The sequence below is a fragment of the Lentzea flaviverrucosa genome (assembly GCF_003350445.1).
In the GTDB taxonomy this organism is placed as follows: domain Bacteria; phylum Actinomycetota; class Actinomycetes; order Mycobacteriales; family Pseudonocardiaceae; genus Lentzea; species Lentzea californiensis.
The window spans coordinates 395,345-451,721 of sequence record NZ_QQAU01000006.1 but is presented as its reverse complement, the minus strand read 5'-3'; the positions used below and the strand labels follow the sequence as shown (position 1 = coordinate 451,721).

60 protein-coding genes (2 of these 60 cut by a window edge) are annotated in these 56,377 nt (G+C 69.2%); 40 read left to right on the top strand and 20 right to left on the bottom strand.

Features of this window, described 5'->3' with window-relative positions:
* The 15 genes from infB to DFR72_RS21825 form a co-directional block, all read left to right on the top strand.
* On the top strand, window positions 1-2,101 hold the 3' portion of the coding sequence (gene infB, locus DFR72_RS21895; protein ID WP_114773725.1) for a translation initiation factor IF-2. 1,124 nt of this gene lie to the left of the window's left edge; only the last 2,101 of its 3,225 coding nucleotides appear in the window; the start codon falls outside the window, past its left edge; its stop codon occupies window positions 2,099-2,101.
* Between the two features lie 70 nt (window positions 2,102-2,171).
* A complete protein-coding gene (locus DFR72_RS21890) occupies window positions 2,172-2,468 on the top strand; it encodes a DUF503 domain-containing protein (RefSeq protein ID WP_090073823.1) in 297 nt (98 codons plus the stop codon).
* A gap of 13 nt (window positions 2,469-2,481) precedes the next feature.
* Complete coding sequence (gene rbfA / locus DFR72_RS21885; RefSeq protein ID WP_090073825.1) at window positions 2,482-2,931, top strand: 30S ribosome-binding factor RbfA; 450 nt, start codon at window positions 2,482-2,484, stop codon at window positions 2,929-2,931.
* Window positions 2,932-3,098: 167 nt separating this feature from the next.
* Window positions 3,099-4,085, top strand: a complete 987-nt coding sequence (locus DFR72_RS21880; protein WP_090073827.1) for a DHH family phosphoesterase — start codon at window positions 3,099-3,101, stop codon at window positions 4,083-4,085.
* A complete protein-coding gene (locus tag DFR72_RS21875; RefSeq protein ID WP_090073829.1) occupies window positions 4,082-5,215 on the top strand; it encodes an ROK family transcriptional regulator in 1,134 nt (377 codons plus the stop codon). The genes DFR72_RS21880 and DFR72_RS21875 overlap by 4 nt, the downstream gene beginning before the upstream one ends.
* Before the next feature lie 47 nt (window positions 5,216-5,262).
* On the top strand, window positions 5,263-6,567 hold the full coding sequence (locus tag DFR72_RS21870; protein ID WP_090073832.1) for an MATE family efflux transporter: 1,305 nt from the start codon (window positions 5,263-5,265) through the stop codon (window positions 6,565-6,567).
* Window positions 6,568-6,666: 99 nt separating this feature from the next.
* Entirely contained in the window at window positions 6,667-7,992 is a 1,326-nt protein-coding gene (locus tag DFR72_RS21865) for an MFS transporter (RefSeq protein WP_090073834.1), read from the top strand.
* Between the two features lie 11 nt (window positions 7,993-8,003).
* On the top strand, window positions 8,004-8,891 hold the full coding sequence (gene truB / locus DFR72_RS21860; protein ID WP_090073836.1) for a tRNA pseudouridine(55) synthase TruB: 888 nt from the start codon (window positions 8,004-8,006) through the stop codon (window positions 8,889-8,891).
* Window positions 8,892-8,964: 73 nt separating this feature from the next.
* The gene (locus tag DFR72_RS21855; RefSeq protein ID WP_090073838.1) at window positions 8,965-9,897 is read left to right on the top strand and encodes a bifunctional riboflavin kinase/FAD synthetase; all 933 of its coding nucleotides are present in this window, start codon (window positions 8,965-8,967) and stop codon (window positions 9,895-9,897) included.
* Window positions 9,898-9,982: 85 nt separating this feature from the next.
* Window positions 9,983-10,462 (top strand): helix-turn-helix domain-containing protein, encoded by a 480-nt coding sequence (locus DFR72_RS21850; protein WP_090073977.1) that lies wholly within the window; start codon window positions 9,983-9,985, stop codon window positions 10,460-10,462.
* A 287-nt stretch (window positions 10,463-10,749) separates the two neighbouring features.
* Entirely contained in the window at window positions 10,750-11,019 is a 270-nt protein-coding gene (rpsO, locus tag DFR72_RS21845; protein ID WP_045318466.1) for a 30S ribosomal protein S15, read from the top strand.
* Window positions 11,020-11,254: 235 nt separating this feature from the next.
* Complete coding sequence (locus DFR72_RS21840) at window positions 11,255-13,501, top strand: polyribonucleotide nucleotidyltransferase (protein ID WP_090073839.1); 2,247 nt, start codon at window positions 11,255-11,257, stop codon at window positions 13,499-13,501.
* Between the two features lie 107 nt (window positions 13,502-13,608).
* On the top strand, window positions 13,609-14,901 hold the full coding sequence (locus DFR72_RS21835; RefSeq protein WP_090073979.1) for a M16 family metallopeptidase: 1,293 nt from the start codon (window positions 13,609-13,611) through the stop codon (window positions 14,899-14,901).
* Complete coding sequence (gene dapB / locus DFR72_RS21830) at window positions 14,898-15,635, top strand: 4-hydroxy-tetrahydrodipicolinate reductase (protein ID WP_090073841.1); 738 nt, start codon at window positions 14,898-14,900, stop codon at window positions 15,633-15,635. The genes DFR72_RS21835 and dapB overlap by 4 nt, the downstream gene beginning before the upstream one ends.
* Complete coding sequence (locus tag DFR72_RS21825) at window positions 15,632-16,069, top strand: tetratricopeptide repeat protein (protein ID WP_090073842.1); 438 nt, start codon at window positions 15,632-15,634, stop codon at window positions 16,067-16,069. The genes dapB and DFR72_RS21825 overlap by 4 nt, the downstream gene beginning before the upstream one ends.
* A gap of 33 nt (window positions 16,070-16,102) precedes the next feature.
* Here DFR72_RS21825 and DFR72_RS21820 read toward each other — a convergent pair whose 3' ends face one another.
* On the bottom strand, window positions 16,103-17,308 hold the full coding sequence (locus DFR72_RS21820) for a winged helix-turn-helix domain-containing protein (protein ID WP_090073981.1): 1,206 nt from the start codon (window positions 17,306-17,308) through the stop codon (window positions 16,103-16,105).
* Window positions 17,309-17,378: 70 nt separating this feature from the next.
* Between DFR72_RS21820 and DFR72_RS21815 the strand changes: the two genes are divergently transcribed.
* Both DFR72_RS21815 and DFR72_RS21810 read left to right on the top strand, forming a co-directional pair.
* On the top strand, window positions 17,379-17,921 hold the full coding sequence (locus DFR72_RS21815) for a GNAT family N-acetyltransferase (protein WP_090073843.1): 543 nt from the start codon (window positions 17,379-17,381) through the stop codon (window positions 17,919-17,921).
* Between the two features lie 21 nt (window positions 17,922-17,942).
* Window positions 17,943-18,449, top strand: coding sequence for a YqaA family protein (locus DFR72_RS21810; protein WP_090073846.1), 507 nt, complete (start codon window positions 17,943-17,945; stop codon window positions 18,447-18,449).
* A 171-nt stretch (window positions 18,450-18,620) separates the two neighbouring features.
* Here DFR72_RS21810 and DFR72_RS21805 read toward each other — a convergent pair whose 3' ends face one another.
* Together DFR72_RS21805 and DFR72_RS21800 are read right to left on the bottom strand one after the other, a co-directional pair.
* Complete coding sequence (locus tag DFR72_RS21805) at window positions 18,621-19,487, bottom strand: SRPBCC family protein (protein WP_090073848.1); 867 nt, start codon at window positions 19,485-19,487, stop codon at window positions 18,621-18,623.
* Complete coding sequence (locus DFR72_RS21800; protein WP_090073850.1) at window positions 19,484-20,026, bottom strand: winged helix-turn-helix domain-containing protein; 543 nt, start codon at window positions 20,024-20,026, stop codon at window positions 19,484-19,486. Before DFR72_RS21800 ends, DFR72_RS21805 begins: the two co-directional genes overlap by 4 nt.
* Before the next feature lie 126 nt (window positions 20,027-20,152).
* Here DFR72_RS21800 and DFR72_RS21795 point away from each other — a divergent pair, with 126 nt between their 5' ends.
* From DFR72_RS21795 to DFR72_RS21785, 3 genes are read left to right on the top strand one after another with little or no spacing between them, the layout of a single operon-like run.
* The gene (locus tag DFR72_RS21795) at window positions 20,153-21,136 is read left to right on the top strand and encodes an aldo/keto reductase (protein WP_090073852.1); all 984 of its coding nucleotides are present in this window, start codon (window positions 20,153-20,155) and stop codon (window positions 21,134-21,136) included.
* Window positions 21,137-21,142: 6 nt separating this feature from the next.
* Window positions 21,143-21,751 (top strand): TetR/AcrR family transcriptional regulator, encoded by a 609-nt coding sequence (locus DFR72_RS21790; RefSeq protein WP_090073854.1) that lies wholly within the window; start codon window positions 21,143-21,145, stop codon window positions 21,749-21,751.
* A gap of 18 nt (window positions 21,752-21,769) precedes the next feature.
* A complete protein-coding gene (locus DFR72_RS21785; RefSeq protein WP_090073857.1) occupies window positions 21,770-22,264 on the top strand; it encodes a hypothetical protein in 495 nt (164 codons plus the stop codon).
* A gap of 30 nt (window positions 22,265-22,294) precedes the next feature.
* Here DFR72_RS21785 and DFR72_RS21780 read toward each other — a convergent pair whose 3' ends face one another.
* Window positions 22,295-23,200, bottom strand: a complete 906-nt coding sequence (locus DFR72_RS21780) for a DUF4097 family beta strand repeat-containing protein (RefSeq protein WP_090073861.1) — start codon at window positions 23,198-23,200, stop codon at window positions 22,295-22,297.
* Window positions 23,201-23,205: 5 nt separating this feature from the next.
* Window positions 23,206-23,718, bottom strand: a complete 513-nt coding sequence (locus DFR72_RS21775; RefSeq protein ID WP_090073864.1) for a toxin-antitoxin system HicB family antitoxin — start codon at window positions 23,716-23,718, stop codon at window positions 23,206-23,208.
* A 67-nt stretch (window positions 23,719-23,785) separates the two neighbouring features.
* Here DFR72_RS21775 and thyX point away from each other — a divergent pair, with 67 nt between their 5' ends.
* From thyX to atpB, 8 genes are all read left to right on the top strand, one after another.
* Window positions 23,786-24,490 carry an FAD-dependent thymidylate synthase gene (gene thyX, locus DFR72_RS21770; protein WP_090073867.1) on the top strand — a complete coding sequence of 235 codons (705 nt, stop codon included), beginning with the start codon at window positions 23,786-23,788 and terminating at the stop codon, window positions 24,488-24,490.
* 4 nt (window positions 24,491-24,494) lie between these two features.
* The gene (locus DFR72_RS21765) at window positions 24,495-24,896 is read left to right on the top strand and encodes an ACT domain-containing protein (RefSeq protein ID WP_090073869.1); all 402 of its coding nucleotides are present in this window, start codon (window positions 24,495-24,497) and stop codon (window positions 24,894-24,896) included.
* Between the two features lie 72 nt (window positions 24,897-24,968).
* A complete protein-coding gene (locus tag DFR72_RS21760) occupies window positions 24,969-26,414 on the top strand; it encodes a serine/threonine-protein kinase (protein WP_245983281.1) in 1,446 nt (481 codons plus the stop codon).
* Window positions 26,415-26,416: 2 nt separating this feature from the next.
* Window positions 26,417-26,830 carry a hypothetical protein gene (locus tag DFR72_RS21755; protein ID WP_090073871.1) on the top strand — a complete coding sequence of 138 codons (414 nt, stop codon included), beginning with the start codon at window positions 26,417-26,419 and terminating at the stop codon, window positions 26,828-26,830.
* Window positions 26,831-26,855: 25 nt separating this feature from the next.
* Window positions 26,856-27,467, top strand: a complete 612-nt coding sequence (locus DFR72_RS21750; protein WP_090073873.1) for a TIGR03085 family metal-binding protein — start codon at window positions 26,856-26,858, stop codon at window positions 27,465-27,467.
* Between the two features lie 19 nt (window positions 27,468-27,486).
* Window positions 27,487-28,383 (top strand): 4-hydroxy-tetrahydrodipicolinate synthase, encoded by an 897-nt coding sequence (dapA, locus tag DFR72_RS21745; protein ID WP_090073875.1) that lies wholly within the window; start codon window positions 27,487-27,489, stop codon window positions 28,381-28,383.
* A complete protein-coding gene (locus DFR72_RS21740) occupies window positions 28,380-30,059 on the top strand; it encodes a ribonuclease J (protein WP_090073877.1) in 1,680 nt (559 codons plus the stop codon). Before dapA ends, DFR72_RS21740 begins: the two co-directional genes overlap by 4 nt.
* A gap of 102 nt (window positions 30,060-30,161) precedes the next feature.
* Window positions 30,162-30,965: a F0F1 ATP synthase subunit A gene (atpB, locus tag DFR72_RS21735; protein WP_090073880.1), complete on the top strand. Its 804-nt coding sequence runs from the start codon at window positions 30,162-30,164 to the stop codon at window positions 30,963-30,965.
* Between the two features lie 10 nt (window positions 30,966-30,975).
* On the opposite strand, the gene DFR72_RS21730 is transcribed toward atpB, so the two are convergent.
* A complete protein-coding gene (locus DFR72_RS21730; protein ID WP_177224662.1) occupies window positions 30,976-31,590 on the bottom strand; it encodes a class I SAM-dependent methyltransferase in 615 nt (204 codons plus the stop codon).
* 105 nt (window positions 31,591-31,695) lie between these two features.
* Between DFR72_RS21730 and DFR72_RS21725 the strand changes: the two genes are divergently transcribed.
* Together DFR72_RS21725 and DFR72_RS21715 are read left to right on the top strand one after the other, a co-directional pair.
* A complete protein-coding gene (locus DFR72_RS21725) occupies window positions 31,696-34,500 on the top strand; it encodes an AfsR/SARP family transcriptional regulator (protein ID WP_090073884.1) in 2,805 nt (934 codons plus the stop codon).
* 366 nt (window positions 34,501-34,866) lie between these two features.
* Window positions 34,867-35,547, top strand: a complete 681-nt coding sequence (locus tag DFR72_RS21715) for a hypothetical protein (RefSeq protein ID WP_177224663.1) — start codon at window positions 34,867-34,869, stop codon at window positions 35,545-35,547.
* On the opposite strand, the gene DFR72_RS21710 is transcribed toward DFR72_RS21715, so the two are convergent.
* Complete coding sequence (locus DFR72_RS21710) at window positions 35,444-36,217, bottom strand: lysophospholipid acyltransferase family protein (protein ID WP_425459907.1); 774 nt, start codon at window positions 36,215-36,217, stop codon at window positions 35,444-35,446. The two genes, DFR72_RS21715 and DFR72_RS21710, sit on opposite strands and share 104 nt — an antisense overlap.
* A gap of 118 nt (window positions 36,218-36,335) precedes the next feature.
* Here DFR72_RS21710 and DFR72_RS21705 point away from each other — a divergent pair, with 118 nt between their 5' ends.
* On the top strand, window positions 36,336-38,714 hold the full coding sequence (locus DFR72_RS21705; protein WP_090073888.1) for a DNA translocase FtsK: 2,379 nt from the start codon (window positions 36,336-36,338) through the stop codon (window positions 38,712-38,714).
* 25 nt (window positions 38,715-38,739) lie between these two features.
* On the opposite strand, the gene DFR72_RS21700 is transcribed toward DFR72_RS21705, so the two are convergent.
* From DFR72_RS21700 to DFR72_RS21665, 9 genes are all read right to left on the bottom strand, one after another.
* On the bottom strand, window positions 38,740-39,324 hold the full coding sequence (locus tag DFR72_RS21700; RefSeq protein WP_143087011.1) for a hypothetical protein: 585 nt from the start codon (window positions 39,322-39,324) through the stop codon (window positions 38,740-38,742).
* Window positions 39,325-39,416: 92 nt separating this feature from the next.
* On the bottom strand, window positions 39,417-39,887 hold the full coding sequence (locus DFR72_RS21695; protein WP_090073893.1) for a phospholipase: 471 nt from the start codon (window positions 39,885-39,887) through the stop codon (window positions 39,417-39,419).
* An 83-nt stretch (window positions 39,888-39,970) separates the two neighbouring features.
* Window positions 39,971-40,624, bottom strand: a complete 654-nt coding sequence (locus DFR72_RS21690) for a nitroreductase family protein (protein ID WP_090073896.1) — start codon at window positions 40,622-40,624, stop codon at window positions 39,971-39,973.
* Between the two features lie 5 nt (window positions 40,625-40,629).
* A complete protein-coding gene (locus tag DFR72_RS21685) occupies window positions 40,630-41,784 on the bottom strand; it encodes a YcaO-like family protein (protein ID WP_170176345.1) in 1,155 nt (384 codons plus the stop codon).
* Window positions 41,781-42,191 (bottom strand): hypothetical protein, encoded by a 411-nt coding sequence (locus DFR72_RS45640; protein ID WP_170176344.1) that lies wholly within the window; start codon window positions 42,189-42,191, stop codon window positions 41,781-41,783. Before DFR72_RS45640 ends, DFR72_RS21685 begins: the two co-directional genes overlap by 4 nt.
* A 94-nt stretch (window positions 42,192-42,285) precedes the next feature.
* Window positions 42,286-43,077, bottom strand: coding sequence for a hypothetical protein (locus DFR72_RS21680; RefSeq protein WP_090073901.1), 792 nt, complete (start codon window positions 43,075-43,077; stop codon window positions 42,286-42,288).
* A complete protein-coding gene (locus DFR72_RS21675) occupies window positions 43,061-43,912 on the bottom strand; it encodes a MerR family transcriptional regulator (RefSeq protein ID WP_090073903.1) in 852 nt (283 codons plus the stop codon). Before DFR72_RS21675 ends, DFR72_RS21680 begins: the two co-directional genes overlap by 17 nt.
* A gap of 61 nt (window positions 43,913-43,973) precedes the next feature.
* Window positions 43,974-44,474, bottom strand: a complete 501-nt coding sequence (locus DFR72_RS21670) for an amino-acid N-acetyltransferase (RefSeq protein ID WP_090073905.1) — start codon at window positions 44,472-44,474, stop codon at window positions 43,974-43,976.
* A gap of 5 nt (window positions 44,475-44,479) precedes the next feature.
* On the bottom strand, window positions 44,480-44,815 hold the full coding sequence (locus DFR72_RS21665) for a hypothetical protein (RefSeq protein WP_090073908.1): 336 nt from the start codon (window positions 44,813-44,815) through the stop codon (window positions 44,480-44,482).
* A gap of 123 nt (window positions 44,816-44,938) precedes the next feature.
* Between DFR72_RS21665 and rimO the strand changes: the two genes are divergently transcribed.
* The 7 genes from rimO (at window position 44,939) to DFR72_RS21630 (ending at window position 51,408) form a co-directional block, all read left to right on the top strand.
* Window positions 44,939-46,342 (top strand): 30S ribosomal protein S12 methylthiotransferase RimO, encoded by a 1,404-nt coding sequence (gene rimO, locus DFR72_RS21660; RefSeq protein WP_170176343.1) that lies wholly within the window; start codon window positions 44,939-44,941, stop codon window positions 46,340-46,342.
* Window positions 46,339-46,917, top strand: coding sequence for a CDP-diacylglycerol--glycerol-3-phosphate 3-phosphatidyltransferase (pgsA, locus tag DFR72_RS21655; RefSeq protein ID WP_090073911.1), 579 nt, complete (start codon window positions 46,339-46,341; stop codon window positions 46,915-46,917). Before rimO ends, pgsA begins: the two co-directional genes overlap by 4 nt.
* A complete protein-coding gene (locus tag DFR72_RS21650) occupies window positions 46,914-47,387 on the top strand; it encodes a CinA family protein (RefSeq protein ID WP_090073913.1) in 474 nt (157 codons plus the stop codon). Before pgsA ends, DFR72_RS21650 begins: the two co-directional genes overlap by 4 nt.
* 108 nt (window positions 47,388-47,495) lie before the next feature.
* The gene (locus DFR72_RS21645; protein WP_090073917.1) at window positions 47,496-47,918 is read left to right on the top strand and encodes a helix-turn-helix domain-containing protein; all 423 of its coding nucleotides are present in this window, start codon (window positions 47,496-47,498) and stop codon (window positions 47,916-47,918) included.
* 359 nt (window positions 47,919-48,277) lie between these two features.
* Window positions 48,278-49,129, top strand: coding sequence for a PspA/IM30 family protein (locus DFR72_RS21640; protein WP_030479505.1), 852 nt, complete (start codon window positions 48,278-48,280; stop codon window positions 49,127-49,129).
* A 37-nt stretch (window positions 49,130-49,166) separates the two neighbouring features.
* Window positions 49,167-49,988, top strand: a complete 822-nt coding sequence (gene pspM, locus DFR72_RS21635) for a phage shock envelope stress response protein PspM (RefSeq protein ID WP_090073989.1) — start codon at window positions 49,167-49,169, stop codon at window positions 49,986-49,988.
* A gap of 148 nt (window positions 49,989-50,136) precedes the next feature.
* Complete coding sequence (locus tag DFR72_RS21630) at window positions 50,137-51,408, top strand: solute carrier family 23 protein (RefSeq protein ID WP_090073920.1); 1,272 nt, start codon at window positions 50,137-50,139, stop codon at window positions 51,406-51,408.
* 3 nt (window positions 51,409-51,411) lie between these two features.
* On the opposite strand, the gene DFR72_RS21625 is transcribed toward DFR72_RS21630, so the two are convergent.
* The 4 genes from DFR72_RS21625 to DFR72_RS21610 all read right to left on the bottom strand — a co-directional run bounded on the left by DFR72_RS21625 (window position 51,412) and on the right by DFR72_RS21610 (window position 55,321).
* On the bottom strand, window positions 51,412-52,389 hold the full coding sequence (locus DFR72_RS21625; protein WP_090073922.1) for a quinone-dependent dihydroorotate dehydrogenase: 978 nt from the start codon (window positions 52,387-52,389) through the stop codon (window positions 51,412-51,414).
* 61 nt (window positions 52,390-52,450) lie between these two features.
* Window positions 52,451-53,689 (bottom strand): cytochrome P450 family protein, encoded by a 1,239-nt coding sequence (locus DFR72_RS21620; protein ID WP_170176342.1) that lies wholly within the window; start codon window positions 53,687-53,689, stop codon window positions 52,451-52,453.
* Between the two features lie 32 nt (window positions 53,690-53,721).
* Window positions 53,722-54,483, bottom strand: a complete 762-nt coding sequence (locus tag DFR72_RS21615; protein ID WP_090073926.1) for a DNA-formamidopyrimidine glycosylase family protein — start codon at window positions 54,481-54,483, stop codon at window positions 53,722-53,724.
* Window positions 54,476-55,321: a ParA family protein gene (locus DFR72_RS21610; protein ID WP_090073930.1), complete on the bottom strand. Its 846-nt coding sequence runs from the start codon at window positions 55,319-55,321 to the stop codon at window positions 54,476-54,478. The genes DFR72_RS21615 and DFR72_RS21610 overlap by 8 nt, the downstream gene beginning before the upstream one ends.
* 33 nt (window positions 55,322-55,354) lie before the next feature.
* Between DFR72_RS21610 and DFR72_RS21605 the strand changes: the two genes are divergently transcribed.
* On the top strand, window positions 55,355-56,074 hold the full coding sequence (locus DFR72_RS21605) for a class I SAM-dependent methyltransferase (protein ID WP_090073932.1): 720 nt from the start codon (window positions 55,355-55,357) through the stop codon (window positions 56,072-56,074).
* Between the two features lie 100 nt (window positions 56,075-56,174).
* A protein-coding gene (locus DFR72_RS21600) for a sigma-70 family RNA polymerase sigma factor (RefSeq protein ID WP_090073934.1) crosses the window boundary here: on the top strand, window positions 56,175-56,377 show its start. It continues 367 nt past the right edge of the window; 203 of the gene's 570 nt are visible here — the first part of the coding sequence; its start codon is at window positions 56,175-56,177; its stop codon lies off the right edge, out of view.

Here is a 56,377-nt window from a genome sequence, read left to right as displayed (position 1 = left end):
CTTCCGTCCCGGTGGCGGCGGTGGCGGTGGCGGTGGCTTCCGTCCCGGTGGTGGCGGCGGTGGCGGCGGTGGCGGCTTCCGTCCCGGCGGTGGCGGCGGCGCAGGCGGCGGTGCCCCTGCCGGTGGTGGCGGCGGTTTCCGCGGTCGTCCCGGCGGCGGTGGTGCTGGTCGCGGCGGTACCGCTGGTGCCTTCGGTCGTCCGGGTGGTCCGGCGCGTCGTGGACGCAAGTCCAAGCGGCAGAAGCGCCAGGAGTACATGGACAACATGCAGGCGCCTTCGGTCGGTGGCGTCCGCCTGCCCAAGGGCAGTGGCGAGACGATCCGCCTTCCGCGCGGTGCCTCGCTGACCGACTTCGCCGACAAGATCAACGCCAACCCGGCGTCGCTCGTGCAGGTGCTCTTCCACCTGGGCGAGATGGTCACGGCGACCCAGTCGGTGTCCGACGAGATCTTGGAGCTGCTCGGCACCGAGATGAACTACGTCGTGCAGGTCGTGTCCCCCGAGGAGGAGGACCGCGAGCTGCTCGAGACGTTCGACATCACCTACGGCGAGGACGCCGGCGGTGAGGACGACCTGCAGATCCGTCCGCCGGTCGTGACCGTCATGGGTCACGTCGACCACGGTAAGACCCGCCTGCTCGACACCATCCGCAAGGCGAAGGTGGCCGAGGGCGAGGCCGGTGGCATCACGCAGCACATCGGTGCGTACCAGGTGCAGACCGAGCTCGAGGGCAACCCGCGGCTCATCACCTTCATCGACACCCCGGGTCACGAGGCGTTCACCGCCATGCGTGCTCGTGGTGCGAACGCGACCGACATCGCGGTCATCGTCGTCGCCGCTGACGACGGCGTGATGCCGCAGACGGTCGAGGCGATCAACCACGCGCAGGCCGCTCAGGCGCCGATCGTGGTCGCGGTCAACAAGATCGACAAGGAGGGTGCGAACCCCTCCAAGATCCGCCAGCAGCTCACCGAGTACGGACTGGTCGCCGAGGAGTATGGCGGCGACACGATGTTCGTCGACATCTCCGCGAAGCAGGGCATCAACATCGACAGCCTCCTCGAGGCCATCCTGTTGACCGCCGACGCCTCGCTGGACCTCCGGGCCAACCCGGACATGGAGGCCCAGGGTGTCGCGATCGAGGCGCACCTCGACCGCGGTCGCGGTCCGGTCGCCACGGTGCTCGTCCAGCGCGGTTCGCTGCGCGTGGGTTCCTCGATCGTCGCGGGTGACGCTTACGGTCGCGTCCGCCGCATGGTCGACGAGCACGGCGATGACGTCATCGTCGCGACCCCGTCGCGTCCGGTGCAGGTCATCGGTCTGACCTCGGTGCCGCGCGCCGGTGACTCGTTCCTCGTCGTCGACGAGGACCGCGTCGCCCGCCAGATCGCCGAGCGTCGTCAGGCCCGCACCCGCAACGCCGCCAACGCGGCGAAGCGCAAGCGCGTCAGCCTGGAAGACCTGGACGCAGCGCTCAAGGAAACCAGCGCTCTCACCTTGATCATCAAGGGTGACAACTCGGGTACCGTCGAGGCCCTCGAGGACGCGCTCATGAAGATCGAGGTCGGCGACGACGTCGAGCTGCGCGTGATCCACCGCGGTGTCGGTGGCATCACCGAAGGCGACATCAACCTCGCCGTGGCCGGTTCCGCCATCGTCATGGGCTTCAACGTCCGGGCCGAGGGCAAGGCGACCGAGCTCGCGAACCGCGAGGGTGTGGACGTCCGTTACTACACGGTCATCTACTCGGCGATCGACGAGATCGAGGCGGCCCTCAAGGGTCTCCTCAAGCCGGAGTACGAAGAGGTCCAGCTCGGCCGCGCCGAGGTCCGCGACGTCTTCAAGTCCTCCAAGGTCGGCACGATCGCGGGTTGCATGGTCCTGTCGGGCGAGATCCGTCGCAACGCCAGGGCTCGCCTGCTCCGTGACGGCAAGGTGATCGCGGAGAACCTCCCGATCAGCTCGCTCAAGCGGTTCAAGGACGACGCCACCGAGGTTCGCGAAGGTTTCGAGTGTGGTCTCACGCTCGGCAACTACAGCGACCTCAAGCTGGAAGACATCATCGAGACCTTCGAGATGCGCGAGAAGCCGCGCGCCTAGTCGGTAGGTGAAGGGTGCGGAGCCGTTTAACCGGTGGCTCCGCACCCTTTTCTTCTGGAGGATCTCGCCCATGTACGTGGGTGCTCTGGAATTGGACGTGCTTCTGGGCGACGTCCACTCGTTGAAGGAGAAGCGCTCGGTCGTCCGGCCCCTCGTGGCCGAACTGCGCAAGCGTTTCGAGGTCGCTGTCTCCGAGGCCGGTCACCTGGACCTGCATCGGCGCAGCTTGATCGGTGTGGCGGCGGTCGCCGCCGACTTGGAGCACGTCAGGGACGTCCTCGCCGGCTGTGAAAGGCTGGTCGCGGGACGACCTGAACTTGAATTGCTCTCCGCCCGGACGCGTTTCGTCGGGCCGGAGGACGACTAGGAAGGGGAGGCTCGTGGCCGACACGGCACGTGCCCGCAAGCTCGCCAAGCGGATCTCGCAGATCGTCGCTTCGGCTTTGGAGCACGAGGTCAAGGATCCGCGGCTGGCTCGGGTCACGATCACCGACACCAAGGTGACCGGGGATCTGCACGACGCGACCATCTACTACACGGTGCTCGGTGAGCGTCTGAACGTGGAGCCCGACTACGTCGGCGCCGCACTGGCCCTGGAGAGCGCCAAGGGTGTGCTCCGGTCCATGGTCGGAGCACAGACCGGGGTCCGCTTCACGCCCACGCTGACGTTCATGACCGACACCGTGCCGGACGAGGCACGGAAGATGGAAGAGCTGCTCGCCAAGGCTCAGGCTGCCGATGCCGAAGTGGCTCGGCGGTCGGCGGGGGCGACTCCCGCCGGGGAGGCCGACCCGTACAAGGCGCCTCGTGAGGACGACGACGAGGACTGAGTTTCTCGTCAGGCTTTTTGTGATCAGGGGCGGACACGGTGATCGTGTCCGCCCTTTGGTTTTCGCCGGCGGCCCACGGCGTCCACAGGCGCCGGAATTGGATGGAAACTGTCTTGTCTGAGGGTGCCGCACAGCACATCGAGACGGTTAACGGCTAACGTCTCCCTGTGGCAGACGACCTGAGCACGACCATTGCCGAGGCCGCGCGGTTACTGGCCGGCGCCCGCGATGTGACCTTGCTGAGTCACATCAATCCCGACGCTGACACGCTCGGGAGTGCTTTGGCGGTGGGACTCGCGCTGCACCGGCGAGGTGTGGCGGTGCGGGTGGCGTTCGGCGACCCGGAGGCCGTGCCCGAGAGCCTGAAGGCGCTGGACACCGCCGGGCTGCTCGTCCACCGCGACGAGGTGCCCGAAGCGCCGGAACTGCTGGTCGTCATGGACACGGGCAGCCTGGAACGGCTCGGGCCGCTGAAGAACCGCGTCGCGAACTGCCGTGGGCCCGTCATCGTCGTCGACCACCACGTGTCGAACACGCGGTACGGGACTTTGCACTGCATCGACGAGCACGCCGAGGCCACGGCGCTCATCGCACTCAAGCTGCTCGACGAGATGGACGCCGAGGTCGACGAGCCGATCGCGCGGTGCATCTACGCCGGGCTCGTGACGGACACCGGTGGCTTCCGGAAGGCAGGACCCGAGGCGCACCACACGGCCGCGCGGCTGCTGGAGACCGGAGTGGACGCGTATGCCGTTACGCGGCCGTTGATGGACGCACATCCGTTCGCGTACCTCGGCATGTTGTCGCGCGTGCTGGCCAAGGCGGAGCTTGACCAGAAGGCGGCGCACGGCTTGGGGCTCGCGCACGCGGTCGTGAGCATCGAGGACGCTCACGGAGTGCGTAGCGAAGAGGTGGAGAGCGTGATCGACGTGGTGCGCTCCGCCTCCGAGGCCGAGGTCGCGGCCGTGTTGAAGGAGCTCAAGCCCGGGTTCTGGTCCGTGTCGCTGCGGGCCGTGAGCAGGGTCGACGTTCGTGAGGTGGCGCAGGTCCTCGGGGGCGGCGGGCACCGGCTGGCGGCCGGGTTCACGTTCGAGGGGGCCGCGGAGCAGGTCGTCGCCGCGCTCAAGGGCGCGTTGGAGCGGGTGGGGTCATGACACGGACAGGAAGCCCGCGGCTGCTGCGGGAGATCAACGACCGGGCCGCGATCGAGACCCTGCTGCGCAGCGGGGCGATGACGCGGGCCGAGCTGGAAGAAGTGATCGGGCTGTCCAAGCCCGCCACCGCCCAGTTGCTGGCACGGCTCGAAGAGGACGGCATGGTCGTCCGCACCGGGTTGCGTGGCGGTGGGCGCGGCCCTCGGGCGCAGATGTGGGCCGTCAACGGTGGCGTCGGCTACGTGGCGGCGGTGGCGTTGTCGCCCGAGCTGATCGACGTGGCGATCGCGGACATCACCGGGTCGCTGCTGGCGGAGCACAGCGCGCCGATGCCCAAGGAGAACACCCTCCGGATCTTCCGGGAGACGGTGCAGAAGACGGCGGCGCTGGCCGGGCTGACGCTCGACGCGTTGTCGCACGTCGTCGTCGGCACGCCGGGCGCGGTCGACCCGGCCACCGGCCACCTCGGGTTCGCGCCGCACCTGCCCGGCCTTTCCGCCGTCGACCTGCCGTCGACGTTGCGCGAGCTGCTCGGCACGTCGGTGTCGATCGAGAACGACATCAACCTCGCCGCGCTGGAGGAGATGAGCTCCGGCCGGGCGGCCGGGGTGCGCAACTTCGTGCTGTTCTGGCCCGCGGACGAGATCGGCTCGGCGGTCGTGGTCAACGGCACGCTGCTGCGTGGCGTCACGGGCGGCGCGGGTGAGATCGACTCGATGCAGGTGCCCGGCGGGCGCTACGGAGACCAGGTCGACAGCGAGGCGATCGTGGCGCTCGCGGCCGAGCACGGCATCACCGAGTCGTCCGGGCTGGAAGCCGTGGCGCACGCGTTGAACGCCGGGACCGAGGGGCGTGCGTTCCTCACGGCGCTGGCGCACCGGATCGCGCTCGGGCTGGCGAACGTCGTGTGCGTGCTCGACCCCGAACTGGTGCTGCTGTCCGGTGCGGTGGCGCACGCGGGCGGCGAGACGTTGTGCGAGCTGGTGGCGGCCGAGTTGCTGAAGCTGGTCGTGCCGCGGACGCCGGTGCACCTCGCGCAGATCACCGCGAACCCGGTGCGGGCGGGTGCGCTGCACTCGGCCCTGGCCGTGGCGCGCGAGCAGGTGTTCGGGTTGCCCCAACGATCGTGAGTGGCCGCCGTCACCGCACGGCGGTGCCTGTCAGCACTTAGGTTCGTCTGGTGGAGGATCGGGTTCCCGCTCGGCGGGTGATCGGGCTGGCGGTACCCGCTCTCGGGGTGCTGGCGGCCGAGCCGTTGTACGTGCTCGTCGACACGGCGGTCGTGGGGCATCTTGGGGCGCTGCCGCTCGCTGGGCTGGCCCTCGGCGGTGTGTTGCTCACGCAGGTGTCGACGCAGCTGACGTTCCTCTCGTACGGCACGACGGCGCGCACGGCTCGGTTGCACGGGGCTGGGCGGCGCCAGGAGGCCGTCGAGGAGGGCGTGCAGGCGACGTGGCTGGCGCTGGCCGCCGGTGTGCTCGTGGTGCTTCTGGGGCAGCTGTTCGCGCGGCCGCTGGCGGAGCTGCTCGCCGGGCCCGGAGCCGTGGCGGACGCGGCGGTGGAGTGGGTGCGCATCGCGTTGTTCGGTGCGCCGTTCATCCTCGTCACGATGGCCGGCAACGGGTGGATGCGCGGTGTCCAGGAGACCAAGCGGCCGCTCAAGTACATCCTGATCGGCAACGGCATCAGCGCGGTGCTGTGTCCCGCGCTCGTCTACGGCGCGGGCTGGGGGCTTGAGGGATCCGCGATCGCGAACGTCGTGGCGCAGGTGCTCTCGGCCGGGCTGTTCTTCAAGGCGCTGTTCGCGGAACACGTGTCGTTGAAGCCGCAGTGGACGGCCATGCGCGCGCAGCTCGGCATGGGGCGCGATCTGGTGTTGCGGAGCCTCGCGTTCCAGGCGTGCTTCATCAGCGCGGCCTCCGTGGCGGCACGGACGTCCGTCGGCGCGTTGGGTGCGCATCAGGTCGTGTTGCAGCTGTGGACGTTCCTCGCGCTCGTGCTCGACTCGCTGGCGATCGCGGCGCAGTCGCTCGTCGGCGCGGCACTGGGAGCGTCGAGGCGCCGTGAGGCGGAGAAGCTCGCCTGGCAGATCACGCGGTACGGACTGGTGTTCGGCATCGGGCTCGGGATGGTGTTCGCGGCGCTGTACACCGTGCTGCCGCGGGCGTTCACGACGGACGCCGGCGTGCTCGGCGAGATCCCGAACGCGTGGTGGTTCTTCGTCGCGCTGCAACCGATCGCGGGTGTGGTGTTCGCGTTGGACGGGGTGCTGCTGGGTGCCGGCGACGTGAAGTTCATGAGGACGGCGACGCTCGGTTCGGCGGTGATCGGGTTCCTGCCACTGGTGTGGGCCTCGTACGCGTTCGAGTGGGGGCTCGCCGGCATCTGGACGGGACTGTCGGCGTTCATGGTGCTGCGGCTCGTGGCGGTGGTGTGGCGCACGCGGTCGGGGAACTGGGCGGTCGAGGGCGCGGTCCGTTAGGTCCCTGTGGCCGAACTCACGGCATGAAATCGTTACCAAGAAGGTTGTTTAGGCGATGTAACTAATATCCGCCTACCTCCAGCTTGGGAGAGTGCCGCCTTGCCGCCGGTCGATCGCGCCACCCGGAAGTCGTGGCTGATCTGGACCACCGCCGTCTTCGTCTACTTCGCCGCCCTGTTCCACCGCACCACGCTCGGCGTGGCCGGGTTGGAGGCGAGCGAACGCTTCGGGCTCGGACCCGCTCAGCTCGGTGTGTTCACCGTGCTGCAGATCGGTGTCTACGCCCTCATGCAGATCCCCACCGGCCTGCTCGTCGACCGCTACGGGCCGCGCCGGGTGCTCACCGTCGCCGCCCTGCTCATGGGCACCGGCCAGGTGCTCTTCGCCGTCGCCGACTCCTACGCGCTCGGACTCACCGCACGGGCCGTGCTGGGCATGGGTGACGCGATGACGTTCATCAGCGTGATCCGCCTCGTCGCGACGCACTTCCCGCCGCGCCAGTACTCGCTCGTCGTCGCGGTCACGGCCGCGATCGGCGGCGTCGGCAACCTCGTCGCCACGGTGCCGTTGACGCTCATGCTCGGCTCGATCGGGTGGACGTGGGCGTTCCTCATCGCGGGCGGCGTGACCGCGCTCTACTCGGTCGTGGCGTTCCTGCGGGTGCGTGACGTTCCTGCGGGGTTCACCGCGCCGAAGCCGGAAGTCGTGCCGTTCAAGAAGATCTGGCCGAAGGTGCGGCAGGCGTGGAGCGTGCCCGGCACCCGGCTCGGGTTCTGGGCGCACTTCAGCACCATGTCGACGCCCGCCGTCATCGGTCTGCTGTGGGGATACCCGTACCTCGTGCAGGCGCAGGGGATGTCGCCGCGCGCCGCGTCCTCCACGCTCGGGCTGCTCGTCATCGGCGCGATCGTGGCGAGCCCGGTCATCGGCGGGTTGTTCTCGCGCAACCCCGAGTGGCGCATGCCGATCTCGGTCGGTTTCCTGGCGTTCGCGTTCACCGGGTGGGGCGTGCTGCTGCTGTGGCCTGGCGGGCACGTGCCGACGCCGGTCATCGCCGTGGTGTTCCTCGTGCTCACCGTCGGCGGGCCGATCTCGGGCGTGGCGTTCGCTCTCGCCCGCGACTACAACCCGTCGCACCGGCAGTCCACCGCGAGCGGGCTGGTCAACGTCGGCGGCTTCCTCGCGGTGACCGTGACCGCGCTGGGCGTCGGTGTCCTGCTGGACCTCGTAGAAGGCGTGCTGGCGCCTGTTCTGGCGTTCCGCGTGGCGTTCAGCTTCTGCGTGCTGGTGCTCGTGCTGGGCAGCTGGCGGATGCTCGTCTGGTGGCGCCGGGCGCGTGCCGCGGTGTTCGAGGCGGAGGAGCGCGGGGAGGCGGTGCCGGTGCAGATCCGGCGTCGCCGTTGGGACGCTCTGAACGTCGCTTAAGCTCTGTCGCCGTGAAACCCTCTGTTGCACCGGGCCTGGTCGTCGTCGACAAGCCGGACGGCATGACCTCGCACGACGTGGTGGCGCGTGTGCGCAGGATCCTCGGCACCCGCAAGGTCGGCCACGCCGGCACGCTCGACCCGATGGCGACCGGCGTGCTCGTGCTCGGCATCGAGCGCGCGACGAAGCTCCTGGGCCACCTCGCCCTCGACAGCAAGGCCTACCTCGCGACGATCGTGCTCGGCTCGTCCACCACCACGGACGACGCCGAGGGCGAGGTGCTGTCCACTGAGGACGCCTCCGGTGTCGCGGACGACGCCGTCGCCGCCGAGATCGCGAAGCTGACCGGCCCGATCCAGCAGGTGCCGTCGTCCGTCTCCGCGGTGAAGATCGACGGCAAGCGCGCCTACGCCCGCGTGCGTGCCGGTGAAGAAGTCGAGATCCCCGCACGGCCGGTGACCGTGCATCGGTTCGACGTGCTGTTCACGCGCCGTGAGGACAAGACGGTGCTGCTCGACGTGATGGTCGAGTGCTCGTCCGGCACCTACGTGCGCGCGCTGGCCCGCGACCTGGGCGCCGCGCTCGGCGTCGGCGGGCACCTCGGGGCGTTGCGGCGCACGAGGGTCGGGCCGTTCGACCTCCGCGTGGCCAAGACGCTGGCGCAGCTGGAGGAGACGCCCGGCCTGTCGCTCGACCTGGACTCCGCGGTCGCCACGGCGTTCCCGCGCCGCGAGATCGACCCGAACGAGGCTTCGGCGCTGTCGCACGGGCAGCGGCTGCGCGCCGGCGGGATCGACGGCACCTACGGGGTGTTCGGGCCGGACGGGCACGTGATCGCGCTCGTCAAGGACGAGGGCGCCGCGTGCAAGCCCGTGGTGGTCCTGAGCCCGGCCGAGTGACGCCGTGCCCGAGTCCGGACCGCTTGTGAGGCGCGCGGGCACCCGGCGGGGCCGGAGCCGTAGGCTGATCACCGTGCAACGCTGGCGCGGACTAGACCACCTTCCCGGCGGCTGGGGCCGCTGCGTCGTCACCATCGGTGTGTTCGACGGTGTCCACAAAGGCCACCAGGCCCTCATCGGCCGAGCCGTCGAGCTCGCGCGCGAGCGCGGCCTGCCGAGCGTGCTGATGACCTTCGACCCCCACCCGTCCGAGGTGGTGCGGCCCGGCAGCCACCCCGCGCAGCTCACCACGCTGCGGCGGCGGGCGGAGCTGGTCGAGCAGCTGGGGGTGGACCACTTCGTGGTGGTGCCGTTCAGCCTCGAGACCAGCCGGATGCCCGCGGACCAGTTCGTCCACGAGGTGCTGGTCGAGAAGCTGCACGCCGCGGCTGTCGTGGTGGGGGAGAACTTCAGCTTCGGGCACAAGGCGGCCGGTAACGTCGCGATGCTGCGCCAGCTCGGGCAGCGGTTCGGATTCGTGACCGAGGGGGCTGATCTGGTGTCCGCAGACGACGTGACGTACTCGTCGACCTACATCCGGGCGTGCATCGACGCCGGCGACGTGAAGGCGGCGGCCGAGGCGCTGGGCCGGCCGCACCGGCTCGAGGGCATCGTCGTCAAGGGCGACGGGCGCGGCAAGGACCTCGGGTTCCCGACCGCCAACCTGTCCACGCCCAAGTTCGCGGCGGTGCCGGCGGACGGCATCTACGCGTGCTGGTTCACCGACGCCAAGGAAAAGACGCTCAAGGCCGCCGTGTCGGTGGGGACCAACCCGACGTTCTCCGGCCGTGAGCGCCGCGTGGAGGCGTTCGTGCTGGACGTGGACGAGGACTACTACGGCCAGCGCGTGGCCGTCGACTTCGTCGACAGGCTGCGTGAGATGGAGAAGTACGACTCCGTCGAAGCCCTGCTCGAACAAATGCATCGAGATGTAGACCGAACGAGGGAACTGCTGACCGAGTCGTGACCGTCAGATTGGGCGAAGCGGGCGTCTGCACGTCCGCGGCCTGGCAGGATGCGGGTCGGACTTGATGGCTACCGGAGAGGCCAAGGTGGAGGACCACAAGATCGTTCAGCGCAACCTCGCCCTGCAACGGGAGTGGTACGGGGAGCCGCTGGGTGACCGCGTGCGCCGGTTGGTCGTGGCTTTCAACGTGTCCCAGGCTCAGCTCGCGGACGTGCTCGGGATCAGCGCGCCGATGCTGAGCCAGGTCATGAGCGGTCGTCGCGCCAAGATCGGCAACCCGTCCGTGCTCGCTCGGATGATCATGCTGGAGCGCAAGGTCCTCACGCCGGACGTGGCGACCGGGGCGCCGGAGGCGTTGCAGCGCGCGCTCGACGACGTGCGCGAGTCCAAGCCGACGGTGTCGCGCGACTCGTTTCCGGTCAACGGGGACGAGAGCGTCGCGTACCCGGTGCTGCGCCGCGTCGCGGACCGCGTCGAACTCCAGCAGGCAGCGGACCTGCTGCACGAGGACTTCCCGGCGATCGCGGAGCTGCTCCGCCGCGCCATCCGGGCCGCCAGCAGGTGAATTTCCGCAGGCGGGAATTCACCTCCATTTAATTGGGTTGGCACTGACAGCGGGTGCGCAGCACAATGGGCACGCACCTCACGCTGGCTCGTGAGCAGCGCCGATGGCCCCATCCACCCGTTTGATCGGGTGGGGTTGCGCACGTCAGCGCGCCGCTGAGCACAGTGCCTGATAGCCTTCGCAGTTGGGTCTGGCTGCGGTCCGTGGCGGCCAGTACCGGCTACCCCCGGCCAGCAATTCGGCGGGCGTGGGGCCGCACGGACCTGAACAAGTAGGAGAAGTACCTAGTGGCACTGTCCACGGATCAGAAGAAGTCCATCCTCGGTGAGTACGGTCTGCATGACTCGGACACCGGCTCGACCGAGGCGCAGGTGGCCCTGCTGAGCAAGCGCATCGCTGACCTCACGGAGCACCTGAAGCAGCACAAGCACGACCACCACTCTCGCCGTGGTCTTCTGCTGATGGTCGGCCGTCGCCGCCGTCTGCTGAACTACTTGACCAAGGTGGACATCAACCGCTACCGCGCGCTGATCCAGCGCCTCGGTCTGCGCAGGTGATACTTGCCGAGGGGGAGTGACCGGCCGGTCACTCCCCCTCGGCGTACAACCGGGTGTATACAGATCCCTGGTTGCAAAGAGGAACGAAACATCAGGACCCGCAACGCGCGAAGCAAGTTTCCGCGCCGGTCCTCGGTAGTGGCCTCCTGGTGGAAACGCCCCAGGGGACTTCGATCGAAGACCGGCCTCGTCAAATCGCGTGTGCGGTGTCCAAAAGACGAGGAGTAACAAGTAAATGACGGACATCGAGGTCCACGAGGCGACTGCCGTTATCGACAACGGCAAGTTCGGCTCGCGCTCCATCCGCTTCGAGACCGGGCGCCTCGCGCGTCAGGCCGCCGGCAGCGTGGTGGCGTACCTGGACGACGAGACCATGCTTCTGAGCGCCACGACGGCGTCGAAGCACCCCAAGGAGCACTTCGACTTCTTCCCCCTCACGGTGGACGTCGAGGAGCGCATGTACGCCGCGGGCCGCATCCCCGGCTCGTTCTTCCGGCGTGAGGGCCGTCCCAGCACGGACGCCATCCTCACCTGCCGCCTGATCGACCGTCCGCTGCGCCCGTCCTTCGTGGACGGCCTGCGCAACGAGATCCAGGTCGTCATCACGGTGATGAGCCTGAACCCGAAGGACCTGTACGACGTCGTGGCGATCAACGCCGCGTCCGCGTCGACGCAGCTCGCGGGTCTGCCGTTCTCCGGCCCGATCGGTGGCGTCCGCGTCGCTCTGATCGAGGGCCAGTGGGTCGCGTTCCCGACCTACGAGCAGCTCGAGAAGGCCGTGTTCGACATGGTCGTCGCGGGCCGCGTGGTCGAGTCCGGTGACGTCGCGATCATGATGGTCGAGGCCGAGGCCACCGACAACGTGATCGACATGATCGCCGAGGGCGCCACCGCCCCGACCGAAGAGGTCGTGGCCGCGGGCCTCGAGGCCGCGAAGCCGTTCATCAAGGTCCTCTGCGAGGCCCAGGCGCAGCTCGCCCAGGTCGCCGCGAAGGCCACCGGCGACTACCCGACGTACCCGGCCTACCAGGCCGACGCGTTCGAGGCCGTCGAGGGCTCCGCTTCCGGCGAGCTCGCCCAGGCGCTGACCATCGCGGGCAAGGCCGAGCGCGAGTCCAAGCTGGACGAGATCAAGGCCGCCACGCTGGAGAAGCTGGCCGAGCAGTTCGAGGGTCGCGAGAAGGAGGTCGGCGCCGCGTTCCGCTCGCTGACCAAGAAGCTCGTGCGCCAGCGCATCCTGCGCGACAAGGTCCGCATCGACGGCCGTGGCCTCACGGACATCCGCGACCTCGGTGCCGAGGTGGCCGTGATCCCGCGGACGCACGGTTCGGCGCTGTTCGAGCGCGGCGAGACCCAGATCCTGGGTGTCACCACGCTGAACATGCTGCGCATGGAGCAGCAGATCGACTCGCTCGCCCCGGAGACGCACAAGCGCTACCTGCACCACTACAACTTCCCGCCCTACTCGACCGGTGAGACCGGCCGCGTGGGTTCGCCGAAGCGCCGCGAGATCGGCCACGGCGCGCTGGCCGAGCGGGCGATCATGCCCGTGCTGCCCAAGCGCGAGGAGTTCCCCTACGCGATCCGCCAGGTGTCCGAGGCGCTGAGCTCCAACGGCTCGACGTCCATGGGCTCCGTCTGCGCCTCGACGCTGTCGCTGCTCAACGCGGGTGTCCCGCTGAAGGCGCCGGTCTCCGGCATCGCGATGGGTCTCGTGTCCGACGAGGTCGACGGTGAGACCCGCTACGTGGCGCTGACCGACATCCTCGGTGCCGAGGACGCGTTCGGCGACATGGACTTCAAGGTCGCGGGCACCAAGGAGTTCGTGACGGCTCTGCAGCTCGACACGAAGCTCGACGGCATCCCGTCCGAGGTGCTGGCGGCGGCGCTGGGCCAGGCCCGCGACGCGCGCTACACCATCCTGGAGGTCATGGCCGAGGCCATCTCCGACCCGGACGAGATGAGCGCCTTCGCTCCGCGCGTGACGTCGGTCAAGATCCCGACCGACAAGATCGGCGAGGTCATCGGCCCGAAGGGCAAGATGATCAACTCGATCACCGAGCAGACCGGTGCCGACATCTCCATCGAGGACGACGGCACGATCTACGTCGGTGCGGCGGACGGCCCCTCGGCCGAGGCCGCGATCGGCATGATCAACGCGATCGCGAACCCGCAGCTGCCGAAGGTCGGCGAGCGCTTCCTGGGCACCGTGGTGAAGACGGCCGCGTTCGGCGCGTTCGTCTCGCTGCTGCCCGGCAAGGACGGCCTCGTCCACATCTCGAAGCTGGGCAACGGCAAGCGCATCGCGAAGGTCGAGGACGTCGTCAAGGTCGGCGACAAGCTCCGCGTCGAGATCGCCGACATCGACCAGCGCGGCAAGATCAGCCTCGTCGTCGTGAACGAGGACGACGCCGCGAAGCCGGCTGACGCCCCGGAGGCCGTCGAGGCCACCGAGGCCACTGAGGCGGCTCCCGCGCAGTGAGCACGACTGACAACAACGTGACGGCCGCGGGTGCATCCACCCGCGGCCGTCCGCGTACCGGAACTCCCGGGCACCTCCAGCGCCCGGGCAGCACGCGGGTGCTCGAGATGTCCGCCGGGTCCGAGGTGCGGCGCAGCATGCTGCCCTCGGGCCTGCGGGTCATCACCGAGCGCATCCCCGGCGTGCGGTCCGCCTCGGTCGGACTGTGGGTGCAGGTCGGGTCCCGTGACGAACGGCCCGAGGTCGCGGGTGCCGCGCACTACCTGGAACACCTGCTGTTCAAGGGAACCGCGCGGCGGACGGCGGCGGCCATCGCGGAGGAGATCGACGCGGTCGGCGGCGAGCTGAACGCGTTCACCGCGAAGGAGCACACCTGCTACTACGCGCACGTCCTCGACGAGGACCTGCCGTTGGCGGTGGACCTGGTGGCGGACGTGGTGTTCGAGGCGATCTGCGGTCCGCGCGACTTCGAGACCGAACGCGGTGTCGTGCTCGAGGAGATCGCGATGCGCGACGACGACCCCGAGGACCTGCTGCACGACGCGTTCATCGAGGCGATCTTCGGCGGGCATGCGTTGGGGCGCCCGGTTCTCGGCACCGAGAAGTCCATTCAGGACATGGAACGGGATGCGCTCTACTCGTTCTACAAGAAGCGCTACACGTTGCCGCGCATGGTGTTCTCCGTCGCCGGCAACATCGAGCACACGCACGTGATGCGGCTGGTGCGCAAGGCCGTCGGCGACCGGCTGTCGCGGGAGGGCAGCGCGGTGGCGCCACGAGCGGGTCGCGCGCGCATCGCCGACGCCCGCAAGCTGGTGCTGCACACCGACGACACCGAGCAGGCGCACATGATGCTCGGCATGCGCGGTCTCGACCGCCACGACGAGCGCCGCTTCGCGTTGAACGTGCTGAACGCGGCCATCGGCGGCGGCATGAGCTCCCGGCTGTTTCAGGAGGTGCGCGAGCGGCGCGGCCTGGCGTACCAGGTGTACTCGTCGGTCGGCCTCTACGCGGACACCGGCACGTTCTCCGTCTACGCGGGCTGCCAGCCGGACAGGCTGGGAGAGACCGCCGGCGTCATCCGCGAGGTGCTCGTGGACGTCGCCCGCGGCAGCCTGTCGGACGCGGAAGTGGCGCGCGGCAAGGGGCAGCTGCGCGGTGCGCTCGTCCTGGGCCTGGAGGACACCAGTTCCCGGATGTCGCGCATCGGCAAGTCCGAACTGAACTACGGCGACCACCTCAGCGTCGAGGCGACCCTCGCGCGCATCGACGCGGTCACGTCCGACGAAGTGGCGTTGCTCGCACGTGAGCTGCTGCGCAGGCCCGTCGCCGCGGCGGTGGTGGGCCCTTACGATCACGCCGACGATCTGCCGGACCAGGTACACGAGGTGATTGCATGATTCGCGTCGGAGTTCTCGGCGCGCGGGGCCGCATGGGTTCCGAGGTGGTCCGCGCGGTCGAGGCCGCGAAGGACATGGAGGTCGTGGCGGCGATCGACGCCGACGACCCGCTGTCCGCGCTCGTCGACGCCGGTGTGCAGGTCGTCGTCGACTTCACGCACCCCGACGTGGTGATGGGGAACCTGGAGTTCTGCGTCGCCAACGGAATCCATTGCGTGGTCGGCACTTCCGGTTTCGACCAGGCCAAGCTGGACGCGGTCGCGGCGCTGCTCGCGGACCGTCCGGACGTTGGCGTGCTGGTGGCGCCGAACTTCGGCATCGGTGCCGTCCTGCTGATGCGCTTCTCGGAGATCGCCGCCCGCTACTACGAGTCGGCCGAGATCATCGAGCTGCACCACCCGCGCAAGGCCGACGCCCCCTCGGGCACGGCCGCCCACACCGCGCGCCTGATCGCCGCCGCGCGGGAGGGCATGGCCCCGATGCCCGACGCGACGACGCAGGAAGAGCCTGGTGCCCGTGGCGCCGCCGTCGACGGTGTGCGGGTCCACTCGCTGCGGATCTCCGGGATGATCGCGCACCAGGAGGTCGTGTTCGGTGGCGAGAGCGAGACCCTGACCATCCGCCAGGACTCGTTGCACCGCACCTCTTTCATGCCCGGCGTGGTGCTGGGCGTGCGGGAGATCGTCGGTCGCCCCGGACTCGCCGTCGGCCTCGACAAGTACCTCGACCTGTGAAGGTCCGCATCACCGTCGGGGTGCTGATCGCGGCTCTCGCGGTCTACTTCGTCCTGCTCACCGGCCGGGCTGTGGCTTTGCTGCAGACCGGTGAGGTGGTCGGGGTCCTGCTCGGCGTCGGTGTGCTGATCCTGCCGTTGCTCGGGGTCTGGCTCGTGTACTCCAACCTGCGTTTCGGCTGGGAGACCGAGAAGATGGCCCGTGAGCTCGATGCCGACGGCCTGCTGCCGGACGTCTCGCACCTGCCGCGCCGGCCGTCCGGCCGGGTGGACCGGGCTGCCGCGGACTCGTGGTTCGAGGAGCGGCGGGCCGAGGTCGAGGCCTCGCCGGAGGACTGGCGGGCCTGGTTCCGGCTCGCCTACGCGTACGACGTCGCGGGGGACCGCGGGCGGGCGCGCGAGACCATGCGCAAGGCCATCGAGCTGCACGCGTGAACACAACCCCAGGCCGCTGGCCTGGGGTTTTCGCTATGCGGTGAGCACGGCCGCGATCAGCTCCGCCGCCAGGTCGCCCTTCTGCACCACCAGCACGTCCTCCAGCCCGAGCCAGTCGGCCATGTGCCGCAGCTCCGCGGCGAGCTCCACCGCCACCCGCGGCCGGTCCACGCCCTCCTCGGCCCACGCCGACTGCACCCGCAGCACCCCGGCGGCACGGTCGGCCTTGATGTCCACGCGCGCCACGAGCGCACCGTCCAGCAGGAACGGGAACACGTAGTACCCGTGCACCCGGCGAGGCTCCGGCACGTAGATCTCGATGCGGTACCGGAAGCCGAAGATGCGCTCGGTCCGCGCCCGCTCCCAGATCAGCGGGTCGAACGGGCACAGCAGGGCACGCCCGGCCACCCGGCGCGGGGCCTTCGCCTCGACGTGGCGGTAACCGACGGCCTTCCAGCCCTCGACCGCCACCGGCTCCAGGACTCCGTCCTCCACCAGCGACGCCACCGCGGCCTGCGAACGGCGCGGGTCGAGCCGGTAGTAGTCGCGCAGGTCGGGTTCGGTCGCCACGCCGAGAGCGACCGCGGAACGCAGCACCAGCTCGCGCGCACCCGAGTCGGCCGTCCACTTCTGCGCCAGGACGTCGGCCGGGATGACGCGCTCGGTCAGGTCGTAGAGGCGCTCGAACGAACGGCGGGTGCCGGTCGTCAGGACGCCCACGCCGAAGAGGACCTCGCAGATGCGCTTGACCTCGGACCAGTCCCACCACGGGCCCTTCGCGCGGCCCCGGTCGCCCATGAGGGCCTTCTCCAGGGCACCGGCACCGATCGGGCCCAGCTCCTTCACGGCGGCGAGCACGTCGTCGACCAGCTGCGGTGAGCGTTCCAGGATCGTCTGGTAGTTCTGCCACCAGCCGCGCTTCTTGGCGCCGGAGTGGAACAGCGGCCAGTCGGCCACCGGCACCAGGGAGGCCTCGTGCGCCCACGTCTCCACGAGCAGGCGGGGCTTGCGCACGGAGTGCGTCCACGCCGCCTCGTCCAGCAGGGTGGGCTCGTAGGAGCCGAGGCGGGAGAACAACGGCATGTAGTGCGCGCGCACGGCCACGTTCACCGAGTCGATCTGCAGCAGCTGCACGCGGGACAGGACGCGCTGCAGGTGCCTGCGGGTGGCCGCGGACGGCCGCAGGTCGGTGAAACCCTGGGCGCTCAGGGCGATTCGACGGGCCACGTCCGCACTCATGCTCTGCACGTCGCCGATGGTGCCACGCACCCCTGACAATTCCGCGACACGGCGTCGATAGGCTGCGTTTATGGCCGACGCCGGCGTGCACACCGCCACCGCTGCTGATCTTTCGGAGATCGTCCGCATCCATCGGGAGACGTGGCGGCTCGCCTACGCCGAACTGCTGCCGCCCGAAGTCCTCGAGGCGCTCGACACCGACGAGGCCTGGGCGCTGGCCGTCCAGAGCGGTGCGGTGCTCAAGGCGACCGAGGGGGAGTGGGTCGTCGGGTTCGTCGTGGCCAGCAAGGCCCCGGACGAGGAAGTCGCCAAGGCGGACGGTTCGCTGCCGGAGGACGCCGCCACCACCGCGCTGCTCAGCGTCCTCGTGGAACCGCGCTGGGGCCGTCGCGGGCACGGCACGCGGCTCGTCGCGGAGGCGGTGCGGAGGCTCGGCGAAACGGGCGCGACGCGGGGCATCGCCTGGGTGCCCGAGGCCGACAAGGCGTCGCGGAACTTCTACGAGCGACTGGGCTGGACGGGTGATGGCACGGTGCGCACGTTGGACGCAGGCGGGCGTCCGTTGCGCGAGGTCCGGGTGTCCGGTCCGCTCGAGGTCCGACTCGCGGACTGAGATCTGTGTAACCTCGGCCAGGTGCTCGCCCTCGTCGGCCTCACCTTTGGGGTCGCGTTCGGCTCGGCCGTCGTTCCCCTGATCAGCATCGAGATGTTCGTCCTGGGACTCTGCGTGCGCTGGCCGGACGTCTCGTTCTGGATCGTCGGCCTCGCCGTGGCCGTCGGCCAGGTGCTGGGCAAGCTCCTGTACTTCTACGCGGCGCGCGGCGACATCCACCTGCCGAAGTTCCTGCACCGCAAACCGAGCGACAAGCCGTCGAAGCTCAGCCGCTGGTTCGGTCCCGGCACGCGCCTGCACCGCTGGGGCGACTGGATCCACGTGAAGTGCAAGGCGCACCCGAACTGGATGGCCGGCACGCACGGGGTGAGCGCACTGGTCGGGGTGCCGCCGTTCATGGCGACGAGCGTGCTGGCCGGGCTCGCGGGCATGTCCACGACGATGTTCGTCGCCACCGGCCTGGTGGGCCGCTTCGCGAGGTTCAGCTTCCTCGCGGCCTCACCGGCCGTCGTGATGGCGTGGTTCTAGTAGGTGAACAAGATCGACGCCGTCACGGAGAAGGCGATCAGGACTGCGGCCACGACGATTCGCGCTGACTCGAGCACGACGCCGAAGTTATCGAGCCGTCGCCGACGAAAGCCAGGCGCAAACGGGTGAGAGCCGAATGATCTAACTCTCACCCGCCCGTTTCACGCCTGTTTATTCGAGAACGAGTACTCCGTCGGGTACGCCGGGGATGTCGTACGAGTGCCACATCGGGCGCCAGCCGGGCAGCTCCAGCATGCGGCGCAGGTCCGCGAACCCGCTGAGCCAGCCCATCCACGGCCCGTAGGGCGGGTTCGCCGTGTCGAAGCCGCTCTGCACGAACGTCAGCCGCGTCTTGCCCTCTGAGCCCTCCAGCTCCCAGGACGACACCATCCCGCCGGGGAACTCCAGCGCGAAGTTCGACTCGTCGAGTGCGATGACCTTCGCGGGGTTCTCCTCCTCCGCAAGGCTTCCCATCGCCCACCGGCCGCCGACGTGCGGCTCGATCTCCATGCGGGCCCCGAACCACCGCGCGAACACCGCGGGATCGGTCAGCGCGTCGACGATGGCCGCCGGCGACGCCGCGATGTCGAACTCGAACCGCTGCTCGGGCGACGTGAAGTCGCAGAACCCCAGCACCGGCCGGCCTTCGACGTGCTCGACCAGGTTGCCCAGCACCAACGGCCAGAACGTCAGCAGGATCTCCGACTCCTCCTTGCCGTCGCCCCACTCCGGGTAAGGGGACTGCGTCGCCGCGATGACCGTCTCGCCGTCGCGTTCCTCGACGCCGAGCTCGACCGCGTACTCGGTGCCGTACAGGAACCACGAGTAGCGCACCGACCTGTCGTCGAAGCCCAGCAGCTTCTGCCGGCCGCGTTCGCCCTCCGGCGTGTGGCGTCCCCAGAACTCGTACTCGCCGCGCTCCAGGTCCACGTGCGCGTGCTCGGCCAGCCACACCCGCAGGTCGTCGGCCGTCGTCAACGCCCGGTAGATCCTCTCGGCGGGCGCGGACGTGCGGACGCGGACGGTTCCGGTGCTCATCGGTCTTCTCCTTTGGGGTAGCAGGCGAGCGCGATGCGGAACGCATCCCCTTCCGCGCCGCCGTATCGGGTGAAGAGGTCCTGCAACGTCGTCTGCAGCTCGGTCAGGAACTGCTGCCGTTCCTCCGGCAGCACCCGGATCTCGCCGGACACGCCGATGGACGGCAGCTCGCTCGACCGGTCCAGTGCCGCCACGTCGACCTGGATCTGCTCGGCGAGGTCGACGAGGTGGCCCAGCGCCAGCTCGTCGCGCGACCCGATCCGGCCGACCAGTCGCGGCGACAGCCAGTACGACCGCGCCACGGCCTGGTAGAGGCCTTCCTGGACGCCGCGCACCTTCCGTTCCGACACCTGGGTCGCCAGACCGGCCTTGACCAGCTGTTTGACGTGGTAGTGCACGCGTTGCGGCGTCTGGTCGAGCACCTCGGCGACCTCGGTGCACGAGCTCGGTGCGGCGAGCTGCCGCAGCACCTCCACGCGCTGCGGTTTGAGCAGGGTCTCGGCCTGCTCCATCCGGTCCAGATAGATCACGTCTCTCATCGCAAAAAAGACTTTGAACGTTCAAAACTCTTTTGTCAATCGTGCGGACAACTATGGACTGACAGATATTGAAATCTGTCAGCTGATCGGGCAGGCTGGAACCACCGAAGACGAAAGGGTTCGAAAATGCAGAAGCGTCAGCTCGGAGCCACCGGCCCGGTCGTGTCCGCCATCGGCCTGGGCTGCATGGGCATGTCCAACGCCTACGGCCCGGCCGACCGGGACGAGAGCATCGCGACCATCCACACCGCCCTCGACGCGGGCGTCACGCTGCTCGACACCGGTGACTTCTACGGCCAGGGCCACAACGAGATGCTCATCGCCGAGGCCCTCAAGAGCCGTCGCGACGAGGTGCAGCTCAGCGTCAAGTTCGGCGGTATGAGGGATGCCGACGGCGCGTTCCTCGGGTTCGACACGAGGCCCGTCGCGGTCGCCAACTCCCTCGCGTACTCACTGCAGCGGCTCGGCACCGACCACGTCGACGTCTACCGGCCGGCCCGGCTCGACCCGAACGTGCCGATCGAGGACACCATCGGCGCCATCGCCGAGCAGATCGACAAGGGCCGCGTTCGGCACATCGGCCTGAGCGAGGTCGGCGCCGACACCATCCGCCGCGCCCACGCCGTGCACCCCATCGCCGACCTGCAGATCGAGTACGGCCTGCTGGAACGCGGTGTCGAGCGGGAGATCCTGCAGGTCACCCGTGAGCTCGGGATCAGCATCACCGCGTACGGCGTGCTGTCGCGCGGCCTGATCTCGTCCACCCCGCTCACCCTCGACGCCGGTGACTGGCGTGGCCACGCACCCCGGTTCCAGGGCGACAACCTGGCCCGCAACGCAGCCCTCGTCGAGAAGCTCGGCGAGATCGCCGCGAGCAAGGGCGTCACGGTCGCGCAGCTCGCGATCGCCTGGGTGGCGGCACGCGGTGAGGACGTGGTGCCTCTCGTCGGCACGACGAAGCGTGCGAGGCTGAACGAGGCGATCGGTGCCGTCGGCGTGACGTTCACCGAGCAGGAACTGCAGGAGATCGAGGCCGTCGCTCCTCTGGGAGCCGCCGCGGGCACGCGTTATGCGGCCGCGCAGATGGCGATGCTGGACAGCGAGAGGTGAGATGACGTGGCGGAGGCGTTGACCGGCGAGGCGATCCTCGCGGCGACCGAAGAGGTGCTGCGCAGGTACGGCCCGGCCAAGGCGACCGTCGTCGACGTCGCCAAGGCACTCGGGGTCAGCCACGGCAGCGTCTACCGCCACTTCCCGACAAAAGCCGCTTTGCGCGAGGCCGTGACGCGGCGCTGGCTCGACGCGATCCACTTGGAGATGGAGTCGGTCCTCGACGCCGGAGCGAGCGCGGCGGACAACCTGAGGGCCTGGCTGCAGCACCTGTTCGACCGGAAGCGGCTCTCCCACGTCGACGAACCCGAGCTGTTCGCGACGTTCAAGGTGCTGGTGAGCGAGAGCCGCATCATCCCCGAGTACCACCTCGGTCACCTCGTGGGGCAGATCGCGCGCATCATCTCGGCCGGAGTGGAAACCCGCGAGTTCGTGACCGACGACGTCCAGAGGACGGCGCAGGCGGTGTGGGACGCGACGCAGATGTTCCACCACCCGGCTCACGCCCAGGAGTGGGGGAATCCTCACATCCAGGAGGAGTTCGACGCCGTCGTCTCACTGGTCGTGGCCGGACTGCGGTACAACCGAACCCCTAGTGCCACAGGCGATGCTTGAGGGTCACGGAGGTGAACAGTGCCGCCTGACGAGTGGATCGATCTGCTGGGAGCGCCCGAACGGCGTCCTGACCCGGTTGACTGGGACGCGGTCAAAGGCCGGGTGGGCACCGCGCTGCCCAGCGATTTCGTGCACCTGGCCGAGGCCTACCCACCGCTCATCGTCGGGGGTTACGTCCGCATCCTGCACCCGACGGCACGTGCCGGTTTCATGAACTGGATGTCGACGGCGCCCAAGATGCTGCGGGCACTGCGGCGCCAGCCGGGTCTGCGCGTGCACCCGGACTCTCCCGGCCTGCTGCCCTGGGGCATGACGGTGAACGGCGACCACTGCCTCTGGTTCACCCAGGGCGAGCCGGACGAGTGGACCGTGATGATCACGGACATGCGGCAGAAGTGGTCCTATGCCGGCAACTTCTCGAGTTTCATCAGGAAGTTCCTGACCGGTGAGCTGCGGTGCCCGCTCTTCCCGGACGACGTCCCCGGCGGATCCAAACCGTTCCAGGAGCCGTGAGGACGCCGTCCGGGCCTACCCGACCCCCGGTCAGTTCGAAGCGGCGGTCACCAGTGCGTTGCCGCTGCCCGTGCGGCCCGTGACCGTCAGAGCGGCGTCACCCAGCGGCTGCGACGAGACGTCGAAGTCGCTGCGCGCGGTGCCGGACGTGGACACCAGGTCGATCCGCGCGAGCGTGCCCTGCCGGATGCCGACGCGGATGTGGCCCGAGCCCGTGCCGAGCTGGATCTCGCCGGTGGCCGCGTCGGCCACGGTCAGATCGCCGCTGCCGGTGCGGACCTGGACGTTGCCCTGCACGGCGCCCAGCCACACGTCACCGGTCCCGGTGATCAGCGTGGTCGTGCCGCCGACCGACGACACCTCGACGTCCCCGCTGCCCGTCTTGGCCTTCAGTGTCGAGAGCATCGTGCCCAGGCGCACGGTGCCGGCGCCCGAGTTCACCTTGGCCTCGCCGGTCGCGCGGTCCGCGGACACGCTGCCCGTGCCGGTGTTCAGGTCGAGACGACCCGCGCCGCCCGTCACGATGACATCAGCCGCACCGGTCCGTGAAGACACGTGCGACCCCACGGGAGCCGTCACCACCACGGACAGCGGCACCGCGCGCAACGGCAGCGCCTTCGACGACTCGATGCGCAAACGGTTGCCCAGCAGCTCGACGCGTGCGTCGCGCACGGCCTCCTCGGGGCCTGCCGCGGGAGTGGTCTTGTCCGGGCCGAACTGGCCGCTGACCCAGCTCAGCACGCTGGACAGGCCCTCGGTCCACGAGTTGCCCGCGTTCGGGTCGTGCCGCACCTCGACGTGCACGCCGGTGCCGTCGACCAGCTGCACCTGCACGCGGCCGCTGAGCAGTGAGATGTCGATCTCGGCGACGCCCGCGAACTCGAAGCTCTGCTGGCGCACGACGCCGGACGGTTCGCTGTCTGTCGGCTCTGTCATCCCGCTCACCCCTGCACCCATCCGCGGACGCGCGAGCCCGAGCCGGCGTTTCCGCTCCACCCCTTGTGCTGCTGCTTGTGCTTGCCGTGCACCGCGCCACCCACGGCCTGCTGGATGAACGAGTTCAGCGACATGCCCTGGGCCGACGCGGCGGCCTCGGCCTTCGACTTGAGCTCGTTGATCATGCGCAGCGTGATGCGGCTGATGTCACCCGTGGCGTCACCTGTGCCGAAGTTCGGCATCTCGTGACGCGGAGCGGGCTCCGGCTCCGGTTCCGCCGATCCCGTGACGACCACCTGGACGTCACGACCGGACAGGCGAACGTCCACGACCTGGCCGTCCAGGGAGGCGGTGACCTCCGCGGCCAGGTCGGACAGTGCGTTCATGATCGCCAGTCGCGCGGCTGGCTCGAGCGCTGCGGACAGTGCGGCGGCCGTTCGACGGGTGTTCTCGTCCCCCGCGGATGCGGCCGTCGCCAGGTCCTCGCGCAGTGACGCGATGTACGGCGACAGATCCATGACACCACTATGACGTCACTTCCGACATCGTGCAACCACCGCGTGGCGTCAGGGCTAATGTCGGCCCATGCCGAGAGTGCGTTTGGTGGCCAAGACCGAGTTCATCGCGCCGGACGACGTGCCGTGGACGACCGACGCGGACGGTGGCGCGGCGCTCGTCGAGTTCGCCGGCCGGGCCTGCTACCAGTCGTGGGACCGCTCGAACCCCATGACGAACACCAACGCGACGTTCCTGCACCACCTGCTCGACGTCGGACACCTCGCCGCGTTCGAGCACGGCAGCGCCTCGCTCTACCTGACCGAGCTGCCGCGCTCGCTCACCCACGAGCTGATCCGCCACCGGCACTTCTCGTACTCGCAGCTCTCCCAGCGCACCGACCCGACCGACGTCGTGGAGCCGGACCTGATCGCGCAGGACCCCGAGCTGCACGCCCGGTTCGTGGCCGCGACCGACGCGAGCCTCAAGGCGTACGAGGACCTGGTGCAGAGCCTGGAGAAGACCGTGAACGGCCGGCGCGCGCGGCAGATCGCCCGGTCCGTGCTGCCCAACGCCACCGGCACCGAGATCGTCGTGACGGGCAACTACCGCTCGTGGCGCCACTTCATCGCGATGCGCGCGACCGAGCACATCAACGTCGAACTGCGCGAGCTCGCCATCGCGTGCCTGCGCGAACTGACGAAGGCGGCGCCCAACGCGTTCGCGGACTTCGTCATCTCGACACTCCCGGACGGCACGGAAGTTGCCTCCAGCCCACTCGTGGTTGAAGGCTGACGCCATGAAGCGGCTCATCGTGGACGTCCGGCCCGGCGAATACGCGGTCACGCGCCTGGCGCCCGACGCCCCTGTCCCCAGCGGGCTGCTCGACCTCACCGACGTCCTGGTCTCCGTGACCAGGACCCCGGCCGAGCTGTCGATCATCGCGCCCGCGTCGTTCGCAATGGACGGTGACACGGCGGAGAAGGGCTGGCGGTTGCTGACCGTGCGCGGGCCCCTGGAGTTCACGCTCACCGGCATCATGGCTGCTCTGGCGGGTGAACTGGCGGCGGCGGGCGTCTCGCTGTTCGCGTTGTCCACTTACGACACGGACCACCTGTTGGTGAAGCACAAGGACCTGGGACGTGCGGTGCTCGCTTTGCGTGCCGCAGGTCACGAACTGGTTGTAGCACCGGAAGCCTAGGAACCGATCCTCCGGTTGGCGGGTCTCAAGTACCGTCAACGCCCCCGGTTCCGAGGTTCGTAGGAGCGCACGTTGCACGGACAGGCTGTCGAACCACGCATCATCGCGGGCAGGTACGCCCTGCTCGCAGAGCTCGGTCGTGGCGGCATGGGCATCGTCTGGCGCGCCCAGGACCGTCACATCGGACGCTTCGTGGCGATCAAGGAACTGCACCTGCCGGACGGCATCGCGCACGAGGAACGCCGTGTGCTCGAAGAACGCGCTCTGCGTGAGGCGCGCACCGCCGGCAAGCTCAACGACCCCGCCGTCGTGACGGTCTACGACGCGATCAACGAGAACGGCCTGACCTACATCATCATGGAGCTGGTCGACGCGGCGACGCTGTCGACGTTGATCAGCACGCACGGCCCGATGCCGCCGAACCAGGTGGTGTCGATCGCGCTGCAGGCGTTGTCGGCGCTCGAGACCGCGCACCAGGCCGGGATCGTGCACCGCGACGTGAAGCCCGGCAACCTGATGGTGCGCCCGGACGGCAAGCTCAAGCTCACCGACTTCGGCATCGCCCAGGCCGTCGACGACCCGCGCCTGACGACCAGCGGCAGCCTGATCGGCTCGCCCGCCTACATGGCACCGGAACGCATCCACGGCCACGAGGCCGGTCCCGCGTCCGACCTGTGGGCCCTGGGCGCGACCCTCTGCTACGCCGTCGAGGGCTGGAGCCCGTTCGAGCGCTCCTCCACGGCCTCGACGCTGCACGCGATCATGAGCGAGACCCCGCGCCTGACCCGTGCCACGGGCGTGCTCGGTGCCGTCATCACCGGCCTGCTGATCGCCGACCCGAACGCCAGGCTGTCCGGCCCGCAGGCCCGCGCGATGCTCGCCAGCATCGGCAACCAGCCGACGCCGCCCACCGGGATCCCGCCCGTGCAGACCCAGCAGTACCAGCAGGCCTCTCCCGCCGCGGACCCGGCGAAGAAGAAGCGGAACCGCGTCCTCGCGCTGGTCGGCGCCGTGGTCATCGCCGCGGCGGCGTTCACCGGCGGCATCTTCGCCCACAAGGCGTTCACGACGCCCGGCGCCGGCGGTGGCAGCCAGGCTCTCACCTACGGCGAGGGTGCCGAGATCCCGGTGTTCGGTCTCTACGAGAACACGTGCGGCATCGGCGACGTCGCACCGGCCAAGCTGCTCAACGCGGACACCCGCGAGGAGTGCGACAAGCCGCACGACTTCGAGGTGTTCGACGTGATCGACACGTTGCCGATCCAGTCGAACCTCCCCGACGCCGCGTATCCGGGCCTCGACTCGCTCAAGGGCCTCGGCGTCTCCCGCTGCGAGATGACGCTGAACTCGGGGTGGGTCAAGGACGGTGAGAAGCTCAAGCTCACGACCCTGGTCCCGAGCGAGAGCGCGTGGACCAAGGACAAGGACGGCAACGCGGAGCGCAAGATCTGGTGCATCGCCAGTGCCGGGGACGGCAGCAAACTCGACGGAACCATCAGCACGAAGAAGGACAACTGAACGTGAAGAGCCGGATCGTTCCCGCCCTGCTGGCCCTCGGCTGCGCGGCCGCCCTGACGGCGTGCGGCAACAACGAGGACAAGTTCGTCTCCGAGCTCAGGGCCGCCGGGTTCAGCAACCCCGGCGAGCCCACCACGGAGAAGGAGAAGAAGTCCAAGAAGGTCGGCAAGCGCACGATCAAGTCCTCGGAGAAGACCATCGAGGTCGTCGTGCGGGTGAAGGGCTGCGACCTGGAGTTCGCCAAGATCTCGGGACAGTCCGGCTACTGGCTCGACGAGCTGCACGTCAACGGGCAGGAACCGGAGTGGCCCGGCTACCCGGAGAACCTGAACCGCGACCAGGTGGTCAAGCTCCTCGCCGACAACTCGGCCAAGCCGGACGGTTTCAAGGGCTGCTACAAGCCGAACGAGGCCTGAGATCGGGTTGTGGTGCAATGGGGGAGTGAGCCTCGCCCGTGACGAGCGCAAAGCGCTGGTCGACCTGATGACCGAGCTCGGCCCCGACGCGCCGACGTTGTGCGGCACGTGGCTGACCAAGGACCTGGCCGCGCACCTCGCGATCCGCGAGCGCCGCCTCGACACCGCGCCCGGCATCCTGCTGCCGGTGTTCACGAAGTGGACGGAGAAGGTCCAGGGGGACTACGCGCACAAGGCGTGGAGCGAACTCCTGGACCTGGTGCGCATGCCGCCGTTCTGGGTCAAGCCGATCGACGAACTCGTGAACACCGGCGAGTACTTCGTGCACCACGAGGACGTGCGGCGCGCACAGGCCGGCTGGGAGCCACGGCCGTACGACGCCAGGCGCGAGGCGACGCTGTGGAAGCTGCTGCCGTTCACCGCGCGCATGACGTACAGGTCGTCGCCCGTGGGCGTGACGCTCGTGCGCCCCGACGGTGAGCACGTCGTCGCCAAGCAGGGCGCGAACGGAGTGGTGATCACCGGCGAGGTGGCCGAGCTCGTGATGCTGGCGTTCGGGCGCGACGAGGCCCGAGTCGAATACAGCGGCGACGCCGACGCGGTGCGACAGGTGCGGTCGTTGAACCGAAGCGTGTGAACTCGGGTAGTTTCTGCGCATGCCAGGAAGCCCCTACACAGGGACGGACCGCCCGTTCGGCCGCGTACTCACCGCCATGGTCACGCCTTTCGACTCGCGCGGCGAGGTCGATCTCCCCAAGGCGCAGGAACTGGCGAAACACCTGGTGGACCTGGGCAACGACGGCCTGGTCGTGAACGGCACGACCGGCGAGAGCCCGACGACGACGGATCGGGAGAAGGCCGCGCTGATCACGGCGGTCGTCGAAGCCGTGGGCGACCGCGCGAGCGTGGTCGCCGGCGCGGGCACGTATGACACCGCGCACAGCATCCACCTGGTGGAGCAGGCCGCCAAGGCCGGTGCACACGGTGTGCTGGTCGTGACGCCGTACTACTCGCGGCCTCCGCAGGAAGGCCTGCTGGCACACTTCACCGCCATCGCCGACGCCTCCGAGCTGCCGGTGATGCTCTACGACATCCCGCCGCGCGCGGTCGTGCCGATCGAGGTCGACACGCTCCTGCGCCTGGCGGAACACCCGCGGATCCTGGCCGTGAAGGACGCCAAGGGCGACCTGCACGCGGGCAGCAGGGTGATCGCGAGCACCGACCTCGCCTACTACTCGGGTGACGACCCGCTGAACCTGCCGTGGCTGTCCGTGGGCGCCGTCGGGTTCGTGAGCGTCATCGGCCACCTCGCCGCGGACCGTCTCCGCGACATGGCCGACGCCTACGAGTCCGGTGACGTGGTGCGCGCGAAGGAGATCCACGAGTCATTGCTGCCGCTGCTGCGACCTTTCCGCCGGGTTCCCGGCGTGACGTACACGAAGGCGGCGCTGCGCCTGCGCGGACTGGACGTGGGGGAACCCCGTCTGCCGCTGGTACCTGCCGCCGCCGAAGACATCGAGGCCATCGCGGCCGAACTGGGAGTTAACGCGTGACCCACTCGACCGAACTGCCGCCCGCACTGCCGGAAGGCGGCCTCCGCGTCGTCGCTCTCGGCGGAATTGGCGAGATCGGCCGCAACATGACCGTCTTCGAGCACGCCGGCCGGCTGCTCGTCGTCGACTGCGGCGTTCTGTTCCCCGAAGACGACCAGCCGGGCGTCGACCTGATCCTGCCCGACTTCCGGGCCATCGAGGACCGGCTCGACGACATCGATGCCATCGTCCTGACGCACGGCCACGAGGACCACATCGGCGCCGTGCCGTTCATGCTGAAGCTGCGCCCCGACGTGCAGGTCGTGGGCTCCCGCTTCACGCTGGCGCTGCTCGCCGCCAAGTGCCGTGAGCACCGCCAGACCCCGCGCCTGGTGGAGGTGAAGGAGGGGGAGCGGCGTTCATACGGGCCGTTCGAGCTCGAGTTCTTCGCCGTCAACCACTCCATCCCGGACGCGCTGGCCGTGGCCATCCGCACCTCCGCGGGGCTCGTCCTGCACACCGGCGACATCAAGCTCGACCAGCTGCCCCTGGACGGTCGCCTGACCGACCTGGCGGGTTTCTCGCGCCTCGGCGACGAGGGCGTCGACCTCTTCCTGGTCGACTCGACCAACGCCGAGGTGCCCGGCTTCGTGGTGCCCGAGCGCGAGATCGGCCCCGTGCTGGAGAACGTGATCCGCAAGGCGGACCAGCGGGTCATCGTGGCCTGCTTCGCCTCGCACGTGCACCGCGTCCAGCAGGTGCTCGACGTCGCCGTGCAGTACAAGCGCAAGATCGCGTTCGTCGGCCGGTCGATGGTCCGCAACATGGGCATCGCGTCCGACCTGGGCTTCCTGAACGTGCCCGACGGGCTGTTCGTCGACCTCGACGTCGCGATGCGCATGGAGGAGGACGAGGTCATCTTCGTCTCCACCGGGTCGCAGGGCGAGCCGCTGTCGGCGCTGTCCCGCATGGCCCGCGGCGACCACCGCCAGATCTCGATCCGCGAGGGCGACACGGTGATCCTCGCGTCGTCGCTCATCCCCGGCAACGAGAACGCGGTCTTCAACGTCGTCAACGGCCTCGCCAAGCTCGGCGCGACCGTCGTGCACCAGGGCAACGCCAAGGTGCACGTCTCCGGCCACTCACCGGCCGGCGAACTCCTGTTCCTCTACAACGCCGTGCGGCCGTCCAACGTGATGCCGGTGCACGGTGAGTGGCGCCACCTCCGCGCGAACGCGGCCCTCGCGGTCGCCACCGGTGTAGCCGAGGACCACGTCGTGATCGCCGAGGACGGCGTCGTCGTGGACCTGATCGACGGCAAGGCAGCCGTCTCCGGCCGCGTCGTCGTCGGCCACGTGTACGTCGACGGCCTGTCCGTGGGCGACGTGGGCGAGTCGACGCTGTCCGACCGCCTGGTGCTGGGCGAGGGCGGCTTCATCTCGATCTCGGTCGCCATCGACCGGACGACGGGCCGCGCCGTGACGTCGCCGACGATCTCCGGCCGTGGTTTCTCCGACGACCCCAAGGCGCTGGAGGCCGTCGTCCCGCTCGTGGAGATGGAGCTGGCGCGCACCGAGGCCGAGGGCATCAGCGACACGCACCGGATCGCTCAGGCCGTGCGCCGCGTGGTCGGGCGCTGGGTGGCGGAGACCTACCGCCGCCGGCCGATGATCGTGCCGACCGTCATTCCGGTCTGACACGGTCGCGTGAAACCGGGTCGCTTCGTGACCCTGCTGTGATCTGCGTCCCCCTCGTCCGATAAGGTCTACTCCCAGACCATGGACGAGGGGGTTCGCCCAATGGCCGGTAACGACGTTTTCAGCCCACCGGGCAAAGACGACATTCTTCTCCCACCGATTTTCACCTGGAACGAGCCGCTCGGCCTGCCGTTCGACTTCTCGGTGACCAAACCGCAGGCCTTGCTGGTGCTGTCGGTGGCGATCATCTTGACCTTCTTCCTGGTCACGACCAGGAGCATGAAGATCATCCCGACCCGCTGGCAGTTCGCCGCCGAATCGGTCTACGACTTCGGCCGCAACACCATCGCGCGGGAGCAGATCGGCGCCAAGGAATTCGCGCCGTACGTGCCGCTGATCGTCAGCATCTTCTGCTTCGTGCTGGTGAACAACGTCTACGGCGTGATTCCGTTCATCCAGTTCCCGACGTTCACGCACAGCGGGTTCCCGGCGGCCGTCGCGCTGCTGATCATCTTTCCGCTCTACCACTACGTGGGCATTCGCAAGTTCGGCCTCAGGGGCTACCTGCGCAACCAGTTCATCATCAAGGACGTGCCGAAGCCCGTGCTGTGGGGGCTGCTGATCCCGACCGAGGTCATCCTCAAGTTCTTCTTCGACCCGGTGAACCTCGCGATCCGGGTGTTCGCGGCGATGTTCGCCGGGCACCTGCTGATCCTGGTGTTCACGCTCGGCAGCGAGTTCCTGCTGTTCAACGCGCCGGTCTACCTGAAGCCGGTGTCGCTGCTGGGCTTCGCGCTCGCCATCGCGCTGTTCTTCCTGGAAGCGCTGGTGCAGGTCCTGCAGGCGTACATCTTCGCCCTGCTGTCGGCGCACTTCATCGGCCGCGCGCTGGCCGAGCAGCACTGATCAGCACGGACTAAGGGCGCTGGCACACCAGGTGCAGCGACTCCTCGGGCATGGCGCCGGGGTAGGACGGGGTGAAGACCGGCCGGCTCCGGCGCACGACCCGCAGGCCGACCTCGCCCAGGTGCGCCTCGAAGTTCTCCTCGGAGAACGACGACACCTGGATCTCCTGGCCCATCCAGGGCAGGGTGACCTGCTCGACGTCGACGGCCACGGTGGCGAGGAAGAAGTGACCGCCGGGCCGCAGCCACGTCGAGATCTGGCCGAGGGTCCGGATGATCTCGGCCTGGGTCATCTGCAGCAGCGAGAAGACGGCGCAGATGACGTCCCACGAGCCGGGTGGTGACTCGAAGTCCCGGATGTCGATCTTGTGGAAGCTGGCGTCGGGGACCTGCGCCGACGCGATGTCGACCATGACCGGGGAGACGTCGAGGCCGGTGACCTTCATGCCCGCCTTGGCCAGGGTGCGCGCCACGGGAACGCCCGTGCCGCAGCCGATGTCCAGCACGCGCGAGCCCGAGGGCTGCGTCGCGGCGAACCAGGCGAGGGTGCCGTGCAGTGCCGGCTGGTGCGACCAAGCGCGTTGGTATTCCAGCCCGAGCGTGTCGAATACCTCGGCCGCGTTCATTTCCCCGCCCCTCATTTCGACCCAATCCACCTGAGTGAAGTGTGGAGAACCTCTCTGCACGCCTTCTGGATGGCTTCTGGACGAAAACTGACGGTAGGTTGCTAGGTGAACGCGGACAGCGACGAAGTGAGAACACTGGTGCAGAACGAGTTGCGCGTCAGCTTGCTGGGCGCGCTCGCGGCCACGGTGGACGGTGAGGAGCTCACGCTCGGTCCGCCGCGGCAGAGGGCTGTGCTCGCGGTGCTCGCGTTGCGCGCGAACCACGTGGTGTCGCGCAGTGAACTCATCGACGCCGTGTGGGGCGATGATCCGCCCGCCAGCGCAGACAACGGCATCCACACCTACGTCGCCGGGCTCCGCCGGCTGTTCGAGCCGGACAGGGCGTCGCGGGCGCCGAGTGCCGTGCTGCTCTCCACGGACGCTGGATACTTGCTGAGGCTTCCGTCCGGTAGCTCCGACGCCGCCGTGTTCCGCTCCCACCTGGACGAGGCCGGGCGGCTGCGGGACCAGCCGGTCGAGGCCGTCGCCGCCTTCGACGCGGCACTGGGACTGTGGCGGGGCGTCGCCCTGGATGGCGTGCCGGGTCCGTTCGCGGCGGTGGAGCGCGCGCGCCTGGCCGAGATGCGGCTCACGGCCGTGGAGCAGCGTGCGGCGCTGATGCTGATGGTCGGGCGTGAGACCGAGGTGGCGGCGGAGCTGACGACGCTGGTCACCGCGCACCCGTTGCGCGAAAGGCTGCACGGTCTGCTGATGTCCGCGCTGTACCGCAGCGGCAGGCAGGCGGAGGCGCTGGCCGTCTACACGGACCTGCGCCGGCTGCTGATCGAGGAGCTCGGCATCGAGCCCGGTCCCGAACTGCGTCAGCTGCACGAACAGGTGCTCGTCGGCCGTCCCGACCCGCAGCCGGAACCGGTGGCACCTGCATTGGTGCCCGTCCAGCTGCCGCACGAGATCCGTGATTTCACCGGCCGCGAGAAGGAACTGGCGAAGCTCGCCGAGGTAGTCCCGCACGACCACTCGCCGGTGCTCGTCGCGATCACCGGCACCGGCGGCGTCGGCAAGACCGCGCTGGCCGTGCGGTTCGCGCACCAGGTGGCCTCGCGGTTCCCGGACGGTCAGCTGCACGTCGACCTGCGCGGGTTCGACTCGTCGGCACCGCCCGTGCAGCCCGGTGCCGCGTTGCACCAGCTGTTGCAGAGCCTCGGCGTGCCGTCCGAACGCATCCCGGAGGACGTGCCCGCGAAGTCCGCGCTGTACCGCAGTGTTCTCGCGGGCAAACGGGTTCTGGTGCTCCTCGACAACGCGCGGCTCGCCGAGCAGGTCCGTCCGCTGCTGCCGGGCCGGTCGACGTCGATGGTGCTCGTGACGTCCCGCAACCACCTCGGCGGTCTCGTCGCCCGCGACGGCGCGCACTCGATGACGTTGTCCACTCTCACGCGCGACGAGGGCCTGGCGCTGCTGACGTCCGCGGTGGGCTCGGACCGGGTCGCCGCCGAACCGGCCGCCGCCGCGAAGCTCGTCGAGCTGTGCGGGCACCTGCCGCTGGCGGTGCGGATCGCGGCCGAACGGGTCGTGACGCGGCCGCACCTGACGCTGGCCGACCTCGCGAGCGACCTCGCCGACGAGCACGACCGGTTGAACGTGCTGGCCACGGGCGACGACGAGGACACGGCCGTGCGCGCCGCCTTCTCCTGGTCGTACCTGGCCCTGAAACCCGACGCGGCCAGGACGTTCCGCCTGATCGGCCTGCACCCCGGCGCCGAGATCAGCCTGAACGCCGTGGCGGCGCTCGCGGGCGTGCCGGTGTCGCGGGCGCGGACGCTGGTGGACGTGCTGGCAGGCGGGCACATGCTGGAGGAGGTCGCGCGCGGCCGGTTCCGGATGCACGACCTGCTTCGCCTGTACGCCACCGAGCTCAGCGCCTCCGAGGAGTCGTCGGACGGCCGCGGCGAGGCCGTGGCACGCCTGCTGGGCTGGTACTTCGACACCGCGAACGCCGCCGGCACCGTCATCGCGCCGCCGGACCACCCGGCGTTCCTGCTACCGCCACTGTCCACTCAGGACTTCACCTCGCACGACGACGCCTTCACCTGGTGCCGCACGGAGTCCTCGAACCTGCTGGCGGTGGCGAGACTCGCCGAGGAACGGCATTCGCCGGCGGCGTGGCAGATCCCGGTGGCGCTGTGGAACTACTTCATCGTGTCGAGCGCGCTGGACGAATGGACGCGCACGTACCGCGTCGCCGAACGCGCCGCGACCCGTGACGGCAACCAGGCGGCTCGCGCGTGGGCGGTGCACGGCCAGGGGCTGTCGGCGTTCCGCGGCCAGCGTTTCGCGGACGCGCTGGAACTCTTCGACCGCGCGCTCGCCATCCGGCACGAGATCGGTGACGCCGTCGGCGCCGCGTGGAGCCTCACGGGCCTGGGCATGGCGTACGGCGGGCTGCGCCAGTTCGACCTCGCCGTCGACAGGTTCGGCGAGGCCCTGAGGCGGCACGCCGAGGTCGGCTCGTGGTTCGGCGAGGGTGGCACGAGGCTGTTCCTGAGCGACATCCTGCGATCGGCCGGCCAGTTCGAGGCGTCACTGGCGTCGGCGCGGACGGCGTTCGAGCTGATGGACTCGCACGACGCCGTGCACGGCAAGGCGATGGCGCTCGTCAGCATCGGCTGGGCGCAGTCGAAGCTGGGCAACCGGGTCGAGGCGCGTGACTCGTTCCGGCACGCGATCGAGTTCCTGCGGGTGCTCGGTGACCGCAAGTCCCTCGCGGAGGCGTTGCACGGTCTGGGGGAGACGAGCGCGGGGCAGCCCGACGTGGCGCGGACGTACCTGCTGGAAGCGCTGACGATCTACGAGGACTACGACCACCCGCTCACTCCCGAAGTGCGGGCGAGGCTGCACGAGCTGGGGTAGAACGGCTTCGTGCATTTCGCGGAACACGGTGCCGGCGTCCCGGTGCTCGCCCTTCACGGCTGGACTCCCGACCACCGTTTGATGCTCGGTCGTCTGGAACCGCACTTCGAGACCAGACCGGGCTCCCGGCGCCTGTATCCCGACCTGCCGGACGGTGCCGCCGTTCGAGGTGCGCCGGTCGGACGACGCCGAACTCGATCCCGTCCTGGCCGCGCAGTTCGACGGCATGGCCGTGGTGCGAACCGCCGAGACCTGATCGAGCAGCCGGTGTCGTTCGACGCGCTCATGGGGGAGTGGCTGGACCGAGTCGCTCAGTAGGGGAGATCCCTGATGTGCTCGCGCTGATGCGTAGGCAAGCTACATGTCATGCAGAAGCGCGCTCGGACCCTGTTGGTGTGGCTGCACGTCGTCACGTCCGTGGGCTGGCTCAGCCAGGCCGTGGCGTTGCTCGCCCTCGTGCTCCACGGCATGAAGACAGGCGATCTCGACGCGTTCAGGATGGCGCGCTACCTCGACCACGAGGTGCTCGCGATCATGGCCAACACCAGTGCCTTCAGCGGGTTCATGCTCAGCGCCACGACGCCGTGGGGCTACTTCCGGCACTGGTGGGTGCTCGCGAAGTTCGTGATCACGGTCAGCCAGCTCTACATCGGCATCTTCGTCCTGAGCGGCAACCTCCAGCAGGCCGTGGACGGGCACGTCACCGCGTGGATGCCCGTCGGCACGTCGCTCATGATCGGCGCGATCGCGTTCCAGGCGTGGCTCAGCGTCGCGAAACCGTGGCGCCGCACGCCGTGGGCGGACCCGAAGGTCAAGCTGCCCACGGCGAGCGCGTTCACGTTCGTCGCGGCGCTGGTCGTCCCGATCATCGACTTCGCGATCAGCCTGTGGCGGGGCAACCCGATGCCGTTGCTCATGCTGATCACGGTGATCGGCTACTCGATCACGCGGGCCGCCAGGGCGAGACGCCGGTCGTCGGGCGCGTCGGGTCGTGGAAGCGCGGCAGGTCCGGCTCGTCGAGGCGCAACGGCACCAAGCCCTCGGTGATCGCGACCATGATCCGCTCGTGGGCGCGCCGGGCGTCGCCCATCGTCTCGGCCTTGAGGTCGGACAGCTCGACCGGCTTGCCGAAGTGGACCTTGAACGTCGGCCGCTTGCGCACCGCGCGCAGCCACGACGTCAGGTAGGGCAACGCGTCCCTCCAGCCGGAGACGTGCAGGTTGCCCCAGTACACGGCCTCGTGCGCGCCCCACTGGCTGATGGGGATGACCGGGATGTCGCCGCCCAGGGCCATGCGGGCGACCCCGGTCTTGCCGCGCTCCGGCCACATGCCGGGGTCCAGGCTGATCTTGCCCTCGGGGTAGACGGCGATCGGGTCACCGCCCTTCCGCAACGCCGCGACGGCGCGGTGCATCGCCTCGCCCGCGTTCGCCGACCGCCGGTCGACGCGCAGGTGACCGCACGCCTTCAGGGCCGGGCCCAGGACCGGCGCGTCGAGCAGGCCGCCCGCGAGCATGAAGCGCGGGTTGACGCCGATCTTGCGGCAGGCCGCGATGAGCACCATCGGGTCGAGGTTGCCGATGTGGTTGGAGGCGAGCAGCAACGGCTTGCCGAGCAGCTCCGGCGGGATGTCGCCCGATACCTCGAGCTTGCCGGTCAGCGCGATCAGGCCCCGGTCGACCACCATGAGCACGCGCCAGAAGAGCGGTGTGGACACGCGGGGCAGCGTACGGCGTGTCGGAACGACACTGTGCCCGATCGAGGGAACCATGGGGATTCGCACGCGTACCAGTTGCAGACGTGGCTGGTGATGCGCGAGGGACTACCTTATACACATGGCCGGGCGCACAGGGACTTCGAGAAAGACCACGTCACGCGGCAAAGCACCAGCCAAGCCGCGGGCGCGGTCCACTGCGTCCAGAAAGCCTGCACCACGCAAGAGCGGCGGCGCCATCAGCGCCGTGTGGGGTGCACTGGGCCGTGGCGTCGGCACTGTGGTCCGTGCGATCACCGGCACCAAAGGCCTCGAACCTGAACACCGGCGTGACGGCATCGGGTTGTTCCTGATCGCCCTGGCGTTCATCACCGGCGCGGGAGTCTGGTGGCAGGCCGGCGGACCGGTGGGCCAGTGGGTCGACGTCGCCGTGCGCAGTTCGGTTGGCTTTCCCGCGGTCATCGTCCCTGTGGTGTTGCTTGGCATCGGTGTGTTGCTGATGAGCACGGACCCCAAGCCGGAAGAACGGTTCCGGCTCGTCGTCGGTGGTGTCCTGATCAGCATCGGCGTGCTGGGCATGTTCCACCTGATCGGCGGCCTGCCGATGGATCCGCTCGCGCGCCGCGAAGCGGGTGGCGCGCTCGGCTTCCTCGCCGGTGGGTTCCTCGCGCAGGGTCTCACCCCCTGGGTCGCGGGCCCTTTGCTCGTGCTGATCTTCGTCTTCGGACTGCTGTGCGTGCTGCACTGGCCGGTTCGCGAGGTGCCGCAGCGACTTCGCGCGCTCGTGCACCGTGAACGGACGCAGGAACCCTCGTCCGACGGGGAAGACCTCCCGGAGGAGCCGAAGCCGGTTCGCCTGCGCCGCCCGTCCCGCCGCCGCCAGGCCGTCGAGCCGGTCGAGGAGGAGCCGCAGGCCGAACTCCCGCTGGAGGAGCCCGCGGAGCCCGCCCCGAAGCCCGCGAAGGAGAAGAAGACCGCCGCCGCACCGGCGATGGCCGTACGCGCGGTCGAGGGCGAGTACCAGCTGCCGCCACCGGACGTGCTGAAGGACGGCGACGCGCCGAAGACCCGCAGCAAGGCGAACGACCTCATGATCGAGGCGATCTCCGGCGTGCTGGACCAGTTCTCGATCGACGCCCAGGTCACCGGCTTCACCCGCGGCCCGACGGTCACGCGCTACGAGGTCGAGCTCGGCCCTGGCGTGAAGGTCGAGAAGATCACCGCGCTGACCAAGAACATCGCGTACGCCGTGGCGACGGACAACGTCCGCCTGCTGGCCCCGATTCCCGGCAAGTCGGCCGTGGGCATCGAGGTCCCGAACAGCGACCGCGAGATGGTGCGACTGGGCGACGTGCTGCGCGCGCCGTCCACGCTCAAGGACACGCACCCGATGGTGATCGGCCTCGGCAAGGACATCGAGGGCCACATGGTCACCGCGAACCTGACGAAGATGCCGCACCTCCTGGTCGCGGGCTCCACGGGTTCCGGCAAGTCGTCGTTCGTGAACTCGATGCTGGTGTCGCTGCTGGCCCGCGCGACGCCGGACGAGGTCCGGATGATCCTGATCGACCCGAAGATGGTCGAGCTGACGCCCTACGAGGGCATCCCGCACCTGATCACGCCGATCATCACGCAGCCGAAGAAGGCGGCGGCCGCGCTGGCGTGGCTCGTGGAGGAGATGGAGCAGCGCTACCAGGACATGCAGGTCAACCGGGTGCGCCACGTCGACGACTTCAACCGCAAGGTGAAGTCCGGCGAGATCACCGCGCCGCCCGGCTCCGAGCGCGTCTACCGGCCGTACCCGTACATCATGGCGATCGTCGACGAGCTCGCCGACCTGATGATGACCGCACCGCGCGACGTCGAGGACGCCATCGTCCGCATCACGCAGAAGGCCCGTGCGGCCGGCATCCACCTGGTGCTCGCGACGCAGCGCCCGTCCGTCGACGTCGTCACCGGCCTGATCAAGACGAACGTGCCGTCCCGCCTGGCGTTCGCGACGTCGTCCCTGACGGACTCGCGGGTCATCCTGGACCAGCCCGGCGCCGAGAAGCTGATCGGCATGGGCGACGCCCTCTACCTGCCGATGGGCGCGTCGAAGCCGGTGCGCGTCCAGGGCGCGTTCGTGGGCGACGAGGAGATCTCGGCGATCGTCGAGTTCACCAAGAACCAGGCGCAGCCGGAGTACACCGACGGCGTCACGGCGCAGAAGGCCACCGAGAAGAAGGAGGTCGACGCCGACATCGGCGACGACCTGGAACTGCTCGTGCAGGCGACCGAGCTGATCGTGACGTCGCAGTTCGGCTCGACGTCGATGCTGCAGCGCAAGCTGCGCGTCGGGTTCGCGAAGGCGGGGCGCCTCATGGACCTGCTGGAGACCCGCGGCGTCGTCGGCCCGTCCGAGGGCTCGAAGGCACGTGAGGTGCTGATCAAGCCGGACGAGCTCGAGAACGTGGTCTACCTGATGCGTGGAGGCGGCCCCGCCGACGACGAGGACTAGTCGGTACCGTCCGGGAACGGCTTGATCACTCCACCCACAGCTGCAAGGCGTGGTGGACGTCGTTCGGGCAGACGAAGACGTTCAACGCGCCGCCGCCCCCGATCTTGGTGGCGGCGCCGAAGGTCGGCCAGCTGTAGTCGCCCGCGGGATCGACGCCTTCGCAGTTGATGAACTCCAGCTCGTGCAACAGCTCGCACGCCATCGGGAATTGGATGGCACGGCACGGGTTGAACACGCACGGCCGGAACACGTACCTCGGGTCCACCAGGACCGGCGCCGGCTGGTCGTCCAGCGGATCGGTGACCTGGCCGGCGGCGCGCCACACGAGGCGGGCGTCCGGGAAGGGCAGTTCCGGGAAATCAGCCTGGTACAACTGCGCACAGCCGGCGAACGGTGTGCGCAGGCCACGGACTTGGTCGTCGGTGAGGTCGTAGTCGCCGACGTGGTCGCAGTGCGGCCAGGGTTCGTCGCGCGGCCACAGCATCGGGCCGCCGAGGTGGCTGTCCGTGCGCTCGGCCTCGCCCGGTGAGGGGTGGAGGCGGACGACAGGGTGGGCCCAGGCGTCTACCCACGGTATTTCACGGCCGTTGTCGGTTGGTCTGACGCCCATTCCTCAGCTCCCCCAAGCTGACGCAGGGGTCCCCCTTGATCGGGAACCCCTGCGTTTCAACGTACTCGGGAGGTCTGACAATCAGCGGCCGTCTACTTCAGTCCGGCGTTCTGGATGCTGGTGGCGGTGGACGACGCGCTGCCACCGAACTCGCGCACGGCGGCGTAGTACAGGTCGGCCGTGCGCTTGCAGGCCCAGTTGGAGCCGCACTGCTTGTACATGTCGGACTTGAAGTTGTTGTCGATGCGCAGGCGGTTCGTCTCGTTCCACCGGCCCTGCCGCTTGTAGTTGCGGTAGCCGAAGTCGTGCCGGTGGCAGGTCGGCAGGAACTTGAAGCCGAAGGGGTTGTCCGGCGAGTACGAACAGCCGTCGGACGACCAGTCGAGCTGGCCCGCGTAGGGCTGTTGCGCGCGCAGTGTTGTGAACTGGCTGATGGACTTCGAGTAGAGGTAGTCGTCGGTGACCGCGACGATGTCCACGGCGTGGGCCGGGGCGCCCGTGAAGATCAGGGCGAGGGAGGCGGCGGCACCCACGAATGCCGAGCGCAGGGTTTTCGTCGACATGGCGAGCTCCTCGGAGTGTGAGCAGGGTCTCGCCAGTTGTAGCTGGTGATCGACTGTCCTCGGTAGACACGATCCGGTGAACGTCAGGTGATCTTGTGCCCGCACGCGATCGCGGTGGCCACGCGAAGTTCGCGGGGCAGGCCCAGCGCGTGCAGCATTTCGTGGTCCGCTACTCCACCGAGCAGGTAGCCGCCGAGTTTCTGCTCCGCCAAACGGAGGCAGATGTTCTGCGCCGCGGCTCCTGCTTCGATCAAGCCGAAGCGCCCCGCGCGTTCGCCGTACTTCTCGAACGAGTCCTTGTCCGTCAACACCAGGACGATCGTCAGGGGCGGTGCCTCAGGCGTACCGAGGACCTCGGCGAGGTTCGCCGGAGCCGGGCCGATGTCCTGCAGTGCGTGACGGCGGATGTCGTAGCGGACCGCTCGGCCGTGCACGAACGCGTAGCAGCGCAACGGGTGGAGGCCGCCCGCCGACGGGTAGCTGTTGTCCGTCAGGGCGCCCAGCACCGCGCCGAGCTGCTTGTCGGTCAGCGGTCCACCGGAGAACTCCCGCGTGCTCCTGCGCGCCTGGAACAGCTTCTGCAGCCGGTCGTGCGGCCGCGGGAGCGGGACCGGCGCCGAGGGCAGCTCGAGCGGGTCGATCAACTCCGGCGGTGGCCGGAAGTCGCGCAGCCGGTCGCCGAGCCTGCGCTGGTGCAGTGGCGAGTACCGGCTCGCGGCCCAGAAGTCGTCGAACATCGGTGTCACCCCAGCGGATGCGGTGCGGGATTGGGGAACACGCCCGGTGAGGCGTGCGGGTAGCGCCAGCCGAGTTCGCGGGCGCGGCCGCCGAGGTGCGGCCAGCGGTGGTCCGAGTGCAGCGGCGCGAGGTCGGGGGACAGGACGCGGACGCAGTGCAGTCCGACGGCGGACAGCTCCGGCGTGGTGAGCTCGCGGTAGGCGAGCCGGACGTCCGCGCGGTCGAGGGCGTGCACGAGCTCGGTCAGTTCCGCTGCCGTGCCACGGGCTTCGGCGTCGCGCGGCGGTTCGGTCTCGAAGCCGCCGAACCAAGGCAGAGCGTCCCATTCCGCTGGGTGCGTGGCGTAGTAGACGGCGTGCGTGTCGAAGTCGGTGGCCTCCTCGACGGGCCGGTCGCCGTTGCGCGCCAGCCACACCTCGACGAACACCGTGCCCTGGACCCACTCCTCGTAGGCCTTGCGCACCGCCTCCGCCACGGTCGCGCGGCAGGCGAGACCCAGCGTCGGCCGGGGTTTGCCGGCGATCGGCAGCGAACCCGCGACGGCGACCACCGGGTGCGGGCTGTAGGCGGGCGTCAGGTCGAACGCCATCGCGCCGTGCGGCAGGTCGGCGGCGAACCGTTGCGGTGCGAGGGAATGCAGCCAGGTCGTGGTGAACGCGTCACGCTCGACCAGTTCCTGCGTGGCCCTCAGCAACGCGCTGGTCGCCGACGCACCGGCCGCGAGCCCCGACGACGTCGCGGGCAGCCCGTACGAGGCGTCCAGGCCGACGAGACCGGCGGGCACCCGGATCGGTTCGTTGCCGGGCAACGTCCACGCCCGTGTGTACGGCGTGTCGACGTATCCCTTGCGGTAGCGGTAGTTCGGGGCCACGCGCTGCTCGACCGTGTGCAGGCTGAAGTGCTCCAACGGCCAGCACTCGCCGTCGGTGGCGGACTCCAGTGGCGCCCGCGCGGCCGCGTGCCGTTCCAGCGCCTCGGCGATCGCGGCGACCTTGCTGGTGCCGCCGGACGTACCGCCGGTGGCGAACGGTTCCGGCACCGCGGCCCAGCCCTCGACGTCCACATCGGACAGGCTGTGCGGCACGGGGTGCAGTTGCGACACGACGCCCTGCCGCCAGCCGACCGCGCGCTCGACCAGCGCCTCCGCGACGGTCTTCACCGCATCGCCCGGTAGCGCCGGAAGATCCAGTACCCGAGCCCCAGCGCCCCGCCGAGGTAGAGCACACCGGCCACCGCCGCGACGCCCTCGTCCACGCTGGCGAGCGGTCCGAGCGTGAACAGAACGACGAACGGCTCCAAGCACCACAGCACGGCCCAGCCGAGCAGCCGGACCACGCTGCCCACCGGGTTCGGCGACTTGGCGATGAACCCGGAGGCGGTGGCCCATGCGAGTGCCGCCGCGAAGCTGCCGAGCCACCAGCCCCAGGGGATGTCGAAGACCGCGCCCACCGTGGCGAACGGCAGCACGACGACGAGCAACGGGAAGATCGCGGCGGGCAGGACGAGCAGGCTGCGAGGCCGGGGGAGCTCTTTCGTCTCCTCGTACAGCGCGGCAGGGATCTGCACGGCCGCGCCGACCGAGGAAACCGCACAGCAGCAACAACAACAGCAACAGGTGGGCGTGGCGGCGCTGGCGGCGGCCGCACCGGGTGAGAACTGGTCAGGTAACCGTACTGCTGTCGCGTTCATGGTCCCCCCAAGGAAGTGACACGCGCCCGAACTCGACCGTCGGGCAGATCTCGCAGTCAGCCGCGGGCAGCACGCTCTCGCGCGTCGTCGTGAACTCGTCGAGGTTGACGGTCACGACCGTGTCCAGCAGAGCGAGCGAGCCGCTCCGGATGTTCTGGATCGCCTGCAGGGCGAGGGAAATCGGGAAGTCGTGCCGGAGAGCTCCAGGACGCGGGGGAGGCGGCGGATCTCCCCACCGCCGCCCCGCCCGCACCGCGAGGCACGCCAGGCACGCGCCGGCTCCGGGCACCACGAAGGGCCCGACGGCGGCGGTGTGGTGGTACGCGAGGTCCAGCAACAGGTGCGGGACCTTCGTCTCGCGTGCGACCTCGATCAGGTCGACCAACGTGCCGGTCGTCCGCACGACGAGCAGCAGATCCGGGTTCTCGTCGTGCGGCAACCGCTCTACCAGCCCGGCGGGTGCCTCCCCGACGACGCGCGTGCCGACCCCCATCGGCTTCACGTCCTCGGCGGGCAACCCGGCCGGGCGGAGAGCGCCCAGGGTCCTCAGCTGGGCCACGTGCCGGCGAACCGGTTCCCCCAACCGGCTCTCGTCGACCGTTCGAGCCACTCCCCTCAACACTGGCTCGAACAGGCCGGCCAGCGCCACGGCCACCGCCCTGGGCAGGTCTGGAATCAGGTACGCGAGGTCCGCCCCCGCGTAGACGACGAGGCCTTCGTCACGAACTTGGGCGTGCCAGGCGGGATCAGCGACCAGGCTCATCCTCGTCCCCCCGTTTCAGGAAGTTCTCGATCTCCTGCTCGCTCGGCAGATCTCCCGCCGGGTCCATGAGGTTCTCGGCGATCGGCGGCAACGGCTGCTCGGCCCACGCGGGCTGGTAGTCGTCGCTGGGCAGCAGCCCGTGCCGTGACGCGAACTCCTCGGCGGCGTCCCGGATCGACTCCCGCAGCGTCCCCACCACCGCGGTCTCCGCCGTGTACGTCAGCTCGACGAGCAACGCCCGCACGTTCTCCAGCTGGTTCTCGTCACCGGCCTTGCGTGCGAGCTCCGGCCAGAACTGCCGTTCGAACAACCGCACGAAGTCCGCCGCCACCGCGTCGGTCGCCGTGCGCAGGCGCGTGAAGCTGTCCATCACGTCATCGCTGGGCACCCTGAGGCCGGCAAGCCTGCCGCCCGCTTCGAGTGCCCAGCGACGCGTGTGCGGCCAGCCGTACTTCCACCGCACCAAGCCCAACCGCATAGCCCGGAGGAGGAGTCGCGGTTGGACGTCTCCGGTCGGAATCAGGTGCTTGATGTCGCGCACCTTGATCCGAACCCAGTCGTCGGGCCCCTCGGCCTCGCTGAAGCCGAGGACCGCGGCGACCGACTCGCCCTTTTCGCGTGCCGAGATCAGTTCCGCGATCGCGGGCAGCGAGAACCCCCGCTGCTGCAACCGCTGGACCAACGTCAACCGCTCGACGTGCGAGGCGTCGTAGTACGCCACGCGCCCCTGCCGTCTCGGCGCGTGCAGCACACCCTTCGTCTGGTACATGCGAATGGTGCTGCTGGGCAGGCCGATCCGGGCGGCGAGCTCGTCGACGGTGAGCGATTCGGGCACGCACCGATCCTGGCGCGCGCCGTTAGTCGAGTCAAGACTCTTCGAGTGATTACTCGAAGAGTTACAACTCCAGGAGCATCCGGCTGTTGCCGAGCGTGTTCGGCTTCACGTAGCTCAGGTCGAGGAACTCGGCGACGCCCTCGTCCACCGATCGCATGATCTCCTCGTAGACCTCGGGGCTCACCGGGGTGCCCTCGATCTCGATGAAGCCGTGCTTGGTGAAGAACTTGGTCTCGAACGTCAGCACGAAGATCCGCCCGAGCTGCAGTTCCCTGGCCGTCGCGATGAGCTGCGCCACGATCCGGTGCCCGACACCTCTCCCGAGCGCCATCGGCGACACGGCGACCGACCTGATCTCGGCCAGGTCCTCCCACATCACGTGCAGGGCACCGCAGCCCAGCAGCTCGCCGTCCTCCTCCGCCACCCAGAACTCCTGGACCGCCTCGTACAGCGTGACCAGCGGTTTGGTCAGCAGAACCTTGCCGGCATACCCGTCGATCAACGCCTTCATGGCGCGCACATCGCTGGTGCGGGCACGCCGCACGACTACCCCACTGGTCACAACCGTCAAGTATGAGCGGCGCTGTCGCCGGGGTTCTCGTCTGGTGGGAGATCAGTCGTCGGCGGTGCAGGAAGGACGCGTTCGGGGGCGTTGAGCAGCAGGCGGAGCAACTCCGCGGAGTGGTTGCGCTGGTCTTTCGAACGAGCACCCAGGGCGACGCCAACGACGTCCCGCTCGAGCTCGGACCGCCGACGGGCAGGTATGGCACGTACCCATTCGCGCAGCGTCAGAGCCAGCTCGATCCACACGCGTCGTGTCAGGAGCGCCATCGCGACGAGGAACACCGGCGTTGCATAGCCGGCCCTCAACGCCTCTGCCAGTACCGTCCCCTCGGTCAGCAAGGCCGCTCCATCGTTGGTGGGGGATGTCTCTAGTTGAGACGTGTGAGTCGTCCAAAACGCTCGCGATCCGCGCGAAACGGCGCGATTCCAGCCCGAACCCCGAGGGCGGTTACTCTGAGCGCCGTGTCTTCTCCCACCACTCCGCGACGTGTGTCGCTGCTGACCCTGGGCTGTGCCCGCAACGAGGTCGACTCCGAAGAGCTCGCCGGACGTCTCGGCGAGGGCGGCTGGGAGCTGGTGGACGAGGGCGCGGACGTCGTCGTCGTCAACACGTGCGGCTTCGTCGAGCAGGCGAAGAAGGACTCGGTCGACACGCTGCTCGCCGCCTCCGACACCGGCGCCAAGGTCGTCGCGGTCGGGTGCATGGCCGAGCGGTACGGCAAGGAGCTCGCGGACAGCCTTCCCGAGGCGGCCGCTGTCCTGGGCTTCGACCAGTACAACGACCTGGCGGAGCGCCTGCAGGACGTGCTGCACGGCAAGCCGGTCGAGTCGCACGTGCCGGTGGACCGCCGCACGCTGCTGCCGATCACGCCGGTCAAGCGCCAGGAGGCCAAGGACGGCGTCCAGGTCCCCGGTCACGGCTGGGGGCCGACCAAGGTCCAGCGCAAGCGGCTCGACGACGCTCCCGTGGCGCCGTTGAAGATCGCGTCGGGCTGCGACCGGCGGTGCAGCTTCTGCGCCATCCCGAGCTTCCGCGGCGCGTTCGTGTCGCGGCTCCCGGACGAGATCGTCTCCGAGGCCATGTGGCTCGCCGAGAACGGCGTCAAGGAGCTGTTCCTCGTCAGCGAGAACTCCACGAGCTATGGCAAGGACCTGCCGCGTGAGCAGGGCGCCCTCGAGCAGCTCCTCCCGCGGCTGGCGTCCATCCCGGGCGTCGAGCGGGTGCGGGTCAGCTACCTGCAGCCGGCCGAGACGAAGCCGTCGCTGGTGGCCGCGATCGCGAAGACCGACAAGGTCGCGAATTACTTCGACATGTCGTTCCAGCACTCCAGCGAGAACGTGCTGCGGCGCATGCGCCGGTTCGGCGACACGGACAGCTTCCTCAAGCTCGTGTGGCAGATCCGCGAGCACGCGCCCGAGGCCGGCATCCGCAGCAACTTCATCGTCGGCTTCCCCGGCGAGACCGAGGCCGACCTGCAGGAACTGGAGCGCTTCCTCACCGAGGCGCGCCTGGACGCGGTCGGCATCTTCGGGTACTCCGACGAGGACGGCACCGAGGCCGAGAACCTGGACGGCAAGCTCGACGCGGACACCATCGCGGAGCGCGTGCAGCGGATCGGCAACCTCGTCGAGGAGCTGACGAGCCAGCGCGCCGAGGACCGGGTGGGCACTGAGGTCGTCGTGCTGATCGAGCACGAGGAGGACGACGAGAGCGACTGCGTCGGCCGGGCCGAGCACCAGGCGCCCGAGGTCGACGGCGAGTGCATCGTGCTCGAGGCCGAGGGGCTCAAGCGCGGTGACTTCGTGCGCTGCCGCGTGGTCGACTCCGAGGGTGTGGACCTGATCGTCGAGGTACTCCCGACATGACGGAGGCCCGGAAGGTCCCGCTGCTCAACGTCGCGAACATCCTCACGATGGCGCGGCTGGCGCTCGTTCCGGTCTTCCTGTTCTCCCTGTTCGAAGCGGGCGGCTTCGACACGACGTGGCGCCTCATCGCGTTCGGGATCTTCGCCGTCGCGAGCTTCACCGACCACATCGACGGCACCCTCGCGCGCAAGCACGGGCTGATCACCGACTTCGGCAAGATCGCCGACCCGATCGCGGACAAGGCGCTGACCGGGTCCGCGCTGGTCGGCCTGAGCATGCTCGACGTGCTGCCGTGGTGGATCACGATCACGATCGCCGTGCGCGAGGTCGGCATCACGCTGCTGCGGTTCTGGGTGATCCGCTACGGCGTCATCCCGGCCAGCCGCGGCGGCAAGGCCAAGACGCTGGCCCAGGTCATCGCGATCGGGCTGTTCGTGCTCCCGCAGAACGACGTGCTGGAGCTCATCGCGTGGGCGATCATGGCCGTCGCGCTCGTGCTCACCATCGTCACGGGAATCGATTACGTCATCCGGGCGTTCAAGATGAAGGCAAGAGCAGGCCGGGCGGTGCTGTGACAGACGTCGTCAGCTTGCTCAAAGCGAGAAACCAGACCGTTGCCACGGCTGAGTCGCTGACAGCGGGTCTGCTGTGCGCGACGATCGTCGACACACCGGGGGCGAGTGCCGTGGTCCGCGGTGGGTTGATCGTCTACGCCACCGAGCTCAAGCACGAGCTCGCCGGCGTGGATCAGCAGCTGCTCGACGAGCACGGTGCCGTGCATCCCGACGTCGCGGTCCAACTGGCCGAGGGTGCCCGGAAGAGGTGCCGTTCGGACTGGGGGATCGGGCTCACCGGAGTCGCCGGCCCCGATCCGCAGGACGGTGTCGCTCCGGGGACGGTCCACATCGGCTTGAGCGGCCCTGGAGTGTCCACAGTGCGGACAATCACGGTGAGTGGTGACCGCGCTGCGGTCCGTTCGGGTGCCGTGGAAAAAGCCCTGGTCCTGCTGTCGGATCATCTGCTGATCACCGAGGACGGGAACTAATGATGACTCCGCGTTCGTTCGCCCTTGGCGGACGTGTTCGGAAGTCAGTGCCCGTTGTCGGTGTCGATCGGTAACGTAGGGACACGGCCGGCCGGAAGGAGGCGCGCGATGACCGTGCTGCTACGCGAGGCGATCGGTGATCGACTTCGCCATGCCCGCACCAACCAACGCCGCACGCTGCGCGAGGTCTCTCGGACCGCCCGCGTGAGCCTGGGGTACCTGTCCGAGGTGGAGCGCGGCCGCAAAGAGGCGTCCAGCGAGCTCCTCGCGGCCATATGTGACGCGCTTGAGCTGCCCTTGTCCGAGTTGCTGCACCACGTCGCCTCCGACATCGGCGCCGTCCAGCAGACGCCGGACACGGTGCCCGACACCGTCCCGGACGGACGATCGGAGCGGGGCAAGCTGGAGGGTGGCCGCGTGCTGCCGTCCACGCTGTCGGACGACCTGTCCGACCTGCGCCTGCAGCCCATGCTCACGCACAGGCTCACGAGCAAGATCGGCGAGACGCCCAAGGCAGTCGTCGCGGCGTAATCCCATGTCATCCACGACCCCGCTCGCCCCGATGGCGAGCGGGGTCGCCTGCATTCGGGTGACATGTCACCGACTGTGGCCCCCGCCACGTGACGGTCTGCAACAAGATGGTGTCTTCGGACGTTCAACTGACAGCGACGGCAGTGTGCTGGACGGCAGGCAACGGCTTGGCATCGGCACGCTGGGTCACCGCGTCTCCGGACGCGGGTACGGGCAGGATTGGCACGTCGTCAGGCGTGTACTCCTAAGTCCCGGGGTGGGTCAGGGTGTTCCCGGATATCTCCCCATGTCGGTGGATACGCCGACGAACAATTGAGACGATGGATCCAACACCGGCACCGAGAAGGCAGGCGTAGGAGATGGCCAGTCCGTTCGTGAAGTTCTGGAAGTACCTGATGGCGTCGTTCTCGTCGAAGATCGACGAGCACGCTGACCCGAAGGTGCAGATCCAGCAGGCCATCGAGGAGGCGCAGCGGCAGCACCAGGCCCTCTCTCAGCAGGCTGCCGCCGTCATCGGCAACCAGCGCCAGCTGGAGATGAAGCTGAACCGCCAGCTGGGCGACGTGGAGAAGCTGCAGGCCTCCGCGCGTCAGGCGCTCGTGCTCGCCGACGAGGCGCGCTCGAAGGGCGATGAGCAGAAGGCGACGCAGTTCGAGAACGCCGCGCAGGGGTTCGCCACCCAGCTCGTCACCGCCGAGCAGGGCATCGAGGACCTCAAGACGCTGCACGACCAGTCGTTGCAGGCCGCCGCGCAGGCCAAGCAGGCGGTCGAGCGCAACGCGATGATGCTGCAGCAGAGGCTGGCCGAGCGCACCAAGCTCCTCAGCCAGCTCGAGCAGGCCAAGATGCAGGAGCAGGTCTCCGCGTCGCTGAACCAGATGAGCGAGCTCGCCGCGCCGGGCAACGTACCGTCGCTGGAAGAGGTTCGCGACAAGATCGAGAAGCGCTACTCGACCGCACTCGGGTCCGCCGAGCTCGCTCAGAACTCGGTGCAGGGCCGGATGCTCGAGGTGCAGGCCTCGACCACGCAGCTCGCCGGCTCGTCGCGCCTCGAGCAGATCCGCGCCTCGATGCACGGCGGTCAGGCGAACACGCCGCAGCAGGTGACCGCGGGCAACAGCGCGGCCGCGCAGATCCAGGCCGAGATCGCGCAGCGCGTCCAGTCAGAGCAGAAGACCACGCAGCAGCAGGTTCCGCCCGCCCAGAACTGACTGGGCGCGTCGGGGCAGGAGGAGTCAGCAGGTGATCATGGAGCCCTGGAGAAACCGTCCCAACAACGAGATCGTCCGCAAGGTCGTCAACGAGTTGGGTGCGTCGCTCCAGGGCCACCCGCTGGCCGAGCAGGCGCGCTACCGCATGCAGAAGTGGAACGACCCGCGCGCCAAGCTCGAACGCAAGCGCAAGCGGACGAACGCCGTCCTCACGTTCTGGCTGATCGTGATCTCGATGCTCGGCACGCTCGCCGTGCTGGGCTTCACCGGCGTGCTCGGCACGTGGGCAGCAGTCACCGGGGCGGTCGGCGCGGCGGTGCCCGCCGTCCTCGCCGTGCGCAGCGGCTTCAAGCTGCGTGAGCTCAAGGCGGACAAGGTGCGGCTGGAGCTCGCGCCACCGCCACCGCCCAGGCCGCCGCTGCCGGCGCACATCTCGTCCGCGCGCGTGCCGATGGAGAAGCTCCACGGTGCCGAGGACACGATGACCCAGCTGCTCGTGCAGCTCGACTCGCCCGCGCTCACGTCGATGCCGACCGAGTCCGTCCAGCACGCCCGCCAGACCGCCCAGGAGGCCTCCAGGGCGATCCGCGCGGTGTCGGCGCAGCTCCAGGCCGTCGAACGAGCCCGCGACACAGCGCCGCACCTGGAGCGCGCGTCGTTGGTCGAGGGTGTGCGGGTGCTCAGGACGCAGCTGGCCGACGGTGTGGACCGCTACTGCGCGTTGGTCGCCGAGGCGGGCAACGCGCTGGCGGCGAGCACGCAGTTCCAGAACCCGGGCGAGGTCCTGGACGACGCCACGGACCACATGGCCGGTCTCGCGTCCGCGATGCGCGACGTCTCAGGCTATTCAGCCTACTAAAAGTAACGCTGTGTAGTTGCGTGCGCCTATTCGGCGGTTCTCTCTGGAGATCTTTAGGGCAATCGTGTGATTATCGGACCGTTATCTAGCCGTAGCCGCTACATGGCGTGGCAGGATTCCGGGGCCGGTCTGCGGGAAGTCCGGCTGAATGCCGGGAGGCAGTGCGTTGGCGTTGTGGACCGTGCACGGGGACGGCCGGATCACCGACAGTGAAACCGTCGCGCCCCAGGAGAGGGTGAGCTGGCCGCTCACCATCGGGTTCGGAGTGCAGCACCTCGTCGCCATGTTCGGCGCGACGGTGATCGTTCCCGCCGCCACCGGTCTTCCCGTCGCCACCACCCTGCTGTTCTCCGGCCTGGGCACGCTGCTCTTCCTCGTCATCACCAAGAACCGCGTCCCGAGCTACCTCGGCTCGTCCTTCGCCTTCGTGGCCCCACTGGTGGCCGCGCGCGAGCAGGGCATCGCGGCACAACTCGGCGGTGTCGTCGCCGCGGGCCTGCTGGTGATCGTCGTCGGCATCGCGGTCAAGGCGCTCGGCGTGCGGCTGCTGGAGTCGGTCATGCCGCCGGTCGTCACCGGCGCCGTCGTGATCCTCATCGGGCTGAACCTCTCGCGCCAGGCCACCTCGAACTTCAGCGAGCAGCCCCTGATCGCCGGCCTGACCACCCTCGTGATCCTGCTGGCCGGCGTGCTGGGCCGCGGCCTGGTGTTCCGGTTCTCGATCCTGATCGGCTTCGTCGCGATCTGGATGGGCGGCCTGGCGTTCGGCGCCGTGTCGTCGGAACGGCTCGCCGCGCTGCGCGACGCGGCCTGGGTGGGACTGCCCAAGCTCTACCAGCCCGAACTACGTCCGTCCGTGGTGCTGCTGATGCTGCCCGTCGTGATCGTGCTGGTGGCCGAGGTCGTCGGGCACGTGAAGGCGGTCGCGGCGCTGACCGGCCGCAACCTCGACGGCAGCGCGGGCGACGCGATCATCGCCAACGGCCTGTCGACCGCCCTGTCCGGCCTCGGCGGCGGTGCCGGGACCACGACGTACTCCGAGAACATCGGCGTCATGGCCGTGACCCGCGTCTACACGACGGCGGCGTTCGCGTTCGCCGGCGTGTTCGCCACGCTGCTGGCGTTCTCCCCGAAGGCCATCGCGCTGTTCGGCACCATCCCGCCGGGCGTGCTCGGCGGCTGCACGCTCGTGCTCTACGGCCTGATCGTGCTGGTCGGCGTGCGGATCTGGATGGACCGCGGCGTCGACCTGGCGAACCCGGCGAACGCGATGGTCGGCGGCGCGGCGCTCGTGGCCGGAGTCGGCGACCTCACCATCGAGATCGGCGACCTCGAGATGGGTGGCATGGTGTGGGGCTCGCTGCTCGTCGTGATCCTGCACCCCGTGATGCGCTGGCTCAGGGCCGCGCGCCACACCTAGCCCTCACTTCAGCGCCCGGTTGATCCTCGACACGAGGCCAGGACCTTCGTAGATGAACCCGGTGTAGATCTGCACGAGGCTCGCGCCGGCGTCGATCATGCGCTTGGCGTCGTCGGCGGACGCGATGCCGCCGACACCGATGACCGGCAGGTCGCTGTTCTTCGTGATGAACCGGACCACGTCGTTCGCGCGCTGGGTGAGCGGCTTGCCGCTGAGCCCGCCGGTCTCGGTCCTGTGCGCGCTCGTGAGGCCCTCGCGGCTGAGGGTGGTGTTCGTGGCGATGAGGCCCTTGATGCCGTTGTCGACGCACACCTGGATGACCTCGGCGATGGCGTCCTCGGTGAGGTCCGGCGCGATCTTGACCAGCATCGGCTTGTCCGTCGCCGCGGTCAGGGTCGCGACGAGCTCGGTGAGCGCGCCCTTGTCCTGGAGGCTGCGCAGACCGGGAGTGTTGGGCGAGCTGACGTTGATGGCGAAGTAGTCGCCGTGGCCCTTCAGCGCGTTCAGCGAGTTCAGGTAGTCCTGCACGGCGTCCTCGACCGGGGTGATCTTGGACTTGCCGAGGCTGATGCCCAGTGGCGCCCTGAGCGGCGTCCTGTCGAGCTTCGCGGCAAGCGCTTGCGCACCCGCGTTGTTGAAGCCCATCCGGTTGATGATCGCCTCGTCCTCACGAAGCCGGAACAGGCGGGGCTTCGGGTTTCCCGGCTGCGCGTGCCACGTGACGGTGCCGACCTCGACGAACCCGAAACCCAGCGCACCCCACGCCGGCAACGCCCGTCCGTCCTTGTCGAGGCCCGCCGCGAGCCCCACGGGGTTCGGGAAGCGCACGCCGAACACGGTGCGCGGGTTGTTCTGGTTGCGGGCGAACCGCGCCAGCGGGCTCAGCCTCGCCATGACGTCGAGCGTGGTCTCGTGGACCCGCTCCGCGTCGCCGCCGTGCATTCCGAACAACGCCCTGCGAACCACCTGCTTGTACACCACGCGCCCACCCTATAACGCCAGCTCAGGGTGGTCGCACGGCCCTCTGGTCCGCAGCTGGCGGCTAGAGCGGCTTCGGCACCTTGATGGTCGCCTGCTCGTCCAGCGGCATCGTGGGCTTGGTCCGGAACGTCACCGGCAGCCCCCGCAACCCGCGACTGCCCAGCGAGACCCGCCACGACAGCGGCTGTGAGGTGTCCAGGGCCAGTCCGGCGCACCGCCCCAGCAGCGTCCGGAACGCCACCTCGCCCTCCAGCCGGGCCAGCGGCGCGCCCAGGCAGAAGTGGATGCCGTGTCCGAAGGCCAGGTGCTGGCGGTCCGCCCGCTCGATGTTGAGCTGGTCGGCCCGCGGGTACCGGTTGCCGTCGTGCTCGGCGGAGGCCAGCGACAGCAGCACGACGTCGCCCGCCTGGACCTGCGCCCCACCGATCGTCAGCGGCCGCGTCGCGAACCGCAGCAGGTGCGAGGTCGGGCCGTCGAACCGCAGGAACTCCTCGATGGCGCCCGGCAGCAGTGACGACGAGCGCTGCAGCAGTTCGAGCTGCTCGGGGTGGCGCAGCAACGCCAGCGCGCCGTTGCCCACGAGGTCGACGGCCGTGGTGTAACCGGCCACGAGCAGCAGGAACGCCAGCGAGGCCAGTTCGCTGTCGGACAGCGCGGCCTCGCCGGTCGAGCGGGCCAGGCCGCCGATCAGGTCGTCGTCGCCGGACGTCCGCTTGTGCGTCACCAGGTCGCGCAGATACCCCGATGTCTCCTCGCGGGCAGAAGACGCGTCGCCGTCCGCCAGCCCGGTGACCACGTCCGCCCAGTAGCGGAAGTTCTCCTGGTCGACGGCGGGGACGCCGAGCAGTTCCATGATCACGGTGATGGGCAGCGGCGCGGCGAAGTCCGCGATGAGGTCGCAGCGCCCGGAGTCGGCGAAGTCGTTGGCGAGCTGGGCGGCCACCTGCTCGATGCGGGGACGCAGTGCGGCGATGCGGCGCGGCGTGAGCTGGCTCGACACCGCACGGCGCAAACGGGTGTGATCAGGCTCGTCGCTGTTCATCATGTGGTCCGACAGGTCGCCGAACCACCACGACGCGAAGTGCGGATGGCCGCGCAGGGGTTCGGCGAGCGCGGAACCGTGTGAGGACAGCAGCGGGTTGTCCAAAGCGGCGCGCACGTCGGGATAGCGGGTTACGAGCCACATGGGCACGCCGAAGGTCTCGACCCGGTGCACGGGACCTGCGTCGCGCAGGCTCTTCAGCACCGCGTACGGGTCATCGGTGAAGCCGGGGCGCAACGCATCCAGATCGACCGCCATATTGGGGGACACGGCTGGAAGAGCGTCTCGGTTCAATCTGATTGACATTTTGGGCAGAAGTACACGAATCTGCCGTCGATCTCGTCCGATCGGACTCTTGTGCGACAACGCAAACAGGGTTTGCCGGTCCGCTCGAAAACGTAGTGCTGCACGCGCAGGTCGCCGGTGGTGCTCTGTTCGGGCCGCCACTGGTTGGCCTGCAGGAGCTTGCGTGACAGAGCAACCGCACGTGAGGCGTCCACAGATGACACCGGAGCGGTCGGCAGAACGCGCAACAGGAAACAAACTTCCGCGCGGTAGAGATTGCCGACTCCGGCCATGACCCGCTGATCCAACAATGCGAGCCCGATCGCCCGGGAAGGGTCCGCGGTCAACCGCTGAACGGCCTCAGCGGCGTCGAAGTCGGATGCCAGAAGATCAGGACCGAGATGGGAGATGAGCCGATCCTCATCGGCGGTCGGCAGGAACTCCAGGTCGTGCAGCGCGAATCCGATGGCCTGCCGGTCGTCCACCTCGAAGACCGCGCGGGCCTGGTGCGCGGGACGACGCCAGCGCTCACCGGGCCGGTAGAGGTGCCACGAGCCGTCCATCCGGAAGTGGCTGCGCAGGCTGTTGCCGTCGGAGAACCGGGTGAACATGTGCTTGCCGTACGTGCGCACACCCAGCACGTCCAGGCCGGTCAGGTCCAGTGCGGCCAGCCGGGGATGACGCAGTTGCCCGCGTAGCAGCGTCTTCCCGGCCAGCGCCTCGTGCATGCGATGACCGGCCAGGAAGACCGTGTCCCCTTCAGGCATCCACCGCTTCCTGGATCTCGTCGTCGTCGAAGTCGTGGTGCACGGCCCGGCGCCGGCTCCGCGAGATGCGCTGGATGCGGGCGAGCAGCAGGTTGAACGCCAGCGCCACCTCACGCGCGCCTGGAGTACCCCACTCGTGGATCGGCATGCACGCGCCTTGTGCCTGCTGCACGGCGAGACGGTCCGGCAACGCCACCGGCATCACCAACGGCCCGAAGATGTCACGCAGCTCCTCGATGCGGAACTGGTGCTCGTGCGAACGCGGCCGCACGCGGTTCACGACGACACCCAGCGGCTGCAGGTCGGCGTTGTTGCTCTCACGCTCGTTCTGCACGGCCTCGAAGGCGCGCTGCACACCCGCCACCGCGAACATCGTCGGCTCGGTGACCAGCAGCGCGCGGTCGGCCGCCACCAGCGCCGAGCGGGTCAGCTGGCCCAGCGACGGCGGGCAGTCGAGCAGCACGAGGTGGTACGGGAACTCGTCGTACATGTCCCGCAACGTGCGCAACGCGTCTTTGAGCCGGTGCAGCCTCGACTCGTTCGGATCCGGGTGGTTGAGCAGCTCCGCGTCCTCGGACCCGGACAGCACGTCGATGCCGTCGCCCCACCTGCTCGGGCGGATCGCCTCTTCGAGGTTCTCCTCGGACGGGTCCTGCAGGACGTCGTAGATGCTGGCCTTGGACTCCTCTGGTTCCAGCGTCGACGTGGCGTTGCACTGGGGATCGAGGTCGATCACCAGAGTGCGGACACCACGGCGGAGAGCGGCAGAGGCCAGGCCGAGCACCACCGTCGTCTTGCCGACGCCTCCCTTGAGGCTGAGCACGGACACCGTATGCACAGACCTACTCTAGGGTCTCCTACTCTGTTGGACATGCGACCGGACGCCGTACAGAGGGTGCTCGACGCCGAATTGGCCGCCGCACGCGAGCGCAGGGGTGGAGAACACCCCCGTGTGCTCGACGTTGGTGGTGGCAGCGGTGTCTGGGCCGTGCCCCTAGCCGCAATGGGATGTGCGGTCACGGTCGTGGAGCCTTCGCCGAACGCACTGGCCACGCTCAACACCCGTGCGCGCGAGGCCGGTGTGACGATCAACGCAGTCCAGGGCGACACGGACTCGTTGGGCGTTCCCGCCGGTGAGGCCGACCTGGTGCTGGCGCACGGGCTGCTGGAGGTCGTGGACGACGCGCCCGCCGCGCTCGCCTCGCTGGCCGCCGCGGTGGCCCCCGGTGGTGCGGTGTCGGTGCTGGTCGCGAACCGGTTCGCGGCGATCCTGCACCGCGCGATCGCCGGCCGCATCGTCGACGCGCGCAGGCTGCTGGACGACGACGCGGGCCAGCTCGCGGGCACCCGCGACCCGTTGCAGCGCCGGTTCGACGTCGCCGGGCTCGAGAAACTCGTCCTGGACGCCGGTCTGTCCGTGGAGGTCCTGCAGGGTCACGGGGTAGTTTCTGACCTCGTGCCCGGTGTGGTGCTGGACGCGAATCCGGGTGCCGCCGACGCACTCGCCGAGCTGGAACTGGCCGCCGCCACGCGTTCCCCGCTCCGGGACGTCGCCGCCCGCCTGCACGTGCTCGCCCGCCGCTCCGCCTGAAACGCTTTGCAATCGGGACTTTTATGACCCTGATGAGTGGTCCCAAACAACTCGGCGGCGAAAGATAATGTCTCCGCTGCCGACGTAGGGAACCAACGCGATGGAAAGTTCCGACCTGCTGGCCTCCTTGGTCAACGAGGCCGTTGCGGGTGACCGGCAAGCCGTCGAACGGCTGCTGGCCTCCGTGCGCCCGCTCGTGGCGCGGTACTGCCGTGCGCGCGTCGGTCGCAACGAAAGGGCGTACGCGTCGGCGGACGACGTGGCGCAGGAGGTCTGCCTGGCGGTGCTCACGGCACTGCCCAC

Coding starts and splice junctions, on each gene's coding strand:
- DFR72_RS21890 (WP_090073823.1), top strand. CDS start 2,172: ATGTACGTGGGTGCTCTGGAATTGGACGTGCTTCTGGGCGACGTCCAC.
- DFR72_RS21875 (WP_090073829.1), top strand. CDS start 4,082: ATGACACGGACAGGAAGCCCGCGGCTGCTGCGGGAGATCAACGACCGG.
- DFR72_RS21840 (WP_090073839.1), top strand. CDS start 11,255: ATGACGGACATCGAGGTCCACGAGGCGACTGCCGTTATCGACAACGGC.
- DFR72_RS21835 (WP_090073979.1), top strand. CDS start 13,609: ATGTCCGCCGGGTCCGAGGTGCGGCGCAGCATGCTGCCCTCGGGCCTG.
- dapB (WP_090073841.1), top strand. CDS start 14,898: ATGATTCGCGTCGGAGTTCTCGGCGCGCGGGGCCGCATGGGTTCCGAG.
- DFR72_RS21820 (WP_090073981.1), bottom strand. CDS start 17,308: ATGAGTGCGGACGTGGCCCGTCGAATCGCCCTGAGCGCCCAGGGTTTC.
- DFR72_RS21815 (WP_090073843.1), top strand. CDS start 17,379: ATGGCCGACGCCGGCGTGCACACCGCCACCGCTGCTGATCTTTCGGAG.
- DFR72_RS21805 (WP_090073848.1), bottom strand. CDS start 19,487: ATGAGCACCGGAACCGTCCGCGTCCGCACGTCCGCGCCCGCCGAGAGG.
- DFR72_RS21800 (WP_090073850.1), bottom strand. CDS start 20,026: ATGAGAGACGTGATCTATCTGGACCGGATGGAGCAGGCCGAGACCCTG.
- DFR72_RS21795 (WP_090073852.1), top strand. CDS start 20,153: ATGCAGAAGCGTCAGCTCGGAGCCACCGGCCCGGTCGTGTCCGCCATC.
- DFR72_RS21780 (WP_090073861.1), bottom strand. CDS start 23,200: ATGACAGAGCCGACAGACAGCGAACCGTCCGGCGTCGTGCGCCAGCAG.
- DFR72_RS21775 (WP_090073864.1), bottom strand. CDS start 23,718: ATGGATCTGTCGCCGTACATCGCGTCACTGCGCGAGGACCTGGCGACG.
- thyX (WP_090073867.1), top strand. CDS start 23,786: ATGCCGAGAGTGCGTTTGGTGGCCAAGACCGAGTTCATCGCGCCGGAC.
- DFR72_RS21765 (WP_090073869.1), top strand. CDS start 24,495: ATGAAGCGGCTCATCGTGGACGTCCGGCCCGGCGAATACGCGGTCACG.
- dapA (WP_090073875.1), top strand. CDS start 27,487: ATGCCAGGAAGCCCCTACACAGGGACGGACCGCCCGTTCGGCCGCGTA.
- atpB (WP_090073880.1), top strand. CDS start 30,162: ATGGCCGGTAACGACGTTTTCAGCCCACCGGGCAAAGACGACATTCTT.
- DFR72_RS21730 (WP_177224662.1), bottom strand. CDS start 31,590: ATGAACGCGGCCGAGGTATTCGACACGCTCGGGCTGGAATACCAACGC.
- DFR72_RS21715 (WP_177224663.1), top strand. CDS start 34,867: ATGCAGAAGCGCGCTCGGACCCTGTTGGTGTGGCTGCACGTCGTCACG.
- DFR72_RS21705 (WP_090073888.1), top strand. CDS start 36,336: ATGGCCGGGCGCACAGGGACTTCGAGAAAGACCACGTCACGCGGCAAA.
- DFR72_RS21700 (WP_143087011.1), bottom strand. CDS start 39,324: ATGGGCGTCAGACCAACCGACAACGGCCGTGAAATACCGTGGGTAGAC.
- DFR72_RS21695 (WP_090073893.1), bottom strand. CDS start 39,887: ATGTCGACGAAAACCCTGCGCTCGGCATTCGTGGGTGCCGCCGCCTCC.
- DFR72_RS21690 (WP_090073896.1), bottom strand. CDS start 40,624: ATGTTCGACGACTTCTGGGCCGCGAGCCGGTACTCGCCACTGCACCAG.
- DFR72_RS21680 (WP_090073901.1), bottom strand. CDS start 43,077: ATGAGCCTGGTCGCTGATCCCGCCTGGCACGCCCAAGTTCGTGACGAA.
- pgsA (WP_090073911.1), top strand. CDS start 46,339: ATGACGGAGGCCCGGAAGGTCCCGCTGCTCAACGTCGCGAACATCCTC.
- DFR72_RS21645 (WP_090073917.1), top strand. CDS start 47,496: ATGACCGTGCTGCTACGCGAGGCGATCGGTGATCGACTTCGCCATGCC.
- DFR72_RS21640 (WP_030479505.1), top strand. CDS start 48,278: ATGGCCAGTCCGTTCGTGAAGTTCTGGAAGTACCTGATGGCGTCGTTC.
- pspM (WP_090073989.1), top strand. CDS start 49,167: ATGGAGCCCTGGAGAAACCGTCCCAACAACGAGATCGTCCGCAAGGTC.
- DFR72_RS21630 (WP_090073920.1), top strand. CDS start 50,137: ATGCCGGGAGGCAGTGCGTTGGCGTTGTGGACCGTGCACGGGGACGGC.
- DFR72_RS21620 (WP_170176342.1), bottom strand. CDS start 53,689: ATGGCGGTCGATCTGGATGCGTTGCGCCCCGGCTTCACCGATGACCCG.
- DFR72_RS21615 (WP_090073926.1), bottom strand. CDS start 54,483: ATGCCTGAAGGGGACACGGTCTTCCTGGCCGGTCATCGCATGCACGAG.
- DFR72_RS21605 (WP_090073932.1), top strand. CDS start 55,355: ATGCGACCGGACGCCGTACAGAGGGTGCTCGACGCCGAATTGGCCGCC.